The sequence below is a fragment of the Bacteroides sp. OF04-15BH genome (genome assembly GCF_003477995.1).
Lineage (GTDB): Bacteria > Bacteroidota > Bacteroidia > Bacteroidales > Bacteroidaceae > Paraprevotella.
On the sequence record NZ_QUEM01000008.1, the window covers coordinates 57672 to 115342 of the forward strand.

At 50.6% G+C, this 57671-nt stretch carries 57 protein-coding genes and 2 pseudogenes (2 of these 59 cut by a window edge); 25 read left to right on the forward strand and 34 right to left on the reverse strand.

Annotated features, from left to right (window positions below):
* The 4 genes from DXA74_RS05190 to metG all read left to right on the forward strand — a co-directional run.
* Positions 1-984 carry the 3' portion of a hypothetical protein gene (locus DXA74_RS05190; RefSeq protein ID WP_118525763.1) on the forward strand. The gene continues 711 nt to the left of window position 1, outside the view, so only the last 984 of its 1695 coding nucleotides appear in the window; its start codon lies beyond the left edge, outside the window; its stop codon occupies positions 982-984.
* 19 nt (positions 985-1003) lie between these two features.
* Complete coding sequence (locus tag DXA74_RS05195; protein ID WP_118525764.1) at positions 1004-2005, forward strand: TlpA disulfide reductase family protein; 1002 nt, start codon at positions 1004-1006, stop codon at positions 2003-2005.
* Between the two features lie 27 nt (positions 2006-2032).
* Positions 2033-3571: a YifB family Mg chelatase-like AAA ATPase gene (locus DXA74_RS05200; protein ID WP_118525765.1), complete on the forward strand. Its 1539-nt coding sequence runs from the start codon at positions 2033-2035 to the stop codon at positions 3569-3571.
* 108 nt (positions 3572-3679) lie between these two features.
* Positions 3680-5719 (forward strand): methionine--tRNA ligase, encoded by a 2040-nt coding sequence (gene metG / locus DXA74_RS05205; protein ID WP_118525766.1) that lies wholly within the window; start codon positions 3680-3682, stop codon positions 5717-5719.
* A gap of 192 nt (positions 5720-5911) precedes the next feature.
* On the opposite strand, the gene DXA74_RS05210 is transcribed toward metG, so the two are convergent.
* From DXA74_RS05210 to DXA74_RS05255, 10 genes are all read right to left on the reverse strand, one after another.
* Positions 5912-8983, reverse strand: a complete 3072-nt coding sequence (locus DXA74_RS05210; protein WP_118525767.1) for a hypothetical protein — start codon at positions 8981-8983, stop codon at positions 5912-5914.
* A gap of 11 nt (positions 8984-8994) precedes the next feature.
* Positions 8995-12036 carry a T9SS type A sorting domain-containing protein gene (locus DXA74_RS05215; protein WP_118525768.1) on the reverse strand — a complete coding sequence of 1014 codons (3042 nt, stop codon included), beginning with the start codon at positions 12034-12036 and terminating at the stop codon, positions 8995-8997.
* Positions 12037-12379: 343 nt separating this feature from the next.
* On the reverse strand, positions 12380-13183 hold the full coding sequence (locus DXA74_RS05220; protein ID WP_118525769.1) for a glycosyltransferase family 2 protein: 804 nt from the start codon (positions 13181-13183) through the stop codon (positions 12380-12382).
* 30 nt (positions 13184-13213) lie between these two features.
* Entirely contained in the window at positions 13214-14482 is a 1269-nt protein-coding gene (locus DXA74_RS05225) for a glycosyltransferase family 4 protein (protein WP_118525770.1), read from the reverse strand.
* A gap of 11 nt (positions 14483-14493) precedes the next feature.
* Positions 14494-15618: a glycosyltransferase gene (locus tag DXA74_RS05230; protein WP_118525771.1), complete on the reverse strand. Its 1125-nt coding sequence runs from the start codon at positions 15616-15618 to the stop codon at positions 14494-14496.
* A complete protein-coding gene (locus DXA74_RS05235; protein ID WP_118525772.1) occupies positions 15591-16607 on the reverse strand; it encodes a hemolysin activation protein in 1017 nt (338 codons plus the stop codon). The genes DXA74_RS05230 and DXA74_RS05235 overlap by 28 nt, the downstream gene beginning before the upstream one ends.
* Before the next feature lies 1 nt (position 16608).
* Positions 16609-17424, reverse strand: a complete 816-nt coding sequence (locus DXA74_RS05240; protein WP_118525773.1) for a phosphorylcholine transferase LicD — start codon at positions 17422-17424, stop codon at positions 16609-16611.
* Positions 17421-18788, reverse strand: coding sequence for a bifunctional cytidylyltransferase/SDR family oxidoreductase (locus DXA74_RS05245; RefSeq protein ID WP_118525774.1), 1368 nt, complete (start codon positions 18786-18788; stop codon positions 17421-17423). The genes DXA74_RS05240 and DXA74_RS05245 overlap by 4 nt, the downstream gene beginning before the upstream one ends.
* A gap of 59 nt (positions 18789-18847) precedes the next feature.
* On the reverse strand, positions 18848-19837 hold the full coding sequence (locus DXA74_RS05250) for a glycosyltransferase (protein WP_118525775.1): 990 nt from the start codon (positions 19835-19837) through the stop codon (positions 18848-18850).
* Positions 19838-19843: 6 nt separating this feature from the next.
* Positions 19844-21295, reverse strand: a complete 1452-nt coding sequence (locus DXA74_RS05255; protein WP_118525776.1) for a lipopolysaccharide biosynthesis protein — start codon at positions 21293-21295, stop codon at positions 19844-19846.
* Between the two features lie 282 nt (positions 21296-21577).
* On the opposite strand from DXA74_RS05255, the gene DXA74_RS05260 reads away from it, so the two are divergent.
* The 7 genes from DXA74_RS05260 to DXA74_RS05290 are packed head-to-tail and all read left to right on the forward strand — an operon-like array spanning position 21578 to position 29022.
* A complete protein-coding gene (locus DXA74_RS05260) occupies positions 21578-22165 on the forward strand; it encodes a hypothetical protein (protein ID WP_118525777.1) in 588 nt (195 codons plus the stop codon).
* A gap of 10 nt (positions 22166-22175) precedes the next feature.
* Positions 22176-23018 carry a DUF2764 family protein gene (locus tag DXA74_RS05265; protein WP_118525778.1) on the forward strand — a complete coding sequence of 281 codons (843 nt, stop codon included), beginning with the start codon at positions 22176-22178 and terminating at the stop codon, positions 23016-23018.
* A 12-nt stretch (positions 23019-23030) separates the two neighbouring features.
* On the forward strand, positions 23031-24788 hold the full coding sequence (locus tag DXA74_RS05270) for a V-type ATP synthase subunit A (RefSeq protein WP_118525779.1): 1758 nt from the start codon (positions 23031-23033) through the stop codon (positions 24786-24788).
* Between the two features lie 19 nt (positions 24789-24807).
* Positions 24808-26127: a V-type ATP synthase subunit B gene (locus tag DXA74_RS05275; RefSeq protein WP_118525780.1), complete on the forward strand. Its 1320-nt coding sequence runs from the start codon at positions 24808-24810 to the stop codon at positions 26125-26127.
* A 12-nt stretch (positions 26128-26139) separates the two neighbouring features.
* The gene (locus DXA74_RS05280; protein ID WP_118525781.1) at positions 26140-26745 is read left to right on the forward strand and encodes a V-type ATP synthase subunit D; all 606 of its coding nucleotides are present in this window, start codon (positions 26140-26142) and stop codon (positions 26743-26745) included.
* Entirely contained in the window at positions 26742-28571 is a 1830-nt protein-coding gene (locus DXA74_RS05285; RefSeq protein ID WP_118525782.1) for a V-type ATP synthase subunit I, read from the forward strand. The genes DXA74_RS05280 and DXA74_RS05285 overlap by 4 nt, the downstream gene beginning before the upstream one ends.
* 31 nt (positions 28572-28602) lie before the next feature.
* A complete protein-coding gene (locus DXA74_RS05290) occupies positions 28603-29022 on the forward strand; it encodes an ATPase (protein WP_118525783.1) in 420 nt (139 codons plus the stop codon).
* Positions 29023-29181: 159 nt separating this feature from the next.
* Here the strand turns inward: DXA74_RS05290 and trxA are convergent, their stop codons facing one another.
* From trxA to rpsO, 4 genes are all read right to left on the reverse strand, one after another.
* Positions 29182-29649, reverse strand: a complete 468-nt coding sequence (gene trxA / locus DXA74_RS05295; RefSeq protein ID WP_118525784.1) for a thioredoxin — start codon at positions 29647-29649, stop codon at positions 29182-29184.
* A 160-nt stretch (positions 29650-29809) separates the two neighbouring features.
* Positions 29810-31348 (reverse strand): bifunctional GNAT family N-acetyltransferase/carbon-nitrogen hydrolase family protein, encoded by a 1539-nt coding sequence (locus DXA74_RS05300; RefSeq protein ID WP_118525785.1) that lies wholly within the window; start codon positions 31346-31348, stop codon positions 29810-29812.
* A 96-nt stretch (positions 31349-31444) separates the two neighbouring features.
* Positions 31445-33970, reverse strand: coding sequence for a YfhO family protein (locus DXA74_RS05305; protein ID WP_118525786.1), 2526 nt, complete (start codon positions 33968-33970; stop codon positions 31445-31447).
* A 120-nt stretch (positions 33971-34090) separates the two neighbouring features.
* Positions 34091-34360 carry a 30S ribosomal protein S15 gene (gene rpsO / locus DXA74_RS05310; protein WP_118525787.1) on the reverse strand — a complete coding sequence of 90 codons (270 nt, stop codon included), beginning with the start codon at positions 34358-34360 and terminating at the stop codon, positions 34091-34093.
* 660 nt (positions 34361-35020) lie between these two features.
* Here rpsO and DXA74_RS16430 point away from each other — a divergent pair.
* The 11 genes from DXA74_RS16430 (at position 35021) to DXA74_RS05375 (ending at position 39467) form a co-directional block, all read left to right on the forward strand.
* A complete protein-coding gene (locus DXA74_RS16430; protein WP_172770184.1) occupies positions 35021-35431 on the forward strand; it encodes a hypothetical protein in 411 nt (136 codons plus the stop codon).
* Between the two features lie 62 nt (positions 35432-35493).
* Positions 35494-35829: a hypothetical protein gene (locus tag DXA74_RS05330; RefSeq protein ID WP_004310306.1), complete on the forward strand. Its 336-nt coding sequence runs from the start codon at positions 35494-35496 to the stop codon at positions 35827-35829.
* A 7-nt stretch (positions 35830-35836) separates the two neighbouring features.
* A complete protein-coding gene (locus tag DXA74_RS05335; protein ID WP_005643957.1) occupies positions 35837-36052 on the forward strand; it encodes a hypothetical protein in 216 nt (71 codons plus the stop codon).
* Between the two features lie 11 nt (positions 36053-36063).
* The gene (locus DXA74_RS05340) at positions 36064-36285 is read left to right on the forward strand and encodes a hypothetical protein (protein WP_008019901.1); all 222 of its coding nucleotides are present in this window, start codon (positions 36064-36066) and stop codon (positions 36283-36285) included.
* A gap of 23 nt (positions 36286-36308) precedes the next feature.
* Complete coding sequence (locus DXA74_RS05345; protein ID WP_004310304.1) at positions 36309-36728, forward strand: PcfK-like family protein; 420 nt, start codon at positions 36309-36311, stop codon at positions 36726-36728.
* A complete protein-coding gene (locus DXA74_RS05350) occupies positions 36725-37990 on the forward strand; it encodes a PcfJ domain-containing protein (RefSeq protein WP_004310303.1) in 1266 nt (421 codons plus the stop codon). Before DXA74_RS05345 ends, DXA74_RS05350 begins: the two co-directional genes overlap by 4 nt.
* A 24-nt stretch (positions 37991-38014) precedes the next feature.
* Complete coding sequence (locus tag DXA74_RS05355) at positions 38015-38272, forward strand: hypothetical protein (RefSeq protein ID WP_005827305.1); 258 nt, start codon at positions 38015-38017, stop codon at positions 38270-38272.
* A gap of 31 nt (positions 38273-38303) precedes the next feature.
* Positions 38304-38522, forward strand: coding sequence for a DUF3873 domain-containing protein (locus DXA74_RS05360; RefSeq protein WP_008770680.1), 219 nt, complete (start codon positions 38304-38306; stop codon positions 38520-38522).
* A complete protein-coding gene (locus tag DXA74_RS05365) occupies positions 38462-38767 on the forward strand; it encodes a hypothetical protein (RefSeq protein ID WP_004310302.1) in 306 nt (101 codons plus the stop codon). Before DXA74_RS05360 ends, DXA74_RS05365 begins: the two co-directional genes overlap by 61 nt.
* A 53-nt stretch (positions 38768-38820) precedes the next feature.
* Positions 38821-39129 (forward strand): hypothetical protein, encoded by a 309-nt coding sequence (locus DXA74_RS05370; protein WP_032595744.1) that lies wholly within the window; start codon positions 38821-38823, stop codon positions 39127-39129.
* 116 nt (positions 39130-39245) lie between these two features.
* Positions 39246-39467, forward strand: a complete 222-nt coding sequence (locus DXA74_RS05375; RefSeq protein ID WP_004310300.1) for a hypothetical protein — start codon at positions 39246-39248, stop codon at positions 39465-39467.
* A gap of 62 nt (positions 39468-39529) precedes the next feature.
* On the opposite strand, the gene DXA74_RS05380 is transcribed toward DXA74_RS05375, so the two are convergent.
* The 20 genes and pseudogenes from DXA74_RS05380 to DXA74_RS05480 form a co-directional block, all read right to left on the reverse strand.
* Positions 39530-40057 (reverse strand): glycoside hydrolase family protein, encoded by a 528-nt coding sequence (locus tag DXA74_RS05380; protein ID WP_005827312.1) that lies wholly within the window; start codon positions 40055-40057, stop codon positions 39530-39532.
* A complete protein-coding gene (locus DXA74_RS05385) occupies positions 40054-40560 on the reverse strand; it encodes a DUF3872 domain-containing protein (protein WP_032595742.1) in 507 nt (168 codons plus the stop codon). Before DXA74_RS05385 ends, DXA74_RS05380 begins: the two co-directional genes overlap by 4 nt.
* Positions 40560-41459 carry a toprim domain-containing protein gene (locus DXA74_RS05390; RefSeq protein WP_004310298.1) on the reverse strand — a complete coding sequence of 300 codons (900 nt, stop codon included), beginning with the start codon at positions 41457-41459 and terminating at the stop codon, positions 40560-40562. The genes DXA74_RS05385 and DXA74_RS05390 overlap by 1 nt, the downstream gene beginning before the upstream one ends.
* Positions 41460-41467: 8 nt before the next feature.
* Complete coding sequence (locus DXA74_RS05395) at positions 41468-42043, reverse strand: conjugal transfer protein TraO (protein ID WP_032588474.1); 576 nt, start codon at positions 42041-42043, stop codon at positions 41468-41470.
* A 2-nt stretch (positions 42044-42045) separates the two neighbouring features.
* Positions 42046-42636 (reverse strand): annotated as a pseudogene (gene traN, locus DXA74_RS05400) (conjugative transposon protein TraN); the annotation flags it as partial.
* A 106-nt stretch (positions 42637-42742) separates the two neighbouring features.
* Positions 42743-44554: a reverse transcriptase/maturase family protein gene (locus DXA74_RS05405; protein ID WP_044545269.1), complete on the reverse strand. Its 1812-nt coding sequence runs from the start codon at positions 44552-44554 to the stop codon at positions 42743-42745.
* Positions 44555-45115: 561 nt separating this feature from the next.
* Positions 45116-45592: pseudogene (locus DXA74_RS05415) on the reverse strand (DUF4138 domain-containing protein); the annotation flags it as partial.
* A gap of 69 nt (positions 45593-45661) precedes the next feature.
* The gene (traM, locus tag DXA74_RS05420) at positions 45662-47017 is read right to left on the reverse strand and encodes a conjugative transposon protein TraM (protein ID WP_032595739.1); all 1356 of its coding nucleotides are present in this window, start codon (positions 47015-47017) and stop codon (positions 45662-45664) included.
* Entirely contained in the window at positions 46998-47306 is a 309-nt protein-coding gene (locus DXA74_RS05425; RefSeq protein WP_004308924.1) for a TraL conjugative transposon family protein, read from the reverse strand. Before DXA74_RS05425 ends, traM begins: the two co-directional genes overlap by 20 nt.
* Before the next feature lie 6 nt (positions 47307-47312).
* Entirely contained in the window at positions 47313-47936 is a 624-nt protein-coding gene (traK, locus tag DXA74_RS05430; protein ID WP_004308925.1) for a conjugative transposon protein TraK, read from the reverse strand.
* Between the two features lie 31 nt (positions 47937-47967).
* Positions 47968-48972 (reverse strand): conjugative transposon protein TraJ, encoded by a 1005-nt coding sequence (gene traJ / locus DXA74_RS05435; RefSeq protein ID WP_004308926.1) that lies wholly within the window; start codon positions 48970-48972, stop codon positions 47968-47970.
* A gap of 3 nt (positions 48973-48975) precedes the next feature.
* Complete coding sequence (locus DXA74_RS05440) at positions 48976-49605, reverse strand: DUF4141 domain-containing protein (RefSeq protein ID WP_004308927.1); 630 nt, start codon at positions 49603-49605, stop codon at positions 48976-48978.
* A gap of 30 nt (positions 49606-49635) precedes the next feature.
* Positions 49636-50019 (reverse strand): DUF3876 domain-containing protein, encoded by a 384-nt coding sequence (locus tag DXA74_RS05445; protein WP_004308928.1) that lies wholly within the window; start codon positions 50017-50019, stop codon positions 49636-49638.
* 37 nt (positions 50020-50056) lie between these two features.
* Positions 50057-52561: a TraG family conjugative transposon ATPase gene (locus DXA74_RS05450; RefSeq protein ID WP_005827325.1), complete on the reverse strand. Its 2505-nt coding sequence runs from the start codon at positions 52559-52561 to the stop codon at positions 50057-50059.
* On the reverse strand, positions 52558-52890 hold the full coding sequence (locus tag DXA74_RS05455) for a DUF4133 domain-containing protein (protein WP_004311206.1): 333 nt from the start codon (positions 52888-52890) through the stop codon (positions 52558-52560). Before DXA74_RS05455 ends, DXA74_RS05450 begins: the two co-directional genes overlap by 4 nt.
* 10 nt (positions 52891-52900) lie before the next feature.
* Positions 52901-53212 (reverse strand): DUF4134 domain-containing protein, encoded by a 312-nt coding sequence (locus DXA74_RS05460; RefSeq protein WP_004311205.1) that lies wholly within the window; start codon positions 53210-53212, stop codon positions 52901-52903.
* Between the two features lie 201 nt (positions 53213-53413).
* The gene (locus DXA74_RS05465) at positions 53414-54154 is read right to left on the reverse strand and encodes a hypothetical protein (protein WP_032595736.1); all 741 of its coding nucleotides are present in this window, start codon (positions 54152-54154) and stop codon (positions 53414-53416) included.
* Positions 54151-54540 (reverse strand): DUF3408 domain-containing protein, encoded by a 390-nt coding sequence (locus DXA74_RS05470; protein ID WP_299338276.1) that lies wholly within the window; start codon positions 54538-54540, stop codon positions 54151-54153. The genes DXA74_RS05465 and DXA74_RS05470 overlap by 4 nt, the downstream gene beginning before the upstream one ends.
* A complete protein-coding gene (locus tag DXA74_RS05475) occupies positions 54537-54986 on the reverse strand; it encodes a DUF3408 domain-containing protein (RefSeq protein ID WP_004311202.1) in 450 nt (149 codons plus the stop codon). Before DXA74_RS05475 ends, DXA74_RS05470 begins: the two co-directional genes overlap by 4 nt.
* Before the next feature lie 5 nt (positions 54987-54991).
* Entirely contained in the window at positions 54992-55747 is a 756-nt protein-coding gene (locus DXA74_RS05480) for a ParA family protein (protein WP_005643916.1), read from the reverse strand.
* 232 nt (positions 55748-55979) lie between these two features.
* On the opposite strand from DXA74_RS05480, the gene DXA74_RS16915 reads away from it, so the two are divergent.
* The 3 genes from DXA74_RS16915 to mobB all read left to right on the forward strand — a co-directional run.
* A complete protein-coding gene (locus DXA74_RS16915; RefSeq protein WP_077155840.1) occupies positions 55980-56159 on the forward strand; it encodes a hypothetical protein in 180 nt (59 codons plus the stop codon).
* Between the two features lie 269 nt (positions 56160-56428).
* A complete protein-coding gene (mobA, locus tag DXA74_RS05495; protein WP_004291488.1) occupies positions 56429-56857 on the forward strand; it encodes a conjugal transfer protein MobA in 429 nt (142 codons plus the stop codon).
* Positions 56836-57671 carry the 5' portion of a conjugal transfer protein MobB gene (gene mobB, locus DXA74_RS05500; RefSeq protein WP_004291483.1) on the forward strand. 412 nt of this gene lie beyond the right edge of the window, so only the first 836 of its 1248 coding nucleotides appear in the window; its start codon is at positions 56836-56838; the stop codon falls past the right edge of the window. Before mobA ends, mobB begins: the two co-directional genes overlap by 22 nt.

Below are 57671 nucleotides of genomic sequence, written 5' to 3' on the forward strand. Positions count from 1 at the left end.
CGTTTGGCTGAGAACCGTCAGAACAACTCTGAGAAATATGTAAACAAGGAGTTGAAGGCTAACAAGATGGAGAGCGACATCAAGACTAAATATACTGCTGAGGACTGGGACGGATTCCAGGAATTGGTTTCTCAGAGCAACATCCAGGACAAGGATGTTATCTTGCGTGTATTGTCTATGTATAAAGAGCCAGAAGAAAGAGAAGCACAGATCAAGAACATGTCTGCCGTATTCCAGGAACTGGCTGAGACCGTACTTCCAGAATTGCGTCGTGCCCGCTTGACTATCAACTATGAGTTGATCGGCCGCAGCGATGACGAAATCCTGGCACAGTTCAAGTCAGACGCCAGCAAGCTGAGCAACGAAGAAGTTCTTTACGGAGCAACTTTGGTAAGCACTCCTGCTGAGAAGGAAGCTTGGTATCAGAAAGCTACTCAGTTGTATGCAAACGACTACCGCGCTTACAACAACCTGGCTCAGTTGGCTTATGCCAAGGGTGATTTGAGCACTGCAGAAAGCTATTTGAACAAGGCTAAGTCTTTGAAGGCTGACGCTAGCGAAGTAAACACTAACTTGGCTTTGATCGCTTTGGCTAAGGGTGATGTTTCAACTGCTGAGACTTATATCGCTAAGGGTTCAGGTGCTGACTCATTCAAGGAGATCATGGGTAACATCCAGATCGCTAAGGGTAACTACCAGCAGGCTGCCAGCAACCTGGCCGGTGTAAACACCAACAGCGCTGCTTTGGCTCAGATCCTGAACAAGGATTATGCTTCTGCCAAGACTACTTTGAACAATGTGAAGAACGCTGACGCTTACACTTCTTACCTGAAGGCTATCGTAGCAGCCCGCACAAACGATGCAGCCGGTGTAAGCAGCAACTTGAGTGCAGCTATCAGCAAGGACGCTTCTTTGGCTAAGCGCGCTGCAACTGACCTCGAGTTCGCTAACTTCGCTTCTACCATTGAAAGCCTGGTTAAGTAATTAACACTCAGTTTTAAGAATGAAGAGAGTATTTCTCTATATTTTATCAGTATTCACCCTGCTCAGCTGTAGAAATTCTGAAGATCGCTTTTCATTAAGCGGAGAATTCAAGCACCTGCAGCAGGGTGAATTCTATATTTACAGTCCGGATGGCGCCATAGATCATCTGGACACGATAAAAGTAGTGGGCGGTGCATTTGACTATCAGATTCCCTTAAAGAACAAATCCACCCTCATGCTGCTCTACCCGAACTATTCGGAACACGTCATCTTTGCCGAAGGAGGAGAGGAAGTCAAGATCAAAGCCGATGCCCGCAAGCTGGGTGAAGCGGAAATCACCGGTACTCCGGCCAATGAAGAAATGACCCGCTTCCGCATAGAAAATCTGAAGAACAGCAAGGAACAAACCGCCCGGTCGGCCGAAAGCTATATCCGCAAGAACCCCACTTCAGATGTCAGCCTCTATCTGTTCAAGGAATATTTTCTGAATAATTCCGAAAGAGACGGAGCCAAAACTTTGGCTTTATACCAGATTCTGACCAAAGCTTTGCCCGATAATATGCGTCTGAAGGCCTTGCAGAACAAAATTCAAGGCATCAGCGGAACCACAATCGGAAAGAAACTGCCGGACTTCAAGCTCATCGGCATGAAGGGAGACACCATCAACACATCGAAGCTGAAAGGAAAAGCTACCCTGATTTCCTTCTGGGCCAGCTGGCGCAATAGCGGATATGTCATTTACCAGTCACGAAAACTGAAAAGAAAGTACGGCAACCAACTGGGACTCATTGCCTATTCGCTCGATATCAACCCCAAGATTCTGGAAAACAGTTTAAAGCGCGACAGTATCAACTGGCCGGTATACTGTGACTTCAAGGGATGGGACAACCCTTTATTACAGAAGCTGAATGTAAACGATATCCCCTATCACATTCTGATTGACTCGGAAAGAAAAATCATCGCACGAGGAAGGAATATTGACAAGGATATCCTGCCGGAATTAGAAAAACGGCTCAAATAAACAGTCGAAAATACAGAACCTATCATTATGTTAGTCAAGGTTTATGGAGCAGCCATTCAAGGCCTCGAGGCAATCCCCGTGACCATTGAAGTGAACGCATCAAGAGGAATCAAGTTCTTTTTGGTGGGTCTGCCGGACAGTGCCGTCAAGGAGAGTCACGAGCGCATTATCTCGGCAATAGAAAACAGCGGGTATGAATTTCCGTCCAAGAGGATTGTGGTCAATATGGCTCCTGCCAGCATCCGCAAGGAAGGATCAGGCTATGACTTACCTCTAGCAATAGGTATCCTGGCCACCCAAGGCAGCGTGCGCACCGACCGTCTGGAACGTTTCATGATGGTGGGCGAGCTCAGTCTGGACGGAAGCATACAACCGGTTACCGGTGCCCTGCTGATGGCTATCAAGGCCCGTGCCCTGGGTTACGAAGGTCTGATCGTACCGGAACAGAATGTCTGTGAGGCTGCTGTCGTAAACCAGCTCAAAGTGTATGGTGCCAGTCATATCCGTCAGGTCATTGATTTCCTGAACGGAGAAGACAGCCTTACGCCCAAGATATTGGATACTCGCAAGGATTTTTATGAGAAACAGGCCTTGCATGAATTTGACTTTGCCGATGTTAAAGGACAGGAACATGTAAAGCGTGCTCTGGAAGTAGCGGCTGCCGGCGGACACAATCTCATTATGATCGGTCCTCCCGGAAGCGGAAAATCCATGATGGCCAAGCGGTTGCCGTCTATTCTTCCTCCACTGTCACTGGCCGAGAGTCTGGAAACAACCCAGATTCACTCTGTGGCCGGGAAACTGGGAAAAGATACTACCCTCATTGCCCAACGCCCGTTCCGCGCTCCGCATCACACCATTTCGCAGGTGGCCCTTGTAGGAGGCGGCGCCAATCCGCAACCGGGCGAAATCAGTCTGGCGCACAACGGTGTGCTTTTCTGCGACGAGCTTCCGGAATTCTCGCGCGCCGCTCTCGAAGTGCTGCGCCAGCCGCTCGAAGACCGGGTCATCAATATCTCGCGGGCCAAATATACCATCACCTATCCCTGTTCGTTCATGTTCGTAGCTTCCATGAATCCCTGCCCGTGCGGTTACTATAATGATCCGAACAAGACCTGCGTCTGCACACCGGGACAGATCCAACGCTATCTGAACAAGATTTCCGGTCCGCTGTTAGACCGTATTGACCTACAGATAGAAATTACGCCTCTATCCTTTCAGGAACTTTCGCAAAAGGAGAAAGGCGAAAGCAGCGCCGCCATCCGCGAACGCGTCATCAAGGCACGCGCCATACAGTCCGAGCGCTATGCGCCCTACAAGGGAATACACTGCAACGCCCAGATGAACAGCAAGTTGCTGCATCTTTATGCCACTCCGTCGGAGAGCTGTCTGGAACTGCTGCGCCAAGCCATGAACCGGCTGCAACTTTCAGCCCGAGCCTACGACCGCATTCTGCGTGTGGCCCGTACCATTGCCGATCTGGAAGGAAGCGCACAGATAGAAACGCACCATGTGGCCGAAGCCATCGGTTACCGCAATCTGGACCGCAGCAACTGGGGCGAATGACATACTGGAAAAAGATAACCGAAAAAGGCACCCGCAATCTGGGTGCCTTTTTCATTTTTTATCCGTATCTTTGTAAGCAAAACAGTAAATTAAACAAGAAACGATAAAATGGATAAGAAATTCAAAAGAACCACGGTAACATCGGCATTGCCATACGCCAACGGTCCGGTACACATCGGACACCTGGCCGGCGTCTATGTTCCGGCCGATATCTACGTAAGATATTTACGTTTGAAGAAAGAAGAAGTATTGTTCATTGGCGGATCGGACGAGCATGGTGTGCCCATCACCATCCGTGCCAAGAAAGAAGGCATCACTCCGCAGGATGTTGTAGACCGCTATCACACTTTGATCCGCGATTCTTTCAAGGAATTCGGTATTTCGTTCGACGTGTACGGACGTACCAGTTCGGAAATACACCGTCAGACTGCTTCTGAGTTCTTCAGAACCTTGTACGACAAAGGCGAGTTCATTGAGAAAACGTCTATGCAATACTATGACGAGGAGGCACAGACTTTCCTGGCCGACCGTTATATCACCGGAGAATGTCCGCACTGCCACGCCGAGGGCGCTTATGGCGACCAGTGCGAGAAGTGCGGTACTTCACTCTCTCCTACCGAACTGATCAACCCAAAGAGTGCCATCAGCGGTTCCAAACCGGTAATGCGCGAAACCAAGCACTGGTATCTGCCGCTCGACAAGCACGAAAGCTGGTTGCGCCAGTGGATTCTGGAAGACCACAAGGAATGGCGTAACAACGTATATGGTCAGTGCAAGAGCTGGCTCGACATGGGCTTGCAGCCACGCGCCGTAAGCCGCGACTTGGACTGGGGTATTCCAGTGCCGGTTGAGGGTGCCGAGGGCAAAGTGCTGTATGTATGGTTCGACGCTCCTATCGGTTATATCAGCAACACCAAGGAACTGCTTCCGGATTCATGGGAAAAATGGTGGAAGGATCCTGAGAGCCGTCTGGTACATTTCATCGGTAAGGACAACATCGTGTTCCACTGCATCGTGTTCCCGGCCATGCTGAAAGCTGAAGGCAGCTACATTCTGCCGGACAACGTACCGAGCAACGAGTTCCTGAACCTGGAGGGCGACAAGATTTCCACTTCACGCAACTGGGCCGTATGGTTGCACGAATACCTGCGCGACTTTGAAGGCAAGCAGGACGTGCTGCGTTATGTGCTCACCGCCAATGCACCGGAAACAAAAGACAACGACTTCACCTGGAAAGACTTCCAGGCACGCAACAATAATGAGTTGGTAGCCGTTTACGGTAACTTCGTGAACAGAGCCCTGCAGCTCACTCAGAAATACTACAACGGTGTGGTACCGGCCTGTGGTGAACTGACCGAATACGATCAGGCTACCCTCGACGAGTTCAAGGATGTGAAGGTGAAGGTAGAAGAGCTGCTCGACAACTTCAAGTTCCGCGACGCTCAGAAAGAGGCGATGAATCTGGCCCGCATCGGTAACAAGTACATCGCCGACTGCGAACCTTGGAAGGTGATCAAGACCGATCCGGAGCGCGTGAAGACCATCATCTACATCTCTTTGCAGCTCACCGCCAATCTGGCCATCGCTTTCGAACCGTTCCTGCCGTTCAGCAGCGAAAAACTGCGCCACATGCTGAATATGGAAACCTTCGAATGGGCACAGCTGGGTAACACCAACCTGTTGCAGGAAGGCCATCAGCTGAATCAGCCGGAACTGCTCTTCGAGAAGATCGAGGATGCTGCCATCGAGGCTCAGATCCAGAAGCTGCTGGACACCAAGAAAGCTAATGAGGAGGCCAATTACAAGGCAGAACCTATCAAGGAGAACATTCCGTTCGAGGACTTCGAGAAACTGGACATCCGTGTCGGTACCGTATTGGAGTGTACCAAAGTGCCTAAGGCCGACAAGCTGCTTTGCTTCAAGATTGCCGACGGATTGGAGAACCGCACCATCGTTTCGGGTATTGCCAAATACTACAAACCGGAAGAACTGGTGGGCAAGCAGGTTTGCTTCATCGCCAATCTGGCTCCGCGCAAGCTCAAGGGCATCGAAAGCCAGGGTATGATTCTCTCTGCCGTGAACCACGACGGTTCGCTCAGCGTCATCACTCCGGAGAAGGAAGTGAAACCAGGCTCTTGCGTAGGCTAAAAGCCGGTCGACACCAAGACATAATAACAGAAAAGGGAACACCCAAAGTCATTTCGACTGAAGGTGTCCCCTTTCGTTTTTCCTTGTCCGGAAAGCCTTGAAAAAATCATGGTGATGATCTGAAAATTTCATCAAAATGATTTTCTTAAATGATCTCAATGATTTTTTCAGGCGTTGCCGGCGCTTCGGTGCTTACTTCACATAGAAACGTCCCACGGTCAGGTATTCTCCTTGTCCGATGCGGTATAAATACATGCCGGAGGCACGGAGCGGCAGACGCACCTGATTCTCGCCTTCCTGCAAATTTCCTTCATAGATGATTTGTCCCTGCGGATTGTAAACCACCATACGAAGCGAAGCATCAAATCCCTTTACCGAGAAATGCAGCGGCTCGTCCCGACCGATCAAAGTTGGATAAAGAGCAACCCGACGGGCATCCTGGGTCTCGCTTTCCACACCGGTGGGCACTTCCTTGCTTCCTTCAATCATCTTATGAACCGTCTTACTGTTCCGCTCTCCCTGTGCATTGGTCACGGTCAGCGTCACGTCATAACTCTGGTCGGGAACCACCGTCACCCGCGGATTACGTGCATGCGGATCGCTGACGTGCAGCGGCTGAGGCTGGAAGGTCCACTCCCACGAAGCATCATTCTGGTTGGCAATAGAATAACTGTCGAACTGGAGTTCTGTAGTCTTCAGATTCTTTCCGCTCCCTACATTCAACAGCAACGGCTGGGCAACAGGCGTAAACATGGAGTCTACCAAAGCGGTTTCCCACACCCCGTTGTTCGTAGCGATACGGATTTTGCCATCCTTATAGAAAGGCAGCATACGGTTCACCCGGATCATGGCAGGCAATCCCTGTGAGAAATCGCTCCAACGGTTCTGCTCCTCATCCCAGTAAACGACCTTTCCGGCATAGATAAAGGTATCCTCCGTATAGTCCTGACGGGCATCGGCAATGGCATACACAGCGTTCTTGTCGTTTCCTGTGAGGAAAAAACGGGTGATGCCATACGTTCCCATCTGTCCGGAGGGAGTCTGCATCTCCAATCCGGCATTCATCTTCTCCCAAGTCTGTCCGTTGTCACGCGTACGGTACATGCCGCCAGGTTCATGCGTCGTAACCCAGATTTCATCCTCACGCAACGGGTGAATGGCAATCTTGAATTGCAGGCTCTCCTGCATTTCCGGCAACAGGTTATATTTCTCAAATTCCTTTCCTCCATCCAGCGAATAATACAGTGCCGTACCGGCAGCCACCACAATCTTGTCGGGGTTGGAGCGCGAAATGGCATAAGCGGAAATATCCCGTCCGAAATCATGAACCAGCGTGTAGCTGAGACCGTCGTCCGTGGTGCGCCAGAGCATGCTGTAAGTGCTGCCCTGCATACCAAAAGCCGGCGAGGTGACAATCAGGAAGTTCTGCGCATAGCGCGGATCGTATTCGAAACCGACTCCAAAACGGGTTCCCTCCTTCGGATAAACCCAGAAGCGCTCGGCATTCTCAAAATCCTTGAACTCCTCGGTCCAGTGGTCCGGAACCAGCAGTTTCTGCTGCGTATCCGAGAAGGTAATCTTGCGCGGATTGCTCAAGAACACATAGCCCGTGGAATGCTCACTGCCGCGTAAAGCCACCGACACGGAGTCATAATCCGCCAGACGCACCATATTGCCGTTATGGTTCTTTCCGCCCACGATGACATCCTCGTTCCAGCCCTGATCAAAGCCCCAGAACTCGGCGGCATAGATTCCTTCGTTCAGGATTTCGGGTTCCTGCTCCATCATATTGGCACAGTAAACCATACCTCCATCGGTAGAGAGCCATGTCTCTCCGGTTTTCTCCGACACATACAGATCCTGCATGTCTGTGTGCAAGTCATATTCGCCATAATATCCTCCAATCTCCACGCTCATTTCATGCGGCCGGCCGGTAGAATTCTGCGGATGCTTGTCGAGTGTTCTTCCTCCGTCGTGCGAACTGTATAAAAACAGCAGTCCGAGCAACAGATGCTCCGGATCGGTGGGCGACACGGCCAGCACCATATCATAATATCCCTGTCCTCCGGCACGGTCCATACCGTTCATCTGCGACGCCACCGGCAGTTTCTCCCAGTTCTTCCCGCTGTCCGTACTTTTCAGGATGCAAGGCTCGCCCCGGAAAAACGGATGACGGCTGTCCCAGCCCTGACAAGCCAGCAGATAAACATAATCCGGATTGGCTGGCGTCACCCCCAGACGACCGGATGAGAAATGGGTGTCGGGCACATGAATCCGGTCAAATGTCGCTCCGTCATTACTGCTTGTATACAGACAGGCTCCCGAATCATCGAAGCTGTCCAGCAACAGGAACAGCTTGGAAGTACCCTTCCCGCGCAGATATTTGATGTCGAAACAGCGCCCGCTCAGCTTGCGCGTCCAGGTCTGTCCGTTGTCTTCCGAGAGATATACGCCTTCGTCGCTTCCCATCAGGATGCGCGCATCGTTCTTCGGGTCAAAGACGGCATCGCGGATGCGCTGGAAAGGCTTCCCGCCACGGGGCGTGATGTTCTTCCAGGAATCTCCGCCGTCCTGGGTGAGCCAAAGGCTCATGCCTCCGCCCACAACCACCTTATCCGACGATGATTCGGAGATTTCCACTGTAGAAATCTCCCCGCCGAAATAATGCATCGGGGCGCAAGGCTTCCAGAATTTTCCCTTATCCACCGATTTGAAAACCATACCCGTCTCCGTACCGCAATACAGAATGTTCTCATTGCTTTGCGACACATCGAAACGCTGCACGTTGCTTTGCCAGGGCACCGGTTTCTTATTCTTGTAGTCCCGGATCTGATAAGGAGCCAGAACGCGCCAGTTTGCCGTGGGCGAGGCAGCGGCATCGGCCGAAGAGGCTGCACCGCGCGCCCGTTTCTGCATCTCCGAGCGGTTCAGCAAATCCAGTTCCTGCTGATAGCGGTCGGCATCGGGCAGATGAATCATGCCGTCGGCAAAGACAAAAGGCTCGACCATCTTTTGCCAACGCTTGAAATAGTTCAGCACATGTTTGTTGTAGGGAGTCTTCTTGCCGCCTCCCGGTAAAGCCGACTTATAGGCCTCGAACTTGCGGACAATCTCATAATAGTTCTTTCCGTCAATCTCCGGACTAAGCAACTGCTCCATCCACTCCGGCTCACGGGCAAAGGTCGTATCGACAGGCGTCTGCACCTGAGCCGTCATACTGGCCGACAGAGCCAGCATACTGATATAAAAAATAGCTTTCATCATCTATACTAGGTTTATTGAACAATAAATTTGCCAAACACTTTGGCATTTCGGGTTTTCACTTCGTAGACATAAACGCCCGCGGGAAGCTCACCGGCCGGTATCTGTAGCGCACGCTCTCCCTGTCCCAAATGATGCTTCTGCATCAGATGGCCGGAAAGATTATGTATCGTGACGACTTTCTCTTCCGGCATGCCCGATACGAGCATGCGCAGGTTTTGTCCGGATGCAATCCGTTCCGCGCTGAGCGCCACTTTCGGACTCACAGTACCGGCATCTTCCATTCCGGTTTCCTTCTTGATCTGAATCATATCCTTCACCGTGCGGCTGTGTGTCTTGCCGGAGGGGGTCGTTATGGTCAGGGTAACGTCATAACTGCCGGGACGGCCGAAAACAACCTTCGGATTCCGCACATCCGGATTGCTGACCGACACGGGTTGAGGAGAGAAACTCCAGTGCCAGCGGGTACCCGGCTCCTGCTTGACAATCGAATAGCTGTCCAGCCAGACTTCCTTTCCGGGATTATCCGTCAAATCTCCGTTGCCCAGATTCAGGGCTATCGGTTGCGCCACAGGACGGAAATCCTGACGCACCAGCGGTATTTCCCAAATGCCTTGATTGGTGGCCGCCCTCAACTTTCCGTCTTTATAAAAAGGAACCAGACGCGTCAGACGGGCACCGGGATTCAATCCCTGCGAATAGTCGATCCATTCCGCCATGGAGTCGTCCTTATAATAGACCCGGGCCCCGTCATTGGTACCCAGATATACTCCGTTAAGCTCATCGCCTGTAAGAATAATCCAGCAGAAGGTCTGACTCAGGAGTTCGCCACTGAGCGGATTGGTCCAGGTGTGGCCTCCGTCGGTGGTATAGCGCACCGCTCCGGGACTGAAGGTATTGGTCACCCAGACGCACTGTTCGTCATTCGGGTCCACAGCCAGCATCAGAGGGGTATCTCCGTCGCTGATCTCTTCAGGGAACGGTCTTTCCGGCAATTTCTCCCAGTTGGCTCCGTGGTCGCGAGTACGGTAAATATCCAGATAGCCGCAGACATAAATCACATCGGGATTCGACCGCGCATATTCATAATTGCTCACACGCTCATGGTCCGTGTCCAGAATGGACTGGAAAGACAAGCCTTCGTTCTCCGAACGGTAAATCTGATACACATCTCTGGCGCCCCAGTCATCATCGGCATCCCGTCCGTTCATGATGATCCGAAGGGCATAACGCGGGTCGGTAACGATGCGCCCGTTGGTTTTCAATATCTCAAAAGGTTTCTTATCGGTGAAATACTGGTCGTAGGTCACCTCCACCGCTCCGTCAATCCGCTCCGGCATGACATAACGGCCGGCATCGCTGAAATACACTTTCTTCGGGTCACTGAGCATCACATGTCCGGTGGCCTTCTCCACGCCTCCCACGTGCATCGTGTTGCCTTCGCCGTAAGAAGCCATGTGGACGGCATCTCCGTTGTGCCAGCGTCCACCAGCCATGACATCCTCATTCCAGCCCATATCAAAACCGTGATAATCGGCTGCATACACGCCCTTCATCCGGTTTTCGCCGGGAGTCTCAAAGAAATCGGCAGAATATTTGATGCCTCCGTCGGTAGCTATCCACGTATCGTTGCCGGAGATTGCAATATCCTGAATGTCGGGGTGCATCTTTTCATGGGCGGTATACCCTCCGATGGCTGTATTTCCGTAACGGAGCCCCCAGCCGCCGGACCCTCCCTGAGTGGAACGATAGGCGGAACACAAACCGAAAATCACCAGCTCGGGATCTTTATTCGACACTCCCAAGGTCATGTCAAAGAAGCCTTGTCCTCCCTGACGCTCATCCAAATCGAAAAACGAGTTGCGAAAGTCCCAGCTGTTGGTGCTGACCCGGGTGGTCTTGTCCACCCAATCCTTTCCGCCATTCTTACTTTGCAGGATATAAGGTTTCCCGACACCGTCTTTGTTATTATAAAGCTCATAGGCCGTGACCAGCGCATACACATAGTCTTCACCTCCCGGTGCCTCACTCACGGCCAGGCGCCCGGCATTCAAGGCAAAAGGCAGCATTTCGGACGCGGTAAAGGTGGCGCCACCATCGTGTGATGTATAAAACAAGGTGCTCTCTCCCCCAACCGGACGGAGCATCAGATAAACCGTTTCCGGATCGCCTGGTTTCAGCTCATGGTCATAACCGATGCCCTGCAAGGTCAGCAGGAAACTGGCACCACCGTCCTCCGAACGGTAGAACCCGCCTTCGGTACGCGTAATGGGGTCGTAAGCCGTCGTCACGGTCATCCGGTTCGGATTCCCGGTATGGAAACGGATGCTGTTTACCCGGGTCTGAATGCCGGGCACCCGATTCCAGGTGTTTCCTCCATCTTCTGATCTCCACAGCGCCGTGCCTCCTCCGGCATACACGATATCCGGATTCTGCGGATGTACGGCCAAAGCATAAATAGACCCTCCGAAAAAATGAGCCCCGTTGCAGGCGGTCCAGTTCTGCCCTTTATCCTCAGAACGGAACACCACGCCGGCCTCCGTACCACAATACAGAATATTGGGCTCGGAAGCAGAAACCGCCAAACGGTAAACACACGCCTGGGAGTCCTTGGGTTTGGCTCCTTCGCTGACTGTCTGGTTCGGACCGATACTGCGCCACACGGCGGCAGATACATTTCTGGACCGACGAATATTACGGGTATTTAAAGAATCTATCCGGGCATAATAGGCATCGTAGTCCGGTAGAACAATCTTGCCGGCTGCATTCACAAAGGGGCGATAAGCCTTCTGCCAACGACGAAAGAAATTCACCGCCGGTTTATAGGGACGTGTCTTGACCCGCACATCTACGTTGCAGGCGGCCCATTCCTCAAAAAGAGAATCCATTTTGAAATAATTCACTCCTGCCGGATCATCGGCAAGACATTTCATCCACTCCGGAGCACCTTCCGGCAGCGGTTCCGATGTATAGGGATTAAACTTTGCCGTTTGCTGTGCCGACAAAGCACCGCCCCACATCAAAAGGACAGAAGAGAGAAACAAAAATCTGTTCATGAATAAAAAATATTGATTTGATACATAGTTCCTTCCACTCTTGGAAGAAAGGAGCGCAAAGATAAATACCCCTACGGTACCTCAGGCAGGAGACACTCTTTTTTAGGCTTGTTTATGGCTTATATACAAAGTATTACAAAATATTCCTTACCCCAAAAACTGACATTGTAAAGAATAAACAGAACAACTGACCAGAAAAGAAAATAGCAAAATACGGATAAACAGACATACTTTCCTCCATAAAAAACAAGAAGAGGAAAAACAGAATGACAAGATCGTGTCAGAAAACAGCAAAGGACAGAGCCGAAAGCCCTGTCCTTTGCCTGAAATATCCTAAAAAGTCCTACTTTTTGAGTACACTGCGCACCACAAACCAGAGGTGCTGCCCAATGGCTGCCGGCCATCCGAAGTGACGGGCCATAATGCGCAAACGCTCCATCAGAGACTTTCTGTGGTTCTGGGTGGTAAGTCCTTCGCTCAGATAATCCGTAAGAATCAGATTGGAGTTATGCAAAGCCAGACGTCTGCTCCGCGCTTTCTTCATAATGCGGATGCACCAGTCGTAATCGGCCGAAAAGCGGTATCGCATATCGTATAATTCCTCGCGTGCCAAATCCGTGCGCACATAAAAAGACTGATGACACACCAGCATGCCCTGAAGGAAACTCCGGAAACTGAGCTTGCGGGGAGCCTGCAGCCGGCGATGGCGTATGAAGTGACCCTCGGCATCGACCAGGTCGGTCTCGCCATAAAGCACGGCCGGACGGCGGTCGTGCTCCATCTGCTCCCACTTGATCTGTTCCATCAGCTGCTTCAACGTATCGGGACTGTGAAAGCAGTCTCCGGCATTCAGAAAGCAGATGTATTCGCCCTCTGCGGCCAGAATGGCCTTGTTCATGGCATCATACAGCCCTTTATCGGGTTCGTTAATCAGATTTATCTGGTGAGGAACAGCCTCGCGGGTGTTTTGTTCCACATACTGATGCACCAGTTCCATGGTGTTATCCTTGGAACATCCGTCCACAATGAGATGTTCGATATTCGGATAGGTTTGCGCCGCAACGCTCTTCAAGGTGCGTGGCAGCGTCTGCGCTGCATTATAGGTGACCGTAGCCACCGTAATACTCGGATAGGGGTCTTGATTCATATATTTCTTTTAAGCTTGATATCTTGTTTTTCAGGCCTTCGCCCTGTCGGTTGACTGATTATAGATTTTAATGTATTTCATGGCCACGGCACTCTCTCCGTAGGTCATGCCTGCTTTCTTGACGGCTGCACGACTCAGACTGTCATAGTCGGCCTGCTGAAGGACATAGAGAATACCTTCGGCCAGATCTTCTGAATCCTGATAACGGGCCACATAACCGTTTATCTTATGGTCGATCATCTCGGGAATTCCTCCTACCTCGAAACCGACGCAAGGAGTACCACACGACATGGCCTCGACGATGGTGTTCGGCAGATTGTCCTGAAGCGAAGGCGTAACAAAAGCCTGTACCGCATTGTAAAGACTGGCCATGCGCTTCTCGTCGGCCACATAGTCTACGGCATATACCGGGAACGGGAACATGCCTTTCATGGCGGCAGCCTCTTTTCCCACAATGACAATGCCCAGTTTTTCGGCCAGCTGAGGCTGGGTCTCGGCCAGATAACGGCAAGCCTCCACCATAAAGTCAATGCCCTTGCGCTTGTCGGTAATCTTCATGGAACTGAAGAGCAGCAGAATCTTGTCGGCAGGCAGATTGAAACTCAGGCGGGCAGTGGCCTTGTTTTCCGGTCGGAAGAGCGAGGTGTTGATGGCATTCGGAATGGACACCACACGCTGCCCCGTGAGCAAAGCACTCTGCGAAGCCAGTTTCTCGAGCCACTGGCTACAGGCCACAAAGGTGATGTGCGCCCCGCGAAGCATCTTTTCCTTCTTGCGGAACACACGGGTAGACAAGTCTTTCTGACTGCCTCCGTGAAGTAAAAGCGGGCAGTGATGACACTCGGTCAGGTATTTGTCGCACGAACCGCTGTAATGGCAGATACCGGTGAAGGGCCACATGTCATGCAGGGTCCACACGACCGGCTTGCCGCTGTCGATAATCTTACGGATGCTTTTCAGAGAAAGGAATCCCTGATTGATCCAATGCAGATGAATAATGTCTGCTTCCTTGAATTCGGGCAGCGACGTGATGTCAGCTCCCGTATTGGCAATGTCTACCTGAAACAGGTTGTGCTTCTTGAAAGCATTGGCCTTCCAGATAACCACGCGTTCCCAGACAAAGCGAAAACGGTTGCGCCAGCTTTTCCGCAAGGCACACACCGTGATCTGTCCGGTTTCCTTGTCGCGTACCAGCATCTTTGCCTTGACGCCATTATTTTTCAAGGCTTCCATCAGTCGGTTGGCGGCAATGGCTGCCCCACCGGTCCGTTCGGAAGTATTTACGATTAGAACTCTCATATCGAATGTGATTATTTTGTTTCGGGCGTGCTTGCTCCACGCCGTTTGTTTGCTACTTCATGCAGCGCATCGGCAATCTCCTTGCTGAAGATTTCCAGATTAAAACGCTCCTCGGCCAGCTTGCGGGCATTCCGTCCCATCTGCTCGGCCTCCTGAGGGTGCGCCGCCATCCAGTCAATGGCTTTCTGCCAGCCCTCTACATCGTCATAAGGTATCGTCATACCTACTTTCTCGCGGTCAATATCGAAACCGAAGGTAGGATTCTTGGAACAGAGTACCGGCATTCCCAGAGCCAGAGCCTCAACCAGTGTGGTCAGTCCCACGGTATAGGGTGCGTCCAGACAGCAAATCACAATGAATTGCTTGCGGGCTACCTTCAAGGCCAGTTCATAGGGAATAATGCCTTCTGTGAAATGAATATGCACATGCTCGGGAACATCCAGCTGCGACACAATCCGGTCATAATGCAGGCTGCCGCAGGTTTTGGCAATATAGATGTCGAGCTCTTCTTTGGTGCGGGCAAAAGCTTTGATCAAGGTAACCAAGTCGCGGTTTTCCTTTCCGGTAGAGATATAGCCATGCCGCTCCCCGGAAGGATTCTGCTGTTTCTCTTCACCAAGAATCCGGTCATAGAAGTCCAGATCCGGCCCCCAGTGCACCAGTTTCATTTTGGCCGGATCAAACTTGCAGGCTTCGCGCGAACGGCGGATCAGTTCTTCGCTGAAAAAGAACATATAGTCAAAACCTTTATAGAAGAAGCGCGACAGACGCTCACGCCATGTCTTTGACGAACGGATAATGGCCTGATGATGCCAGATGACAATCGGTTTGCGGTAAAGGCCAAGAGCCCGCAGGAAAACAATGAGTTCTATGCCGCGAAACGAAGTGGCATAAAGCACATCGTAGGCTTTGCGGCAAGTCAGGATTTTCCAGGTTGTATCAAGAGTCAGTTTCCAGCGCTCGCTGATAAAACGGAACGGATGCATCACACACGTAATACCGTGCTTGTCCAGCAAAGGCATGCCATAGAGCAGATGCCCCGGAAAACGCTTCTGCTTCCACTCGGCAAAACCTCCGTCGGTAGGACGGGTGTGATAGAAGTAAACCTTTAGCGGTGCTGATAAATCTTGAGCCATTTGCTGATTCTGTTTTTTATGGCGCTACCGATATAGCTGAAATTGCCGTATTTCAGGTTCAGGAACAGTTCCTCAAAGGAACGTCCCACCTTAATCAGCGGATTTCTCCAGCCCATAATCCGGTACACGCGTTTCTTGTATTCTGTATTTTCAATAATATATCGGGGGTGTCTGATCGGGAAGTCCAGTTCATAGCGCTTCATGGTAAAGATGCGCCGATAGCCTTTGGGCAGAGTCTCTACCGAAGCGCCGAAATGTACGGAACCGGCAGTGGCTCCCAAGTTGTTCACCATATTCCGGGTGGGCATGATGCACAAACCGGAATTCAGATAGATGGCAGCCTGAAAGATGGTTTCGTAGAAGGCTTTATGCTGACTGCGGTGACTGCGGCACATCTCCAGAAAATCATTCCGGAAACGGTTCGTTTCAATCAGTCCTTCGATGCGCTGCACCGCACGGGCATCGTTCAGGAAGGTATAATGCTCATCCCACTGATCGACCACACGGCGCCAGCTGGCCCATCCCCAGATGGAGAAGGTCCGGGTGAAGAAATAGTCTTCGGATACATCCTCCGTAACTTCCTCACAGTTGAATCCGGCAATCATACTGATCCGGGTATCGTGTTCATAACGGTCGAGCATCTCCTTGCAAAACTGAAAGAAGCTGACCGACGGCACATCATCATCCTCCAGAACCACACATTTGTCCACCTGCGAGAAGGCCCATTTCTGAGCCATAAATTCCGAAGGGTCGCAACCGTAGTTCTTTTCCTGATACAGGTGATGCACCTCACATTCCCAGTCAATATGCGACACCACCTCGCGGCAGGCCATAATGCCCGGAAGGTCTTTCTCATTGCGGGGACCGTCCTGATAGAGAAATAACTGGGCGGGGCGGGCTTTCTGTACTTCCTGAAAAACTTTTTCCAACTGTTCCGGACGGTTAAAGAACAGGATCAGGACAGCCACATCAACAAGTGCCGGTTTCATATTATTCTGTTTTTATCAATTCATGACAAAGGAAAGCGGCATGCCCCTTGCGTTTATCTTCAGGTGGCAGCTGCATATAGTTTTTATAAAGGTCCTTCAAATAGGCATCGGGATTGTTGGGAGCCTGAAAGGTGATTCCCTCAAACTGAATCTCCCCCAGCGGGAAAATGGAATCCTGACGGTGCATGATTCCATAACCGTTATTGATCAATACATTGGAGATATAAGTATTTTTCTTTCGGGTGGCACAAAGAAAAGCCCATTCTGCCTGATGGATCCAGTATTTCAGACCAAACTTCACGAATTCGGCTACCGCACGCAGGGAATAACGGTGCGGGGCGTGCAGAATGGCATAGCTCTTGCAAATGCCTTTAGCGACCCGTTTCACGGTGCGGGCACTCATGTCGGGATAGTCAATAAAGGGGAATATATCGACAAAAAGACCTTTCTGATAGTCGGCATCCATCTCCTCGCGCAACTCTATACAGAGTGAATTCAGATCGCGCACCTTGGCGCCGGGTATCGGACAAGAAGGGTCACTCTCCTGGGTTTGCAGGAAAAGACCGCTTTTCAACTCCTGAGGAGCAATCTGCTTGAAGCGCTCCAGGTCTTCCAGACGCATGGCAATGTCTATGTCGTCATCCCACGGAATAAATCCGCCGTGACGCACGGCACCGAGCAAACTGCCGCCATCCAGCCAATAAGGAATGTTATGTTTTCGGCAGACGCGGTCTATCTCTACGAGAATTGCCGTTTGCTTTAACTGGCAAGCCCGGAGATTTTCCTTCATGTATTTTTCCAGAAACTCGTTTTTCATGCCATCTTTCTCTTTACATCAATAACTTGTCCGGTGGCCGTAGAGAGCAATGTTCTCAATGTTGCCTGGGCCACCTCCTCGGCCGTGAGCAGGGTTTCTGGCGGTTCGATACCGAAGTTGCGGGTACGCATCGGGGTTGCCGTACGTTCCGGATTGATACAGTTCACGGCTATACCGTCGCCCTCCCACTCCTGAGCCACGGCCTGAACAAAATTCACAATGGCAGCCTTGGTCGAAGAGTAGATGCTGTAGAAAGCACGTCCGCGGGTATAAGAGCTGGAAGTAAAGAAAATCAGCATTCCCTTGGACTCCTTCAGCGGCGCATAAGCTTCAAGCGCCACATTGACCGTACCCATATAATTGGTCTGAACAGCCTTCAGAATATCGTTATAATCGGTTGTTGCCAAAGGCTCACGATTCAGGATTCCGGCAGTATTGATCACATAGTCAATACGTCCGCACTCGCGGTAAACCTCTGCCAAAGCATGGGCCACCTGTTCGCGGTTGCCGACATCCACTCCGTTCTGACTGCGTGAGAAGGAAAAGACACGACAGTCTTTTTCCTCCAGCAAACGGATAATCTCAGCACCGATACCATAGCTTCCTCCGAAGACAACGGCGGTGCGTCCCTTAAAGGAATCGCCATGACAATCCACATCCTGTGCCTCGCACTGACGGAGTTGGAAGAGTTTGTCCAAAAGGAACGTATCTTCCTTGTAGGTCAGTTTCATATTGGCTTCTTCGCCGGCCACAACATAGATCGGTTCTTCGGGCAGGTATTTGCGCACGATACCGCAATCATCCGTAGCCTTGAATCCGGTATCCTTCAGAGCCTCATCGTATGCCTTGCGAATCACATGGATATCAAAAGCCTGAGGAGTCTGTCCTCTTCTCAAGCGACTACGGTCGGGAATATTGGCAATAAAGTCGCCTTCCACTTCGATGATGGTGTCGGTAGCCGGAAGAGCCACGTCTATGGCCCGATAATGATCCAGAGCATCAATCACCCGGTTTACGATAGCCTGGCTGACCAACGGGCGCACGGCATCGTGAAACACAAGATTCACATCCTGTCCTTCGTAAGCGTATATGGCAGAAAGACTGGAATCCTGACGTTCACGGCCTCCCTTCAGGATTTTCTTCACCTTTTTCCATCCGTTGCGGAGTATCATACTCTCAAAATCGGTAATATAAGCCGCATTCGCCACAATGGCTATCTCATCAATACGTCCATTACGTTCAAACACGTCAATGGTATGTTCTACCACAGTTTTTCCGGCAACCTTGAAAAACTGTTTCGGAGTAGAAAGTCCCAAACGGCTTCCTACTCCTCCGGCCAATATTACTGCTATATTCTTTTTCATGACTGATTTCATTCGTATGTAATGATGCAAATTTAGCAAATCTGAATAACCTCTCCAAACTATAGATAGAAATAAGTATTGCCGTAGGACCGAATCATCGGATAAAAGAAACTGCGTACATAACTCATCATCCCCTTTTGGTTCGGATTGAAATAGACTTTCTCCTTGTGTTTCATGCACAAAGAACAGAGTCGCAGCAGACTAAGCGGATCTGTTTTCAACAGCAAACCGCAAATCTGATGGGCCAAAGCATGTTGTTTTCCTTCTGTGTGTTCATAGATATGCCGGTAAAAGAATTTCCAGGTATCCAGCTTCTGCAAACGGCGGTATTGCGTAAAACCAGTGACATAAGGCTGCCAGGTTGGCTTCTGCACCATATAGGATGCATACCGGGCATTCAACCGGGTGATTGCAGAACCTTGATGAGGACGATGCCAGTTCAGGGCCTCATCCACACGTACCAGTCCCCGATTCAGATGAGCATTGACCGCAATCCACCAGTCATAAAGGATATGACCGTCCCAGGCTTGAAAAATCTCTCGGGCGAATTCAGAACGAATCAGCATGCTATGCCCCGGAGTAGAATCATAAAAAAGCAAATACTCCAGATTGTAATGGGGAGCACTCAGCTTCTTCATCTTGCCCGGACGGAACTCCCGGTCGCCATGATAACAGGAAATGCATACATCATGATTCCCGATAGTCTGCATCTGGCGTTCTATCTTTTGGGCATACCAGATATCATCCTGGTCTGCCACAGCGATAAACTCACCCGAGGCTTTTAATATAGCCTCCTTAAAGTTTCTGTTAAATCCCATATTGGTCTGATTGCGACAAGCGCGAATCACGTCATAGCGGGCCGCATAATCCTGAATGATATCCCACGTTTCATCCGTAGAAGAATCGTCCTGGATAATAATTTCCTTTATCGGAAAAGTCTGGATCAAAATAGAGTCAAGCTGTTCTTTCAGGAACTGGGCTCCGTTATAAGTACACATAACGACCGAAACCCTGGCATCTGACAAAGGTTGTTGCTGAGATATATCCATGATATCTTACGATTTGTGTTTTTTATTTTTGAAAATATACTGCATGCTTTCTCTCAGGATATTGGCATTGCTCACATAAAGAATACCGACATAAAAGACTGCCGTGGTGAGAATCTTGCTGATCAAAAGCAGCAGATTGTTCTCGATACGGAACGTAACCAGCCAGCTGAGTGCAATCGAAACAACGGTGATTGCGGCAAAAGGAACAATATCCTTAATCACATCCCACAAAGAGATGCGAATCAGCCGCCAGGCAAAATAATGCCACACCAGGGTCCACAATACATTCACGGCGATAAATGCCTTCACCATGACATACAGACCGTAAGAGTGCAAGCCGATCATCAAAGCCCATATCAACACGCAGGACACGATGGTGTTAATCATGTTGATGTTTGATTTTCCCTGGCTGATGACCAGAATATAGTATAGCGTATTTACCGGCACAAAGGCACCATACACGCAAAGCATGCTCAGCAAAGAAGCACTTTCCAGCCACTTTGTGCCCACTGTAATCAGAATAAACTCATGGGCGATATATCCCAGTCCCAACATGGCCGGGAATGCTATGAAACAGGTGAAACGAAGCATTTTGCGGAACACATGAATGCTCTGCTGGCGTTCATCCTTCACCTGTGCCAATACCGGCTGGGCCACTCCGGAAATCATTCCGTTGATCATATTGAATCCCATCTCGTTCCACTTATTGGCATTACCATACTGTCCGGCAACATTGGTGTTGTAATACTTTCCGAGCAAGGTAGACAGCACATTGCGGTTCACTTGCGTAAACAGACTTGTGATCAGCAGTTTGCTACTAAATCCGAACATTTCCCGAATCGGGCCGAAATCCCACTGCATCGTGGGGCGCCAGGGAGAATAATACCAATTCATGATGACGATAACCGTCACATAAAGCACTCCCTGAGCCGCCAGTCCCCAATAGGCAAATCCGTTGTAAGCCATGATAATGCTGGCTACTCCGGAAATCAGCAAGGCCAGTACCGAAATGATGGAAGTCTGCTTCACCATCAGATGCCCGAACAGATAAGCCCGCTGGGCGATGCCGAAACTGGTGATCAGAAAACTCAGGAAAAGGAAACGGGCCAAGGGAGTCAGGCGCGGTTCGTCATAGAAATCGGCAATATAAGGAGCTAAAAAGAACAACAGCACATAAAGGAAACTGCCGCAAAGGATGTTGAACCAGAACACAGCGTTATAGTCCTTGTGGGTCGGGTTCTTCTTGTTGGCCAAAGCAGCAATAAAGCCACTCTCCTGCAAGCTGGCAGCCACACAGGAAAACACGTTCAGCACCTGTACCATACCATAGTCGTGTGGGGTAAGCAAGTTTAACAGATAGATACCGAACACGGCATTCAGTATCTGCACCATACCATTACTCAACCCGCCCCAAAGGAGCCCCTTTGCGGTCTTGTCTTTTAACGATTTGTCTGCCATTAAGTTTCTTTTATTTGTAATTGCCGTGCAAAGGTACATCTTTTCATTTCTTGATGCAAAGAATAGCGTTGCATATTTGACCGTGGCAAACCGTTATACCTTATAAACAAAACATCGGCTCCCCTGCTGAATATGATTTTTACATAAGTAACCAATTATGATCATTAAGGCGCTATTTAAGACATTGCAGAAAAAAATAACCTCAGAAGGTATTGCCATGACGAAAATAATCGGTAAATTTAGCCGCATCAAATTAACACGCATATCACTAAAATCTAAAATATGGAGAAGATCGATGAACTAACGAATAAGATCTACCACGAAGGTGTAGAGAAAGGAAAAGCTGAAGCTCAGCGTATCATTGAAGATGCTCAGGCAGAAGCACAACGTATCATTGCCGAGGCACAGAACAAGGCTCAGGAGCTGGCTGCCGAAGCAGAGAAAAAGGCGGCCGAACTGGACAAGAATACCAAGTCGGAACTGAAACTTTATACCGATCAGGCTGTCAATGCCCTGAAATCGGAGATTACCACACTGATCTCGGACAAGCTCTTAAAGGAAGGTGTTCAGAAAGCCACTGCAAACACCGATTTTCTGGGACAGTTTCTGGTGTCTCTCGCATCCCGTTGGGACGAGAAGGAGCAGATGGTCATTTCCGCTCCGGAAGCCGACAAGCTGAAAGCCTATTTTGCCAGCCATGCCAAAGAGTTGCTGGACAAAGGCCTTACCATCAACAAGATCAATGGTAAGGATGTGCTGTTTTCCGTGTCACCGGCCGACGGTTCTTATAAAATAAACTTCGGTGAAGAAGAGTTTATCAATTACCTGAAAGATTTCCTGCGCCCACAGTTGATTGAAATGTTGTTCTAAGTCTATTGTTATGAAGAATTATTATTGTTTGGTAGCCGGCATGCCGGATGTAGCGCTCGACGACTCCAAACTTCCTTTTCATGTTTCAGACTTTAAGGACGAATATCTCCCTCAACTCGCTCCGGAGGACCGGAAACTGGTTGAACTCTTTTATCTGCAATACGACAATCAGAACCTGCTGAATGTGCTGGAGCAGAAAGAAGACAGCGAACCACTTCCGGGATTGTTTACCCGCGAGGAACTTGAAGAGGAAGTGCGTGCAGCCCAGCGTGATGAAGCCTGCACCCTTCTGCCGGAATACATGTATCGCTTCATCCGGGAATACAGCCAGCTGAAAGAAGAAAGCAACGGCAATCTTCCTGAAGACATACTCACCGGATACTACTATGATGAGGCTTGCAAGGTGAAAAATACATTTGTAAAGGAATGGTTTACTTTCAACCAGAATGTAAACAATATCCTGATTGCCCTGACAGCACGCCGCTTTGGTTTCCCGCCGGCTTCGTTTCTGGTAGGCCAGGGCGACCTGGTGCATCTGCTGGCCACTTCGGCTGCACGCGATTTCGGAATCGGTTCGGATTTCGAACAGATCCACGAACTGATGTCTATCAGCGAACTGAGCGATCCGGTGGAAAAGGAGCGCAAAATCGACCTATTGAAATGGAACTGGCTTGAAGAGCATACCTTCTTCCATTATTTTTCCATTGAAAAGATTTTTGCCTTCCTGCAGAAACTGAACATCATCGAGCGCTGGACCATTGTGGACAAAGAGCGCGGCGGACAGGTGTTCCGGGATATGATACAACAATTAAAGGACGAGGTGGAAGTGCCGTCTGAGTTTCGTATAAAATAATCAATATCAAATATGACAACAAAAGGATCTGTTATTGGAGTAATTTCCAATATTGTAACCATACAGGTAGATGGTCCCGTATCACAGAATGAAATCTGCTACATCACCGTAAACGGCGACAGACTGATGGCAGAGGTGATCAAGGTTGTGGGCCAGAATGCCTATGTTCAGGTTTTTGAAAGCACCCGCGGCATGAAAGTGGGCGCTGAAGCCGAATTCACCGGTCACATGCTCGAGGTGACTTTGGGACCGGGTATGCTCTCCAAGAAGTACGACGGTCTGCAAAACGACCTGGAAAAGATGGAGGGTGTGTTCCTGAAAAGAGGACAATATACTTATCCTCTTGACGAGGACAAGAAATGGGCGTTCAAGCCACTGGTCAAGGCGGGCGATACCGTAGCAGCCTCAGCGTGGTTGGGCGAGGTGGAAGAAAACCATCAGCCGCTTAAGATCATGGCTCCGATTGCCATGAAAGGAACTGCCGTGGTGAAGAGCATCGTTCCGGAAGGCGAATATCTGTGCAATGACACCATTGCCGTGCTGACTGCCGAAGACGGAACCGAGATTCCGGTAACCATGGTACAGAAATGGGCCGTAAAAGTGGCCATGACCAATTATAAGGAAAAGCCGCGTCCGTTCAAGCTGTTGGAAACCGGTGTGCGTACCATCGACACCATGAACCCGATTGTAGAAGGCGGTACCGGATTCATCCCGGGTCCGTTCGGTACGGGTAAGACCGTGTTGCAGCATGCCATTTCCAAACAGGCCGAGGCCGACATCGTAATCATCGCAGCCTGCGGTGAGCGTGCCAACGAGGTTGTGGAGGTCTTCACCGAGTTCCCCGAACTGATTGACCCACACACCGGACGCAAGCTGATGGAGCGTACCATCATCATCGCCAACACCTCTAACATGCCGGTAGCTGCCCGTGAGGCCTCTGTATATACCGCCATGACCATTGCCGAGTATTACCGTTCTATGGGTCTGCGCGTGCTGTTGATGGCCGACTCAACTTCACGTTGGGCACAGGCGCTGCGTGAGATGTCCAACCGTATGGAGGAACTTCCCGGACCGGATGCCTTCCCAATGGACCTGTCTGCCATCATCTCCAACTTCTACGGCCGTGCCGGATTCGTTTATCTGAACAACGGACAGACCGGTTCCATCACCTTTATCGGTACGGTATCTCCTGCCGGAGGTAACCTCAAGGAACCGGTAACCGAGAACACCAAGAAGGTGGCCCGCTGTTTCTACGCCTTGGAGCAGGACCGTGCGGACCGCAAGCGCTACCCGGCTGTGAATCCGATTGACTCTTACTCAAAATATCTGGAGTATCCGGAGTTTGAAAGCTACATTACCGAACGCATCAACGGCGAGTGGACCACTAAGGTAAACGAGCTGAAGACCCGTCTGCTGCGCGGAAAGGAGATTGCCGAGCAGATCAACATTTTGGGTGATGACGGTGTTCCGGTAGAATATCACGTGATTTTCTGGAAGTCAGAGGTCATCGACTTCGTGATTCTGCAACAGGATGCCTTCGACGAGGTGGATGCCGTTACGCCGCTGGAGCGTCAGGAAGACCTGCTGAATCTGGTCATCGAGATCTGCCACACCGAGTTCAACTTTGAAACCTTCCTCGAGGTAATGGAATATTTCAAGAAGCTGATCAACCTGTGCAAGCAGATGAACTATGCCGTTTACAAGAGCGAGCAGTTTGAGAACTACAAGGCACAGATTGCTGCCCTGCTGGACGAGCGAAGAGCAAAATAACTGAATAACTAAAACGATTATGGCTACAAAAGCATTTCAAAAGATATACACAAAAATCAGCCAGATTACCAAAGCCACCTGCTCGCTGAAAGCAACAGGAGTGGGCGCCGACGAACTGGCTATGGTAAACGGCAAGCTGGCCCAGGTGGTTAAGATTGCCGGAGACGAAGTGACCTTGCAGGTGTTTGAAGGTACCGGCGGTATTCCTACCGATGCCGAAGTGGTCTTTCTGGGCAAGGCTCCTACTCTGAAAGTGAGCGACCAGCTGGCCGGACGTTTCTTCAACGCCTACGGTGACCCGATTGACGGCGGACCGCAGGTGGAAGGTGTGGAAGTGGAAATCGGCGGACCATCTGTAAACCCGGTGCGCAGAAAACAGCCTTCTGAACTGATTGCTACAGGTATCGCCGGTATCGACCTGAACAACACCCTGGTTTCCGGACAGAAGATTCCGTTCTTCGCCGACCCGGACCAGCCGTTCAACCAGGTGATGGCTATGGTGGCCCTGCGTGCACAGACCGACAAGATCATTCTGGGCGGTATGGGTATGACCAACGACGACTATCTGTACTTTAAGAATGTATTCTCCAACGCCGGTGCGCTCGACCGTATCGTCAGCTTCGTGAACACCACCGAAGACCCGGCCGTAGAGCGTCTGTTGGTGCCGGATATGGCACTGACCGCTGCCGAATACTTCGCGGTTGAGAAGAACGAGAAAGTATTGGTGCTGCTTACCGACATGACTTCATACGCCGACTCACTGGCCATCGTATCCAACCGTATGGACCAGATCCCATCCAAGGATTCCATGCCGGGTTCGTTGTATTCCGATCTGGCCAAGATTTACGAGAAGGCCGTACAGTTCCCGTCAGGAGGTTCCATCACCATTATTGCGGTAACAACCCTGAGCGGTGGCGATATCACCCACGCCGTGCCGGATAACACCGGTTACATCACCGAGGGTCAGTTGTTCCTGCGCCGCGACAGCGACATCGGTAAGGTTATCGTAGACCCGTTCCGCTCTCTGTCCCGTCTGAAACAGCTGGTAGCCGGAAAGAAGACCCGCAAGGACCATCCTCAGGTGATGAACGCCGCCGTGCGCCTGTATGCCGACGCCGCCAATGCCAAGACCAAGATGGAAAACGGTTTCGACCTGACCAACTACGACGAGCGTACGCTGGCCTTCGCCAAGGACTACGCAGACAAGCTGCTGGCTATTGATGTGAACCTGAACACCACAGAGATGCTGGATGTTACCTGGGGCCTCTTCAGCAAATACTTCAAACCCGAAGAGGTGAACATCAAGAAAGAGCTGGTGGATGAGTTTTGGAAAAAATAAAAATAAAATAGCATGGCTATAAAGTTTCAATATAATAAAACTTCACTTCAGCTGCTGGAAAAACAGCTGAAGGTGCGCGTACGCACTCTGCCGATTATCAAGAACAAGGAGAGTGCCCTGCGTATGGAAGTCAAGAAATGTAAGGCCGAAGCAAATGAACTGGAAAAGAAGCTGGAGGAAAGCATTCAGGCATACGAATCCATGTTTGCCCTTTGGGCTGAGTTCGACCCCTCTATCGTAGGTGTCAAGGATGTCAGCCTGTCGGTGCGCAAGATTGCCGGAGTGCGGGTTCCCATGCTTCAGAATGTGGAGCTGGAAGTAAAGCCTTTCAGTCTGTTCAACGCCCCGAAATGGTATTACGACGGCATTGCCCTGCTTCAGGGACTCGCCAAGACCGCCATCGAAAGGGAATTTGTTTTGGCCAAGCTGGGCCTTCTGGAATATGCCCGCAAAAAGACTACCCAGAAGGTGAATCTTTTTGAGAAGGTACAGATTCCGGGCTACCAGGATGCCTTGCGCAAAATCAAGCGTTTTATGGAGGACGAGGAAAACCTGTCGAAGTCTTCTCAGAAGATCTTGAAAACCATTCAGGAAAAAAGAAAGGAGGCAGCCGTATGATTACGAAAATGAAAAAACTCACGTTTCTGGTCTATCATAAGGAATATGAGGAGTTCCTGAAACGGATACGCGATCTGGGCGTGCTGCATATCCAGACGGCTCAGGAAGGAAGCAGCGACACCTCGGTGCTGCAGGAACGCATCCAACTGGCCGACCGTATCAAACGGATGATTGAATCGTTTGCAGACATCGAGCCGTCGGCTCATGAAGGCGATGCTGCCAAAGGTCCGCAGACATTGGAACATATCGAACAGCTTCAGGCCGAGAAACAGGCTCAGGAAAGTCTCGTGCAGGGCTGCCGCAAAGAAGAGGAAGCTCTGGAAGTGTGGGGCAATTTCGACCCGAAAAACATCAGCCGCCTGAAAGAAAACGGCTATGAGGTGCGCTTCTTCACCTGCCCGGCCCGAAACTTCAATCCGGAATGGGAAGAGCAGTTCTGCGCCACTCTGATCAATAAGGAAGGCGACCGCCTGTACTTCATCACCGTAACCCCTGCCGGACAGCAGCCCGATCTGGATGCCGAGGCGGTGACTCTGCCTCAACGCTCCCTTCAGGAAGCCACTCAGCAGAAAGAGGTGCATGAACATGCCGCCGAGGCTATTCAGAAGCAGATAGACCACTGCGCCCACAAGCATCTTAAGGATCTTCAGGCCTGGTTGCAGCAGTTGCATTCTTCCGTGGCCTTCGACCAGGTGGTATTGGGCACAGCCCGCGCCGCCGAAGACAAGGTGATGATTCTCGAAGGCTGGATTCCGGCCCCGAAGGAACAGATGGTACGCGAATTTCTGGACAGCCAGGAAGTGTACTACGAGATGCGCGAAGCACGCAAGGGCGACCATGTGCCCATCCTGCTGCGCAACAACGCCTTCACCCGCATGTATGAGGTGCTGACCGGCATGTACGGTATGCCCGATTACGACGAGTTTGACCCGACGCCGATGATCGCGCCCTTCTTCACCCTGTTCTTCGCCTTCTGTATGGGCGACGCGGGATACGGACTGGCCCTGATCCTTTTGGGCTTCTATCTCAAGAGCAAACTGTCCAAATCCATGGCAGGCATGATGAATCTGGTCATCACACTGGGTGTCGCTACAACCATCTTTGGTGCCATTCTGGGTACTTTCTTTGGAGTGGACCTGTTCAAGGCCGATGTGCCGGAATGGATGAAACAGTTCATGATTACCGGAAAGATCGGTGAGACGAACTACGACAAGCAGATGCTGCTGGCACTGATCATCGGTGTGGTTCACATCTGCATCGCCATGACCGTGAAAGCCATCGGCGCTACCGTACGCTTCGGCTTCAAGGAGTCGCTCAGCGACTGGGGCTGGCTGCTGCTCGTGGTGGGCTTCGTTGCTTTGGGCAGCCTGTCATTCTTCCAGCTGATACCGGAACAGGTATCTTATTGGGGCTTCATCGTGGTGGGCGGCATTTCGGCCATTGGCATCTACCTGCTCAACAACCTGCACCGCAATGTGTTGGTCAATATCGGAGCCGGACTGTGGGACACTTACAACATGGCCACAGGACTGATGGGCGACGTGCTCTCTTACATCCGTCTTTATGCCCTCGGACTGGCCGGTGCCATGCTGGGCGGTGTGTTCAACCAACTGGCCTTTATGGTACAGGATGCGGCAGGAGGCGTGCTGGGCATCATCTTCTGCGCCCTGATTCTGGTATTCGGACACACACTGAACATTGCCATGTCCTGTCTGAGTGCCTTCGTTCACCCGCTGCGTCTTACCTTTGTGGAGTATTTCAAGAACTCCGGCTACGATGGCAAGGGTGAAGCTTACAAACCTTTTACAGTAACAGAAAAAGAATAAATAAAATCAGAAACAATAAAAAATTAAAGTTATGAATGAAATTTTAGGTTATCTGGGTCTGGGCCTGATGTTGGCTCTCGCCGGAATCGGAAGTTGCTATGGTACAACAATCGCAGGTAATGCAGCCGAAGGCGCATTGAAGAAGAACGCTTCAAAGTCTGCCAGCTACATGATCCTTTCGGCTCTGCCGGCTACTCAGGGTCTGTACGGTTTTGTGGCTTTCCTGATGTCTATGGGACGCGACTTCACTACTGAAGGCCCGCTGATGCTGGGTATCGGTCTGGGTGTCGGTCTGGTATGTCTGTTCTCAGCCATCCGTCAGGGACAGGTTTGTGCCAACGGTATCATGGGTATCGCTCAGGGTCACGATGTGCAGACCAACACCATGATCTACGCCGCTCTGCCTGAGTTCTACGCCATTCTGGCCCTGGTTGCCGCTTTGATGGTATAAAACGATCCAAAATTTTCGTCGGGATGATTTTTAAATTTCATCCTGTCGAAAATAAATTATCATCACGTTGAAAATTTTAAAAGATAAGGAGTGCGCCCAAACATGAGATGATCTCATGCGGGCGCACTCCTTTTTTTTACTATAATCTTCCGAACCGGATTACTTCTGCAACAGCACACGCTCAATAGCCTCGATAAGTTGTGGCTTAGGCATGGCACCGGTCACAATCTGCGGCTGTCCGTTCACCGGAATGAACAGGATGGTCGGGATGCTGCGGATATTGAATACAGCGGCCAATTCCTCCTCATTCTCGGTATTTACCTTATACACGTCAATAACTCCCTTATACTCTTCGGCTACCTCCTCCAACACCGGAGCAAAGGCTTTGCAAGGGCCGCACCAGCTGGCATAGAAATCAATGATGGCCGGCTTGTCGCCCAGAAATTTCCACTCGTTCGGGTTCTGCTCGTAGTTTACTACCTTCTCCAAAAAATCTTTCTTTGTCAGTTCCATAACTTTTTTCTCCTTTATTTGTTTGTTACTATTTTCTTTATTTCCCCCACGGAACAGGAAGTAGATTCCTATTACCGCTGCCAATATAATGGCTCCAACTTTAATCATTTGCATCTTTGTTTTATGTGGTTACTATTTTCATATCGCAAAGATGAGAAATATTTCGATATAAAACAAGTTTTTAGTGGAAAATATTTATAAAGGAATTAAAAAGGGTCCTGTTCTACCCTTTTGAGGAGTGAGAACAGGACCCGATATGAGGGATTTTAAAGAATCAGGAATCGCCTTTTTTCTTGAACCGAAGCTCATAGAGATCCTTACGGCGGTCTTTGAGTGTGCGCACGCTTCCGTAAGTATGCAGCTCGGTGAGCAGATCCAGATCAATGTCGGAAACCAGAATCATTTCCGTATTCGGAGTGGCTTCGGCACGCTTTCCGTCTGTCGGGAAAGCAAAGTCACACGGCGTGAACACACCGGACTGCGCATACTGAATATCCATATTATGCACACGGGGCAGGTTACCCACACTTCCGGCAATCACCACGAAGCACTCGTTTTCGATGGCGCGGGCCTGAGCACAGACACGCACACGGGAATAGGCATTCTGCGTATCGGTGAGGAAAGGCACGAACAGAATCTGCATTCCCTGGTCGGCCATGATACGTGCCAGTTCGGGGAACTCCACATCATAACAGATCAGCACACCCACCTTGGCACAATCCGTATCAAATGTACGGATCAGGCTTCCTCCGGTCAGTCCCCAGCTCTTTACCTCCTCGGGCGTCACGTGAATCTTCTCGTACATCTCATACGAACCGTCGCGACGGCACAGGAAGCCCACATTATAGAGACCGTCCTCACGCTGCTGCGGCATGCTTCCGGTAATGATATTGATGTTATAACTGATGGCCAGGTCGACAAAACGCTTGCGGATCTCGTCGGTATAGGAACACAGTCCGCGGATGGCCTGCGATTCGCTCATATGGTTGAACTCCTCCATAAGCGGGGCATTGAAGTATTCGGGGAAGAGGATAAAATCGCTCTGATAGCCGGAAACGGCATCCACGAAGAATTCTATCTGCTCAAACAGGTCGTCGATAGAATGATAATTACGCATCTGCCACTGCACAAGGCCCACACGCACGCTGTTGTTCACCGGCAGCGGGTTCTCCGTTGGAGGCTGATAATAGATGTTGTCCCACTGCAACAGGCAGGCATAGTGCTTGGATTCCTGGTCATTGGGCAGGTAGTTCTTCATCACCTTGCGCACATGGAAATCGTTTGAGAGCTGGAACGTAAGCACCGGATCGTAAATCTCACGCTTGCGCACCTGTTCGATATATTCCTTCGGACGGAGCGTATCGGAATACAAATGATAGTTCGGAATACGACCGCCGAACATAATGGCTTTAAGATTCAGCTTTTCGCACAGTTCCTTGCGGTACTCATACATACGGCGTGCCAGACGCATGCCCCGGTATTCGGGATGGATGAACACTTCGATGCCGTACATAATGTTTCCCTTCGGGTTGTGTGTACTGAAGGTTTCGTTTCCGGTAACCTGGGCGTAAGTATGGTCGCCCTTCACCAGATTGTAGTCTACGATGATAGAGAGGGCACAGCCCACAATCTTGTTATCGACCACCGTGACAATCTGTCCTTCGGGGAAAAGGCGCAGCAGCGTTTCTATCTGCTTGCGGGTCCAGAACACATCGCTGCCGTCGGCATACACACGCTTGAAGGATTGGGCCAACTGAGTGTAATCGTCCATCTGCAACGGACGTATCTGGATTTTACTGGTATTATCTTCCATAACGGTTCTTTTATTTAGTTTTTGACAAAGTCTTGAAAAAGCAAGAATCCGTGCCTGCGTTCCCTTACGGAACACGGACACGGATTCTCTTATGGATTAAGAATTGAATATCGCCTTACGGTCTTTCCAAATCAGGAACAGCACGCCCAGCAATAGGATGACTAATGCACCATAGGCAATACCCTCGGTGACATGAACACTGGTAGGATCGAACTTGAACTCTACCACATGCTTGCCGGCCGGCACTTGAATGGCACGCAGAATGTAGTTGGCACGGGCTATCTCTACCGGATTACCGTCGATGGTAGCCGTCCATCCCGGGTAATAGTTCTCGGAGAAGACAACCACACCACCCTTCTGCGAGTTGATCTCATAGGTAAGCGCATTGGCATCATAGTGGGTCAGCTTCACGGTGCTCAGGCTGTCCTTAGGCTGCTGCTCGGCAGCGTTGCCCAACTGCTCCTTGAACTTCTTGTCCACCACAGCCACTTCCTTGAGCGGAGTGTCGTGCAGGGCCAGAATCTCCTCGTCGGCGTTGTTCACATACTTCACGCTGCTTACAAACCAACCATTACCATTGGCATGCGGATTCAGTACCGGGAAGGTCTTGCCTTCCTGCAAAGGAAGAATCACATACTTCACGTTGAGCATATTCAATACCGGGAAGATGGAATCGCCGTTAATGGAATCCAATACGCCGCCGGCCTTGGCCGCAGCTGCGCCGAAAGCGCTCATCTCAGGAACAATATGTTCTTCGATCATTTCCTGATAGCGTCTCAGCTTGGCAGGATGGTAACCGCCGATGCTCTTGTGGAAGAAAGAGGTATTACTCTCGTTAAAGGTATTCGAAGCCATATTCAGCACACGGTAGTCCAGACTCTTATCCTGCAAGATCATCTCGTCGGCTGGAGTCTTGACGGTTTCCTTCATATTACTTACCGGTTCTGTAAACATCTCATCGTTCAGATAACGCTTGTCCACCTGCCACATATCAATCAGACAGAGCACAATCAGGCTGGCGGTAACCATCGTAGCATTCATCTTCTTCATGCGGAAGGCAATAAGCAGTAACAGACCGATAGCCACAATCAGCGCACTGCGCCAGGCATCCGAAACAAACATGGCACGGCGCATATCCTCCAGATTGCTCAGGATTGGCATAATCATATCCTGCGGAATGTATCCGGCCTGAGCAGCCTGCTGGAACATGCCCTGCTCCATGGTAGAGATATAATTACCGAAGAATACATCCGGCATCAGGGCAAACAGCAAAGCTATACCGCCAGTAAGTGCGGCACTGATATAGACGGCCTTCATGCGCTGTGGCAGCAGGTCAGGTTTTTCGAGCAGTTCCTTCAGCGCCAGCATGGCCAGCAAAGGAATGGTAAACTCGGCAACAACCAGAATAGAGGCCACGGTGCGGAACTTGTCATACATCGGAACATAATCGAGGAAGAAGTCGGTGAATCCCATGAAATTCTTTCCCCAAGAAAGCAGGATGGACAGGATGGTAGCTGCCAGCAGACACCATTTCATCGGTCCTTTTACAATAAACAATCCCAGTACAAAGAGGGTCAGCACAAAGGCTCCTACGTACACCGGTCCGCTGGTTCCGGGCTGCTCGCCCCAATACTGGCCGAGCGATTGATAAATCGGTGTGAACTGCGGATCGGCTTTCTTCATGGCAGTTTCGTTCATGGTCAGCGGCATGGAAGCACCTCCCTTGGTGTTTGGAACCAACAGTGTCCATGTTTCACCAATTCCATAGCTCCACTGAGTGATATAGTCACGCTCCAAACCGCTGCTGGTCTGGTTCGACGGGTCTTTGATATCCTTATGAGTCAGCTCAGACTTGCTGCGCATACTCTCCTTACTGTACTGATAAGTGTGATACAGATTGGACAGATTGATGCAGACACCCAGGATTCCGGCAATAACCAACACACCGGTAGCCTTGAACCACTCGCCCACGCGATGCTCGCGCACGGCCTGAATCAGATAGGCCAGAGCCATCAACAGCATCACAGACAGGAAGTAATAACTCATCTGAATGTGGTTGGAGAAAATCTGCAAGGCGGCAAAGAAAGCCGTTACAACTCCACCGGCAATATATTTGCCGCGATAACACAGCACCATTCCGGCAATCGTAGGCGGAATGAAAGACAGGGCCATGAATTTCCAGATATGACCGGCAGCAATGATGATGAAATAGTAGGATGAGAAAGCCCACAAAATGGCACCTAAAGCCGCCATCCATACCTTGAAATTAAAGGCACGCAGCAGAATGTAGAAACCCAGCAGCATGATGAATACATACATCACATAAGTGGGCAGACCCAACTGATACACGCGTTCTACGGCCGAAAGCGTGTCGGTTGAACTGTAACTCGGCGACATCTGATAGGTAGGCATACCTCCAAACTGCGAATTGGTCCAGCGGGTACGCTCTCCTGTGCGCTCATAATACTCCTGAAGCTCCGCTCCGGAACCCGAACCTCCGGTATGGTCGTGACCGGTCAGTACCAGTCCTTCTGTAGTCGGCACATAAAAATAGGCCAGACCGATCAGAATAAAGAACACTACCGCCAGAGCGTCGGGAATCATTTTCTTGATTTTGTTCATGTTATTCTTGTTTTTATGAATTGATATTCCTGTGCAAAGTGCGCAAGCACGGCTGCAAAAATAATAAAAAAACCGCCTTTCCGTTCAGGAAAAGCGGTTAAATCTTCAGCAGTTTCGGAATTACTTACGCAATCCTAAAGCCTTGATGATAGCACGGTATCTCTCGATATCACGCTCCTTCAAGTAGTTCAGCAAAGCACGACGCTTACCTACCAGACCAGTCAAAGCTCTTTCAGTACTATAATCTTTACGGTTCTTTTTCATGTGCTCCGTCAAGTGGGAAATACGGTATGAAAACAATGCAATCTGGCTCTCTGCAGAACCAGTATCAGTGTTAGACTTTCCGTACTGTCCAAAGATTTCTTGTTTTTTTGCTGCGTCTAAATACATAACTTTTTGTTTTTGAGTATAATTTTACTAAGCGGTTGCAAAGGTACAACTATTTTTGTTTGTTGCAAACTTTCCGTCTTGTTTTTTCTTCTTATCGTGCACTTTTTCAATTATTTGTTGTAACTTTGCCACCCGAAGTTACGAAAAGAGTGTAATTTATTGGAAATGAGCATTGGGTAATCGCTCATAATAGTAATAGGTTACGAATTAGTTAGTTATCTACTGCATTATTCTTCTGTGCGTTGCGTAACCTTCAAAGAACTCTTCGTATGCAAAAGTAACAATAAAACGGGAGATTTAGAAATGAATCTCCTGATTTTTTCTTCTCACACAAGTTTTTCCGTAAAAGCGATTTTATCCGTCAGCACACCATCGCCCAAAAAGATTTTGAACGAACGTGTGCCGACTGCCGCATAAGCGGAGAAAAGGGCTTTGCCTCACGCCTAAACAATAGTTTAGACTGATGAGACAAGGCCCCTTTCTTTTGTGCTTATGCCAAAGAGGTGCTTTTACGGGGTTTTGACGATTTTTCTTTTTTCGTTGTCCTTTTGAGCCGGAAGCGGAAAGCCGTGTATGACCGCACATTCCATAAATGGAACAAGCCGTCACTCACGGCAGACAAACCGGGAAGAATGATTTTATCCATCCGACCAAACACGTTTGGCCAAACAGATAAAAACATACTTCCTTGCCGATGGTTTGCTCGGTTTCACGCTACCGGCTATGTTCTTTTCTGTTGGGGATGTCTTTTTCACGGATTTCTCTTTTGAAGTTTTCCTGTCTAATCTGCCTCCACTTCCGTTTACCTCCATTTTCGCGCCTTTCAGTGAGCCGCATCAGGCAGTCATTTTCGTGCTGGGTGCAAAGGTAACTCCGGGATTGTACGGGAAAGCAAGGTCAAGCCTCCTGTTTTCTGGAAAAATCTCCAGCCCTTCGGGTAGTATTTTTCCGAAAAACCTTGCATTCCCTAATCCCTACCTTTTTAAGCACCCGAAACGAAAACGACCGATGCGACAGAAAGACGCATTAAAAAAAATGTCGGATAAACGAGAAGCAGATAAGATAGTTTGAAACTCAACTCCCTCAGCTCTTGAATCCGCATTAAAAAACAAAAAATCAAAAACAAAACGGATATGAGAACGGCAATAGCAACAAAATTCGTGGCATGGGAAGTACCAAGTTTGGAGAACCTGCAAGGCAGCAAGGTGTACGGACTTCGCACCAAACTGAACAATGGTGAGAAATTGAGCCGAGAGGAAAAGGATTGGCTTACACGCAACGTGAACAGCAACACCTATTTCAAGAGCGCAGTACCCTTGCAAGGTTGGATGTTTGACTTTTCCGACATTCTCCGAACCTACATTGTAAAGCAGTATGGACATTGGGCGGAATACAAGGCTACCGACAAGACCGCACTCCGCAGTTTCCTATACGGCAGGATAGACAGCATCGTGGAACTTAACAAATGATACGGCTATGACAGCAACGGTAAATTTCAGACAAATGGCGCAATACATAGGGCTTGCGATATGCACCCTAATCATGCGCACCGCCTTTTGGGTGTCCGGCATCCTTTGGTACATCGTCAGAGAGATAATAAACGGAGTGTTCCGAGTGGCAATAGGGGTAATCGTGGCTATTCTTTCCGTTATCCTGTTCTTCGGCTTCATTCTTTGGTTATTCACCCTTTAATCCCTACCGACATGGCAAAGAGAAGAAGCAAGACAGTGGAGCAACAATGCAGATACTACGAGGTGGGCAACATCTTCGAGTACATGGTGGAAACATACCTCAACGGCAATATGTCCGTGTTCCGTGGACTCTACCACGAACTGAACAAGGACGCACGGAAGGACTTTATAGACTTCCTATTGAGCGAGGTTGAGCCGATTTATTGGAGGGAGATTTTGAAACATACTATTTGACAACTCATAAAAACGACAGCGATATGAAAGGAACAGACCATTTCAAGAGAACGATACAGATGTATTTGGAACAACGTGCGGAGGAAGACACGCTCTTTGCGAAGAACTACCGCAATCCAGCCAAGAACATTGACGATTGCGTAACCTACATTCTGAACTATGTGCAGAAAAGCGGTTGTAACGGCTTCACGGACGGAGAGATATACGGACAAGCAGTACACTACTATGACGAGAACGAGATTGAGGTGGGCAAGCCTATCCAATGCCAAGTGGCGGTGAACCACATTGTGGAACTCACGGCAGAGGAAAAAGCAGAAGCACGTCAGCAGGCAGTCCGCAGATACCAAGACGAGGAACTCCGCAAGTTGCAGAACCGCACCAAGCCGACAAAGGCGAAAACAGAAACCCAAGTTCAACCCTCATTATTTGATTTTGGCTTATGAAACCGAGAAACAAATTTGAAAAAGCAGTTCTTGCCCAAAGCAAGAAACTACGCCCGATAACCCCGATACAGATAAATTGGGCATTCCGTAATTGCGTGGAGCATTATGCACACCGCTTGCCGAAAGGTCGTACCACTTGTATGGATTGCGGTCATAGTTGGGTAATGACGGAGCAGACCGAGCATTGTACGTGTCCCGAATGTGGAGCAAGTTTGAAAGTCTGCCTCACCTATCAGCGCAAGGTAAGACAAAAGCAGTATTTCACAACCCTTACCACAAGCGGAGAATACCAAGTGCTACGAATGTTCTTGCTTGTCGTGGGTATGGAGAAAGGGGTTAATGCCAAGTCCTATGCCCTTGAAATCGGGCAGTATTGGTGGAATGAACAAGGGCGTAAGGCTGTTGTTGCCATTCCACGCACATTGGGATGCTACATCGACACGTTCTCATTCGCTTCTCCTTTTGCTATCCGCAATGACAATGAAGCGTACCGCCATATCTCATATTCCCCGATATATCCAAGATATAAGGTGTTGCCGACGCTCCGCAGAAACGGCTTTAACGGCAATTTCCACGACATTGTACCCACCAAACTAATACCGGCATTATTGTCGGACAGCCGTGCGGAAACGCTGTTGAAGGCAGGGCAATATCCCATGTTGCGCTACTATCTGTACCACTCTTTCAATATTGGAGAGTATTGGGCTTCAATCAAGATATGTATCCGCAACGGCTATACTATTGAGGACGGCTCAATGTGGCGTGACACCATAGACCTCCTGCGTCATTTCGGCAAGGACACAAACAGCCCGAAATACGTTTGCCCTGCCGACCTCAAAGTTGAACACGACAAGTTGGTGGCAAAGCGCAACCTGCAAAGGAAACATGAGCGGACTGAACAGCAACGCAGGAAAGCGATTGAGGACGAGAAACAATATCTGAAAGCTAAGGGCATATTCTTCGGACTTGCCTTTACCGACAGCCTTATTTGCGTCAAAGTCATAGAGAGCGTGGAAGAAATGGCAGAGGAAGGAAGGACGATGCACCATTGTGTGGGCGGTTACCACAAACGAAAAGACTCCCTTATCCTATCCGCCACCATTGACGGAAAACGAATTGAAACGATAGAGGTGTCACTAAAAACTTTTGAGGTGGTGCAGTGTCGTGGCGTATGCAACGAGAACTCCGAATACCACGACCGCATCATCGCCCTTGTGAACAAGAACGCCAACCTTATCCGCCAGCGGATGAAAGCGGCATAATATCGACATCTAACAACTAACATTATGGAAGTAAGATTTGAAAGCATGGTTTTCCTATGGGATGATAAAATCCCCACGATGTTCCTTGAATTTATGAACCTCCTCACTCTTTGTCAGAGTGAGGAGCAATTAAGGGCGAGCGTCAAGGACTTTGCCGAGAAACACGAACTTGACAAGTTCTTCCTTTACGGCTTCGGCTCTCATCATTTCTACCTGCACCAACGCTACACGAGCGACCCCGAAATGGTGATGCAACACAGAGTGCTGTCTGTACATTTCTAATCATCTAAATAACAACGACTATGGCAACAAAATGACAATTAACGGAGTAAGCACCTGCCAATCGGCAGGAACGGAGAACTACGAGAAATTCCAAACGGGTATCGACAGACGCAAACGCACCCTTGTGCAATACGACTACCGCCACACGGACGGGGAACTTTTCTCTTGTGTCAAACCCACATTAGACGAATGTCGAGCCGCACGGGACAAGTGGCTAACGGCAAAGGAAAGGAAGGAGGAGAAGCGATGAACGAAGCAGGCTACCAAACGCTGATAGTCAAATTCAGCGAACCCATTACGGCATTGGACGGCATCTTTGACGATGCCGAAGCGTGGGGAGTTGATACCCTAAAGGGGTGGATAGACAGCTATGAAAGCAGCCGTTTCACTGCCATTGACAGCCATACGGCAGTCATCACGAGCGAGTATAGCATGGAATGTCTGAAAGAGTGGCTGGAAAAATGCACACCCATAACCGAGAAAACAGAATTTTGAACATTGGGGCGGTGTCCGCACCGCCCGAACCATAAACCTAAAAGACAACGGATATGATAGCAAAGACAATTTTAGAGCAGATTGGCGTCAGACGCTTTGCCGCCATGACGGGAAGCAAAGACTTCACAGACATGGGCAACGGCTTGCGCATGAGCCTTGCGAGGAACAAGACCAGTGCCAACCGCCTTGACATCATCTATGACGGAGGGGCAGACCTATACAATATGCGTTTCTACCGCAAGACGTTCAGCAAAAAGACATTCGAGAGCAGGACGAAGGACATTGAAACGCACGAGGGGATATATTGCGATATGCTGGAGGAAATGTTCACGATGGTAACGGGACTTTACACCCGCTTTTGAGGGGTGGGCGGCAAAAGCCGCCTACTTTCTTTCATGAGCATGATGGCGGATAAGAAAGTAGGCAAAGAAACCTTTGTACCAATCTACGATAGTATTCACAAAAACAAGTTTTAATCATGGAAACAATCAGACAGAACGGAAAAACCATCTTGTACAGCAACGACGGCATAAGCATAAAGATGGTTTTCAAGAACCTTACGGGCAGGAATTTTCAAGGTCAGGAATATACAGACTATATCCGGCATATCGCAATCGGCAGCATGGGATTTTCACCCGGTATCATAGAGCATTGCAGGGACGGTGAGGTTGCAGGCAAAGGGACAATCCCGAATGTATGAAAACTGAAACTCCGATGAAGTTGGCGGCTTCATCGGAGTTTCTTTCGTCAGACACTTATTCTTTATGGTACATACAGCAGCGCAAACTCAGCCTTCCTTCGTTTGAGCAGCATGGCGTGGCGTTTCCCCTTATAGTTACAGAAAGCGATATACTCCCGGTAGATGTTCCTGTCACCCGCCTCCAGCTTTCGGATTAGCGTGCTTTTGGGTATCTTCCCACTCCCCAAAAGACGGTACGGACCGACATTGTAGGCGAGCGTGGCAAGCAGAAGCGAATCCTTCCCGAACTGCTGGAACATCGCGCAGAACTTCCGCAGGTCTTTTCGCAGAAGCGCGTCCGCCTGCCGCTTCGTCATGGTGCGTGCCGAATACCTTTCCCCCGGCTGCAACCGATGTCCATATCCTACATACGGGTGATGTTTTTCCGAATGCCAGCCCTCAAAATACTTCGTGCATCGCACCGCCCTCTCAAATGGTGGCAGCCGGTAGATAGCCGCCTGCCCGTCCGTTCCCTCATGGCGTCTGTTCCGTGCGGACACGGAACAGACCGCCAGAAGCGAACAGAGGATAGCCATGAATACACGCATCATCGTGTAAAGGGCTTGAAGTTCCCGATGGGGACAACAGTGATAACCCCGTCATCCTTCACGTTTCGGTTGTTGAAGTCAAATTCCAACTCATAGGAGTTGCCGAAATTGTCCTCCACTACCACGATGAAGTTGTGCGCCTCGTCACCTTGCGCCGTGTAGTACAGCCGGAACTTCTCGTTTTCGAGCAGGTAGCGGTCATTGGGCAGGAAAGTGATGCCGTTGTCCATTTTCAGTGTGCCCTCACCCTCGAACTGGAAATACCGGATGGTATAGAGGGTATTGGCGAAATCGCCCGTTTTCTTCAGCTCACAGCGGATTTCCACCGTCTGCCCCTTTGTGACCTTGTTCGGCACGGGCATGGTTTCCACCGTGAAGGGATAGGATTGCTGGATGTCCATATCGTCGTCGCACGATACGAATGTGAATGACACTGCGGCGAACAGGCAGAGTGCCAACGCCTTGAAGATTGATGTTCTCTTGTTCTTGTTGTTCAGTATGTTCATTATTCTTTGATTTTTAGATTGTTGTTCTTTTGTTGTTTTCTTGATACTTGTTGCAGGTACTCGTTCAAGTCCTTGCAGCCTTGATAGATGCCGGAACGGTCTGTCACCTTTCCTCCGTAGCGTGTCCGCAGGGCTTCCATTGCCCTGCGTCCGGCTTCGTCTCGGTCGAGGTAACAGTCGATGCGCTCGTACCCGTCCAGATGTTTCAAAGCCTTTTCCACGTTGGCGACGGAGTTCAGCACAAGGCAGTCACCCGTTGCCAAACCGAGCGTGACGGCGGACAGGAAGTCCATAAAGCCCTCGAACACGCTGCACACGTCCGCCGGGATGTCCCCCGCCTTGACCAGCGACACGTCCTTTGGTGGTACGCAACCCTTGAAACGGCGGCTTCGGGTTTCATAGCCGCCCGACACGTTCGGAAAGCCGACGGCAAAGTACCGCTTACCACGCACGCCGTAGTTCAGGCGGCAGCAGTGGCGGGATGCAACGGCATAAGGGATGCCTCTTTCCTTCAAATACTCCGTCAGCGGAGAGCGGAGCAGCGGGACGGCTTCCACTCCCTCAAAGGCAGGTTCGGACGGTTCCGGCAGGTACAACGGCTTTTCTGCTGCGGCAAGCGGCATACGGGCGGTTTCCGCTATGAATCTCGCCTGCGCCATGAAATCCCCGCTTCGGGTAAACTCCCCGACAAGCGTGAAGATGTCGCCGCCCTTGCCCAAGCCGAAGTCGTACCAGAGCTGTTTCGCCACGTTCACACGGAAGGAGGGCGTGCGTTCACTGCGGTATGGCGCACGATACCACAGCTCGTTTCCGCTCCTTCGGACAGGCTCATGTCCCAGCCGTGCGAGAAAGTCCGCAATGGGTATCTGCCTCATATTCTCAATGTCCGTCCGTTCCATGCGACGTGTCAGTTGATGATTATCTTGACGCCCGCCCCGAACTGCGTATGGAACTTCCGTGTGTCGCCACCCCACAGCAGGCGCTCCCGGAGGTTGGCGAGCAGGGCGATACGGTCAGCCACGTAAAACTCCACATCGAGCGTCAGCGCACCGCCGTAGATGAAGGCGTCCCGGTCATGGAGCGTGGAGCCGTCATGCAGCACTTTCTCGCCCCAATTCACCGACTCATATCCGGCGAGAGCCGAAGCCCCCGCATAGACGAACACTATTTTACGGGCGTCGGAGAGTATCTTGAAATAATAACCGCCCTCCGCCGTGAACTGCGCCACAGGTATGGCGGTATCCTTGTACGGGTTGTTCTTCAAGAGGTATTCGCCACCGAACACCCACTTGTTACCGTTCTTCGTGTAGGTGGAGAGAGCCGCCCCGAAACTGTAACCGCCATTGTTGCCACTTAAACGCATACCGTCCACAAGGTTAGCTCTCAATTCGATGCCCTGCATCTTCGGCAGGCATCGCTGGGCGTGCGCCTGCCCCGTGAACAGGGCAAGCGACACGATGATTATTGCGATGTACTTTCTCATGGTCAGCGCACTTGAAGTTCGTTGATGGTATTGGCACGTACCAAGTCCTCGTTTTCAATCACGAAAGACTGGTGACGCCCCCCGTTCTTCTCGTTGAGTTCCACCACGAGGCATTTGTCGTCGGGAATGGTGAACTTCGCCATCGTGAATACCGTGCGCTCGCTCTTCTTGCCCGGCACGAGTGTGGCGTAATTCTGCGCACGGAGCGGCAGGATAATCTGCTCCTGCACGGCGGTACGCTTCGCCACCTTCTTGTCCACGATTTTCCATGTGATGTAGTCCACATCGAAAGGCACGTTGCTCTGGTTCTTTATCTCCGTGTGGAAATAGAGTAACCCATTATGCGTGTAGATACCTTTCAGCAGGTACTGGATGCCGAATCGCTTGCAGCCGATGTGCTTCACCTCACGCTTGTTCTGCTTGTGGATGGACTTCATGATAAGGCGCACCAGCATCGGGCTTTCGCTGCCCAGTTCCTTCAGGTAGATTTCCTGCGCGTTGTTCGGGCGGTTCACCTTCTCGCCGTCATGGATGAAGTCGCACATCTCCACGTTGAGAAGCAGCGGTTCGGAGGCGTACTTCACGTGTAGGCTCGGCGATGGGCGCCTTACCACCTTTCGGTGGTAGGTTTCCCATAGCCTGCCCCCGAACCGTACGTGCAAGTCTCCCTGCATACGGCTCTCCACTGGTAATGTCAGTTTATTTGTCATGAGCATGAATGTTTGCATTACAATGTTTGCATACTGCCAACGTCTTACGCCATTTCTTAATCATCAGTCGGTGCCACTCCGTATCGGTATTTATACCTTTGAGTTTACGGACTTGATACATTACGGTCTTGACATTGGTTGCTCCACACAATTCACATTTGTGCTCCATGAGTCTCTCCGCAAGAGTGGGGAAAGGAAGTACAAACGTGTTAGGTAGATTATCGCAGGTTGCGTCTTTGTCCGGCTCTTGCCTTGCAAAGCCGTCATTATAGAGTATTCGGAACTTGGTTTCTCCTTTCTTTGCTTGATAAGGTATCGCCAGGTCATGGTCTCTTCTGTACTTTCGTATAACCTTGGCAGTTGATGAATTTAGTTTCTTTGCCAAAGTTTTGCAGAAACTATATCGCATTATGTAACCGAATTTACTTCCTGCAAAAGAGATGTTGTCCGCAATCCTATAATATTGGTACAAACCTCTGATTTCAGTTGTATAGCGTGCGCAGATTGTGGCTGGGTCTTCTTTGGTCAGGTAATTGCGTGGCATGGCATACCAGATTTCCTTTCCATTGATTACCCTAAGCTCCATTGCTTTCAGTTCCAATAATTTCTTTTGGACGGAGGCGATAGGCAGAGCCAGTATTATGCGTCCGCTGAACGGTCTCTTCAGCCATCCCAGCTTGTTTCGCTTCATGGCTTCGGATTTTCTGACAGAGATTTCATACCCAAGAAACTTTGCTGAATCCTGCGCATTTGTGATAAGGGTCTTTTCTTCGGAGAGTTCAAGCTTTAGTTTGTCTCTCATGAATATTGTAAAGTTCTCTTTCATTTTCGCACAGTCTGCTTTACTACCAATTACACCGATTAGAAAGTCATCGGCATATCTGATATATTTAAGTCTCTTGTAATTACTATCCATTGCCATAGATGCCGGCACTCTCCGTGTCTTAGCTTCCACCTCTTTCAGTTGTGTCAGCAATTCACGTTTCGTATCCTCATCAGTGGCGTTTCGGATAGTCTTGCGTAATCTTACAGCCTTTCGGCTGTAACTTGCGTGGAGTGGGTTTTCCCGCTTTTTCTTGCCCTTGTCGAATGATTCCGCATATTCACGCATGTATTTATCGAACTTATCAAGGTAGATATTTGCCAAGATAGGGCTTATTATCCCTCCTTGGGGAGTTCCCGAATACGTCTTGTGAAATGTAAAATCTTCGATATATCCAGCCTTTAGGAATTTCCATATCAGTCGAAGAAATCTTTCATCTGATATGCGCTCACGAAGAGTTTCAATCAGAATATGGTGGTCGATGTTGTCGAAGAATCCTTTGATGTCACCTTCGATGAACCAGTTCGCACCAGTGAAAAGAGTTTGGATGGAACGCAAAGCCGTATGACAGCTTCTTCTTGGTCTGAATCCATGCGAGGAATTCTCAAAATGTCCCTCATAGACAGCTTCAAGAATAAGTCTGACGACCTCTTGCACCATCTTGTCTTCGATTGATGGGATGCCCAATGGTCTTTTCTTCCCATTCTTTTTAGGGATATAGACTCTTCGGGCAGGCGTTGGCATGTAACTTTCATCCTTTAGCGCAGCTATCAGATGTCCTATTCTATCAACGCTCATTCCGTCAATGGTCTTACCGTCTGAGCCGGGTGTCATGTTGCCCGGTTTCGCATAAATGCTCTGGTAGGCTACATAAAACATCTGTTCATTGAATAGGATGCGGTACAACCTTTCGTACTTGTAATGCACATCTTTGCTATGTGCAGATAAACTGTTTAATATGGTCTCTGGATTTCTCATACGTCTCACACGTTATCGTTTGACAATATTAAAATTACCGAGCTGTTCCCCTTCGCCATGTACGTGGCTTTCCCACGCTCAGACTACTACGGGAACTCCGTTGCCATGCGGAGTTTTCAGAGCCTGTGCTCATAGCCTTTCGGCATCTCCGTGTAGGCAATCCCCATTTAGTGGACTTGATAACTTGGCTTGACAGACTGTCGGATGCAACGTACATCCCTTTCTGTTCTCTGACGGATATGTCGCAGTAAATTCCTTGCCCATCACTCCGTTCAATAAGCGTGGGTACTGCGAGGCAACGTATATAACTGCTTTCCGTTGCCACCTCTACATTAGTCATAGGACTATTGTTCAACCAATCAGGTTTCATCCTCGTGCCTGTCTTTTCCCATAGCAATTCAGTCGCAGTTTAGCAATTAACTGACTTATCGCGTTACCGACATGCTTCACTCCCCGTTTGGTTTCCCATTCGGATAAGTCGGTCTGGGATAGGTTTATAAATTGGAATACTAACCTAATCACTTGCCAAAGTGATTATTATCAAGCCCCTATTATGGGCGCACTAAAAGTATAGAAACTCCCGTCCTCCGTGATTACCGACATATTGGTTTCGTTCGGGAAGTTACGCACGGTAGCTTTCACGCGGATGACGTTCTCCGCTCCGTCGGCTTTACCCGCAATCAGGTCGGGCGAGCCTAAATCGACGTAGCGCACCTCCGAGGGGAAAATGACGTGGACGGTCTTGTCGTAGGTCACTTCCAATCCGTGCGGGGGAACCATGCGGTCGAAGGTCAGCTTCTTTGTCAGCCCGTGATACAGATCGCCGTCCGCCTCCTTCTGCGGATAGACCTCCTTTGTCAAGGTCGGTTGTTGGCTTTGCCTTCCTCCTCCTTGCGAGGCATAGTCAAGCGAGCTTGTCTCTGCTCTCGCTTCGTTCGTCGGTTCACTTCCGTTGTTCTCTCCAACGGTTACGTTCTCCTGCGCGTTGGCAGTTATGATGCCCATAGCGAGGGCAAACATGATGATTACTTTTTTCATTCTACTTTGGATTTTAGTGGTAAATAAAAATTTGGTTGTTGTTTTTTTAGTCGTTGATTGTTATTGTTTTCAATCTCTGTCCTGATATAGCATGACCTTGTATCCGGATTTCAGATGCACCTTGACGGTACGCATCTTCTTGGCGATATACTGGCTCGTGCCTTGTATCAGCCCCTTGCCCAAGTCGGAGGCGAGCTGCGCCCCTGCGTTGGTGGAGATATTAATGCTGCTGCCCAGCGAGCCGCCCATGTTGGCGGCAACCTCCCTGACGGCGTTCATCTCCATCGAGTTTGGAATGAAGATGCCGGGCTGTCCGTCCGTGTCATACACCGCCAGTTCTACCGGGATAATCGTACCTGCGTACTCCAGCGAAGTAATTTCAATATCGAGTCGTTCGCCCTGAATCTTTGCCGTGCCTACCACCACTGCATTGCGGGGTATGATTTTGTCCGCCACTGCCATCGGCTCCAGCAGCCGTAATCTTACCGCCTGCCCGTCAGTCACACTCTGCGCCCCATAGACACACGCCGATATGGTGTTCCTGTCCGATACAGTCGTGACACCCACCGCCGTATTGAAACTGCGGTTGCGCTCCTGCGAGAAGGAGGCGACAAACTCAGCGTTGCTCATCGGCTGTGAGAGCGAAGATACCACCTGATGCGTTACCTGCCTGACAGGTGCAGCCGTGTTCTTTCCGGCTTTCTGCACGGGGTAAGGCTCTGCCGCCTGTCCGACAGGTGGCTGTGTGCCGTTCTGCCCGCCCATGTACTTCGCCGCCAGTTCATAGGACTTCTCCATGAGTGCCACTTGGTCATCCATAGCGGATGCCTTGCCTTTCTCGGTTTCCAGTTCCGATTCCAGCGAGGCGATACGCTCTAACAGTTCGTCCATTTCCGCGTTGTCGTTCTTCGGCTGCTCATAGAAGTTGCCGAGCGTGGTATTGAGGTCGCGGTAGGCAGCTGCGGAGGATTGGATGGTTTTCGGAGCGGATGATTTTGCTGTTGCATCTTCCGCATTTCCGGGATTAGCAAGGTCGAAGTCCCTGCCGCCGTCCGTTTCCGCCACCTCGCGGTCGAACATATCGCCCAGTTCCTGCATGGCGCGGCTGCGGTTCTCCTGCCGTTCCTCCATTGCTCCCTGTTCGTAGGCTTTCGCCTTGTCGCCGATGATCTGGCGGTTCGCCTTGTCAGCGTCGGGCATTTCGATGTTGTAACCACCCGTTCCCGGTTGCTGCTCCTTGTCGGAAGACGGGGCGAATATCAGCCACATAGCACCGATGAATACCAGCACTATAGCGGGCAGCACTATCATTTTCTGACGTTTCAGCCTTTGGGCTTCGGTCAGCGGCTTGCGCTCCTTCTTCGGTTTCCCGTTGTCGGGAGCCGCCTTGTTCTCGTTTTTAGGTTCATTCTTCGTCTGTTCCATATAAATAAGGTATTACATTATGATTGTTGTCCGGCTTTATGGACAGTTCCACCTGTCCGGCATGGTCTGTTACCATCCGGCTGCCGTCATTCCTGCCGATTTCATAGACGGCTTTGCCGAAGGTGTAGAGGGCAAGCACCGCAAAGGCGGCGAGCATCGCCAGCACGATGCGCCTGCGTGTCTTCGGGGGCAAACCGTCCAGATAGCCTTTGAGCCTTGCCACCAGCATTTTCTTTTTGTCGTGGAGCTTCCAGTACGCACGCCAAAATGATTTTTTGATTTTCTTCATGTCCGTTTACCTTTTGATGGTTTGTAAATCCTTGTTCTCGATGATGGTGAATCCCTCGATGGTGAAACCGTTGGGATTGTCGTCCGAACGGGACGAGTTCAAGAGGCGGCACGTAGTCACGAGGCTGCGCTCGGTGACGTTGCTCTGCCGGATGATCTTCTGCGTGGCGTAGGTCACGGCACGGTAGGGATAGCCGTTGAAATCGCACACCACGCTGTCCACCTTCAACACCTGATTGATGTTCCCGGCGATGATGCGGTTGTAGTACCCCTTCTCGGCAAAGTCCGAATAGTAGTTGTACACGCTTTTGTCCGCTAATAGCAGGGCGCGTTTCACGTTATGCTCTATCGCGCTCTTTTCGGGTGAGAGCGTGAAGAACAGCTCGTGGAAACGGCGCACGTGTTCCCTCGCTTCTGCCGGACGGTTCTGCGACAAGTCTTGCGAGAGAGCCAGCATCAGCGACTTGCCGTTGTCCAGCACGTAAATCTTTTCCCGTTGCCGCTCCGCGAAGCGGTAGGAACTCCACACGCTCCATACCGTTATTACGGCACACAACGAGAGGAAGACGATACCGAACAGGCGTATCTGCCTGAACGATGATTCGATGTTTTTAAGTGACTTAAATTCCATTGTTGTTTATTCGTTTTTAATTGTCAGTTGATTATTTCAGCAGCTTCCCGACACGTCCGACCACGTTTCCTGCGGCTGCGCCCGCCACGCTGCCCGCCATACTTCCGGCTCGTCCTGCCGTCTGGTTCACGTTGCGACCGTAGCTTCCCATGCCTCCGGCTTGGATAATCCAGCCTGCTACCGTGGGGATGGTGAAGTAACCAATGATGCCGATTATCATGAAGACGATGTACACCCCGTCGCTCGAATCCAGCGAGAAGTTCGGGTCAGCCTGCATCCGTTCGATGTCGCTTTGCAGCATCAGCACTTGTATCTTCGCCAGTATGGTGCTGAACATATCCGACACGGGCAGCCACAGATAGACCTGTATGTAGCGGCATATCCACTGTGTAAGCGTGCTTTGGAAGCCGTCCCACACCGATATGGCGAAGGCTATCGGACCGAGTATCGCCAGCACCACGAGGAAGAACGTGCGGATGGTGTCTATCACGAGGGCGGCGGCTTGGAACATCAGTTCCAGTATCTCGCGGAAGAAGTCGCGGATGCCCTTCTTCATGTTGTACATCCCGCGCTCGATGTACATCCCCGCCATCGTCACCATGTCGCCGGGCGACCAGCCCAGTTCTTCCAGTTGTTTGTCAAACTCCTCATTTGACACGAGGTAGGCGGTTTCGGGATTGCGCATCATCGCTTCGTACTCCAGTTTGTCCTTCTGCTCACGGTATCGGTTCATGTCCAGCGTTTCCGCCTCCAGCATCTTTGCCGTACCCTGCACGACGGGCGACATGATGCTGTTTATCGTACCCAGTACCACCGTCGGAAAGAACATGATGCACAGACCGATAGCGAACGGGCGGAGCATAGGGAACACGTCTATCGGTTCGGCTCTCGCCAGCGACTGCCATACCCGGTAGGCCACATAAAAGAGTGCGCCCAGCCCGGCGATGCCTTTCGCCACGCCCGCCATGTCCCCGCATAGCGGCATCATCTGTTCGTAGAGCGAGCGCAGAATTTGGTGAAGGTTGTCGAAATTCATAGGCTACCAATATCTTTCGTTCATGTTCCCGTACAGCCCCATGATGCGGTCAAGGTCGTTTTTCTTCTTCGCACGCAGGTAACTCACGCTAATGTTCTTGTTGGTGTAGTAGCTCACGAGGTTGCGGTAACGCTTCATTTTGGAGTAGCAGCGTTCCACCACGTCCATGCGCTCCTTGTCCGTCATGGAGAGCGTGGTGATATTCACCACATTCTTCAGTTCCGTCAGCACATCGTTGGATTCCTCCAATAACTTGGTGTAGCCAAAGGCGATGGCTCCCAGTTCCTCCACCGTGAAGTTGTCGTCACGCATCATCTTCTGGAAACTGGTCACATAGGTGTCGGTGATGTCACCCACCATCAGAATGGTCTGCTGCACCTTCCGGGCGTCCTTTACCAGATTGTTCACGGATTTGAGTGCGTCGTAATACTTCTTGCCCTGTTCGTAAATCTTCACGGTCTCTTGAAAATTTTTTATCATATTCTGGGCGGTCGTGGAAGTGTGTACCACGTTCTTCGAGGTGTTCACGATGCTCTGCGCGATGTTGGACGGGTCTATCACCGCCCACTGTGCGCTTGCCCTGCCGACTGCAAACAGGCACAGGCAGATAATAAGTGTTATTCTTGTTCTCATGTTACTTTGGATTTTAGTGGATTTCATTATTTATTGCTCGCCTATCGGATGGTCCGGTTTCGGGTTCACACGCACGTAGTCCCCGTTCGGCGAGAAGGTCAGGATGTCCGTCGCCTCGTTGTAGGACACGTCGATGCGGAATCCGGTGTTCATGAACAGATTGCCGTTCTCCTCCTGCAAGAGATAGGTTTCCGGCTTCAGCTTGCGGCGGATGCCGCTCCGCTTGAATACCGTCACCTTATAGGCTTCGCCCTCCTTGTAGATAAGCACGTCGGGCTTGCCCTCCACACTCTCCCAGTTTCCGCAAAGCAGGTCGCGTCGGTTGTCCGTTATGTCGCAGGATTGCAGCACCATGACCGCCAGCCCGATTAAACACTTGCTGACTTGCAGCATTTTCGTTCTTGATATACTCATACGCATTTTCTTTTTTAGTTGATGAATCTGTTTCTATTTATTCCTTTTTTCTCCGCCTTTCGGCAAGCTGCCGGATGACGGCTTCAATGTCGCCGCCCAACTGTTCCGCCAGACGGTAAACCTCTACTTTTTCCGTTTCTTCGGTGGTGTACGCCAGATACTCTTCAGCACTAACTTCGGTGGCATAGACTGCCGACTGCGTGCCGCCCAGTCCTATCCACACTTCCTTGTAGAGCCTTGACGGGTTGTTCGCCATGTTGATGGAGAGTATCTGCGACTTCTCTTTCTCCGTCAGACCCAACAGGGACTGTATGGCATCAAACTTGTTCATGTACTTCCGCTGGTCAAGGAGTATCTTGCAGTCGGAGTTGTTGATGATGCTCTCCTTGACGACGGGCGAGGAAATGATGTCGTCCACCTCCTGCGTCACCACGATTGCCTCCCCGTAATACTTGCGCACGGTCTTGTACATATAGCGCAGGTACTCAGCCATGTTCGCCGAAGATAGAGCCTTCCAAGCCTCTTCCACTATCAACTGTTTCCTTACGCCTTTCAATCGGCGCATCTTGTTGATGAAGGCTTCCATGATGATGATGGTCACCACAGGGAAAAGCTCGCGATTTTCCTTTATACTGTCAATCTCGAAGACGATGAACCGCTTGCCGAGCAGGTCGATGTTCTCCGTGGAGTTGAGCAGGAAGTCGTAGCGTCCGTCCCGGTAATACTGCCGCATGGTGGTGAGCATATTGTCGATGTTGAAGTCGGACTTCTCCACCTTTATCTCACGTTCCGCCAGTTCGCGGCGGTAGTCGTCGCGCATATACTCGTAGAAGGTGTTGAACGAGGGGACGATGCTCCGGTCAGCCCTGATACGCTCGATATAGGCGTTCACCGCACTGCCCAGTTCGCCGCTCTCCGTCTTCGTCACTTTGTCGTCCTCCGACTTCCAGAGCGTCAGCAGCAATGTCTTGATGCTGTCCTTTTTCTCCACGTCGAACACGTAATCATCGGTGTAGAACGGGTTGAACGAAATCGGTTTCTCCTCCGTGTAGGTGAAGTACACGCCGTCCGCCCCGTTTGTCTTGCACCGGATCATCTCGCACAAGCCCTGATAGGAGTTTCCCGTGTCCACCAGCACCACGTGCGTACCCTGCTCGTAGTATTGCCTCACGAGGTGGTTCATAAAAAAGGATTTGCCGCTGCCCGAAGGACCCAACACGAACTTGTTGCGGTTGGTCGTGATACCCCGCTTCATCGGCAGGTCGCTGATGTCGAGGTGCAACGGTTTTCCCGTAAGCCTGTCCACCATCTTGATGCCGAAGGGCGAGAGCGAACTGCGGTAGTTGGTTTCCTCCGTGAAGAGGCACACCGCCTGCTCGATGAATGTATGGAAACTCTCTTCCGCCGGGAAGTCCGCCGCGTTGCCGGGCATCGCCGCCCAGTAGAGCGTCGGGCAGTCGATGGTATTGTGGTGCGGCACGCACTCCATGCTTGCCAGCTGGCTGCCCACATCGTTCTTGATATGCTTCAGTTCCTCCGCGTCATCGCTCCACGCCATGACGTTGAAGTGCGCCCGTACCGAGGTCAGCCCGTAGGAATGGGCTTCGTTCAGGTACTGGTCTATCCACTCGCGGTTGATGCTGTTGCTCCGGCTGTATCGGGATAGCGACTGCATATTCCTTGCGGACTTCTCGAACTTCTGCAAATTTTCCTCGCTGTTGTCGATAATCACATACTGGTTATAGATGTGGTTGCAGGAAAGCAGCAGCCCCACGGGGGAGGCGAAGGAGAGGCGACAGTCCGAGCGGTCGGTGGAGAGTTTCTCGTAGCGGATGTCGGTAGCCACCTTTCCTGGCATATCCTCCGCGTCGGAGAGGGTGTGCAGGCACAGGCGGTTGTCACCGATACGCATTTCTTTTGCCGAGAGGTCGATGTCCTGCAAGGTCGTGTCGCCTTCGGGCATGAGCGAGAAGTAACGCTCTATCAGCCCGGCGGACTTCTCCGTCCCGACAATCTCGTCGGTGGAGAGGCGGCGCAGCCTCACAAAGCCGCTGTCGTTCATGATGCGCTCGAACTGTTCGGCGGCCTCCATGAACTTCCCGGCGGTTTCCTTGTCCAGCTCCTTCGGGATGATATGTCCCCGGCACAGCGTACTGAAGTTGCTCTGCATACGGTTACGTTCTTTCGTCGTCTTGGTCAAGTAGAGATAGCAGGAGTGTTTCAGGTACGGACGCTCGTTGAAGTGGCGTTCAAAGGAACGGCTCAAGAAACTCATGTCGTCCTTCTGTAACTCCGGCATATATTTCTCCTTGATGAACCAATCCTGCTTATGCACGACGCAGAAGTACGGCAGCACCTTGATAGCCTTGCACCAGCAGCCGTGTATCGCCTCGTACTCTGCGCCCGTCACGGTGTAAAGCTCCGGCAGTTCCACCTCAAAAGCCACCGTGATGTCGGCGTCTTTGGAGATGATGCAGCCATGCTCCACCGCCAGCAGGGGGAACTTGTTTTCCAGTGTTGTCATTTTGGATGTATTTCTCATGTCGTTTCTTCCTTTCGTTGCCGTTTGAGTAATCGGGTGATCCGCCGTCGGTTGATAAGGTATCGGGGATGGCTCCTTGCCGCTCCCAATTTCATCAGCCCGTGTTCGCCGTACCGGGCGTTCAGCGCGAAGGTCTGCCATACGAGGACGGAAGACGATGCCGCGCCGAAGCCGATACATATCCACTGGTCGATGCCGACCATATAGAGGATGACGAACAGGACGAAGAGAGCCAGCAGACCTCCGCAGAAGATGAAGAGGTACTGAGCCTTCAAACCCTTGAACTCGACCGGACGGCCGATACCCTTGTTTATCGGGTATTCAGCCATACATTGTTTATTAAAGGAAGAATGAGCGCAGGATAGTGGCGGCGACAATCAAGAAGATACAAGCCCCGAACCACGAGGCGGCGGTCTTCGAGGTGTCCGGGTCTCCGGACGAGAATTTTCCGTACACTTTCACGCCACCGATAAGCCCGACTACCGCGCCGATGGCGTAGATTAATTTCGTGCCGGGGTCGAAATACGAACTCACCATAGAGGTGGCTTCGTTGATGCCAGCCAGACCGTTTCCCTGTGCGAAAGCGGAGGCGGTTGCGGCAATCATAAGTGCCGCAGCGATGATTAACTTTTGTCTGATGTTCTTGTTCATAAACTGTTCTTTTTTGTGCCGTCCAAAGGGTGGATAGTCCTTTTTCGGGCGGTTGATACTTGATTACTTTACTTTGGTTTTAGTGGTTGCCCGTTTGTTTCTACGGACTTGGGGCTGTCCGTTGCGGGTTGGCTGTACCTTGTACCGCCGTGCGCGTGGGTGTCGTCATTTTACGTTTTCATTTCCATTCTTTTTTAGTTGTTATACATAGTTTCGGAAGTCGAACTCCTCGATGTTGTCGGGAATCACGAACACCTTTTCCTTTTGTTGTGTCACGGTCATGTTCACCGTGTCCACGAAAACTGCCATCGCCTTTGCAATCCTCTCGCTCATTGCTTCATCGGTCAGGCGTTCCGTTATTCTTGTGAAAAGCTCTGTCCCGTCCAGTTCCGTCATGACCTTTCCGGCGTGTCGCATTTCCTCATCGGATGGTGATTCCTTCCGTATGGTGTGTACTGCCATGTCAATATCCTCGAAGCTACTTCCCGAAGCCTGCTTTTTGTCTGGTTCTTCATCCTCCGGTTCATCTTCTCCGTACTCCAGTTCCGAGGGCGGGATGCTCGTGAAGGTTTCATCGAGTTTGTCCTCCGGTACTTGTGTCGGGCGTGAGACGGTTTCCGTGTTTCCGTCGTCAAAAGTAGCCTCTTCCTCCGACAGCTCAATGCCTTTTTCCGAAGTGGCGGCTTCTTGCGTCGGTATGGCAGCGGTTGTCCGGGTCGATGCCATCTTGAAACGGCTCTTGCCAATGATGTCCGAGGTGTCTGCGTGAGGTATTTCCTTATCCTTTCCTTGCTCTGCCACCGTACTGTCCAATGACCGCCACAGCCCGGCAATATGTCTGAAGAAACGGATGAGCTTCATGTCCATGATGCGGTCATAGAACAGCAGAAACAGAAACCACACGTTGCAAGCAACCGATACGATTAAAAACGCCTTTGTCATAATCTTACTTTTTGGGCGTTTTCAATCTGTTCCATGTACTGCTGCCCGTATTGTCGGAAATGGTCGCGGAGGATGTTATCCACAAACTTGCCGATGCTCAAACCGTTTCCCATCCGACTGGTAACGATAGCGACTTTCTCATGAATTTCTCGGCTGATGTATATACATTGCCGCGTTTTGATTTCCGATGCTTGCAGGAAAGTCGAGAGCGGTTTGTCTCTGCCTTTATCCTTGCGGAAGTCAACGTCGGTATTTTCATGCCCGTAGTCGGTTACACACTTTGCTGCACGGACAGCGGTTCTTTCACTCTTTCCTGTTTGCAGATACTCAGCCTGACGGTTCTTATTTGTTCTTTTCATACTTCTTTGTTGTTTTTGAGTGTTTATAAATTATAGGATTCCATGTGCCGTTTGAACGATTCGGCTATCTCGTCTTGGAACAGCGTGAAATGGTGTGTCAGCACGTTGTCAAGAAATGCCGCGATAGTCACTTCGTTGCCTCCGATTACATGAAGCATCTTCTGTATGCGGTCGTGGTACTCCTTGCGGATATAGACCTGCTTGCCGAGCCTTGCCGTGATATTGGAACCGCATATGAATACTGTGTCATAATCCAATTTTTCCGGCTTGCTGTTCCTGCGCCTGCGTTCCGGCTCCTCTTTGGAGTGCGAGGCGGGTGGAGAAACGGCTTCTTGTATCGCTTCTTTCGGAGGTGGGACAGGAGCGTTCCCGTCCGTGCTTCTCGCTTCCGGCGGAATGCTTGTATCGTCCAGTCGAAATGAGTTGATTACGGCTTCGCTGTCGATGTCCTCGATTCTTGTTTTCTTTGCCATGCCGTTCAGTTTTTGATGATGCCGAGAATCTCATCGACGAGTTTGTCGAGGTTGCTGCCGCGTACCAGTATTTTGTCCGCCGGAAACGCCGTGGAGCGGAATACCGCCTTGCGTTCTGCCGCCGTCTCCTTGCGGAAGCGCTTACTGTCCGGTAGATGTGTTTCCAGAATGGGCAGGGCGAACTCGGCACAGACCTTGTCGTATGCCTTGTAAAGTTCAGTCTTTTCGCGTCCGTCCACCATGTTCCACACGAGGTAAATCCCTTTGATGCCGGACTTGCCCGTGCTTATCATCTGTTCGTTGATGACAGTGGCGAACTTGATGGAACTCTCCATCACCACACGGTCGGCGATGATGGGCGTGAAGATATAGTCCATTTGGGAAATGGTCTGCACCACATCGGCATTGTTGATTGTTCCCGGCAGGTCGAAGAACACGAAATCGAGGTCGGGCTGCGCTGCCACCAGATTTTCGGCGGTCTTTACCGCATCTTCCGCACGGCTGCATCTGATGGTGTACGGGTTCTTCTTCAGCCGTTTGAGCTGCTCATACGCCAGCACCTTGTAATGCCCGTCCTCCATGACGGCTTTCATGTCACGCTTGCGCATGTCATGGATACTGTACTGCGGGAAATCGCAGTCCACCACGGCTACGTTGTAGCCTTTCACATAGTGCAGATAGCTTGCTACAAGCACTGTCAGGGTTGTCTTACCCGCTCCACCTTTCTGCGTGGAGATTGCCACATAAGTTGCTTCTTTCATTTTTTTGATAATTTATTTGGTTATACATCTGTCCGGTGGCGGTAGCGTATTGTCATTAGTACGTACGCACGCACTCCCATTCATTTATTTATTCACTCCTTAATCCGGCTGTGCCTGCGGGTATTCATCGGTTTGTCCAACCGTCCATGCTTTTATCCGTCCGCACGGACGTGTGCTTGGAAAACTATCTGAATACATACACCTGTTTTCAACCGTTTGGATTGATGCCCGGATTGCTGTCCGAACATCCGGCGGAAGGAGTGTATTTTCAGTCCCACATCCGAATCACACTGCAAATAAACAAGGATATTTTGGAACTTGTATCACTTCTCCGGCAAGTGGCAGCACGTTGCGCCGGTTGGCACTGATTGTCCGGGGCAAGCCTCTGTCGGACATCGCCTTAAGGGCGTAACTTTGCACCCGAACGGCAGGGTACGCCGCAGGTAGCGCAGCCCGGAGTTTGAAAGGAATCATCCCCAATCCGTCCCCGACGGATTTTTATGTTCACCTGAACATAGCAAGATGTCTTTTCAGCCGCTCAAAATATTTTGAGCAGCCACGAAAAGCACTTGCCCTTGCAGGGGGCGGGCTTTCCCTCCGAAGTCGGGAAGCCTTTCAGAACTGCGGTGCTGTAATCCGAAGCGGCGGCTTATGCCGTCAATCCGCTAAATCCAAAGTAATATGAAAGAGAAAAGGAAAAGCAAATCAGGGAGAAATCCCAAACTTGATCCGGCGGTGTACCGGTACACCGTCCGTTTCAACGAGGAGGAACACAACCGTTTCCTCGCCATGTTCGGAAAATCGGGTGTCTATGCACGGTCTGTTTTCCTCAAAGCGCACTTCTTCGGGCAACCGTTCAAGGTGCTGAAGGTGGACAAGACGTTGGTGGACTATTACACCAAACTGTCGGATTTTCATGCACAATTCCGTGCCGTGGGTACGAATTACAACCAAGTCGTGAAGGAACTGAGGCTGCATTTTTCAGAGAAAAAGGCGATGGCGTTGCTCTACAAATTAGAGCAACACACCGTCGAACTCGTGAAACTGAGCCGCCGGATTGTGGAACTTTCAAGGGAAATGGAGGCAAAATGGTCGCAAAAATCAGTGTAGGAAGTTCGTTGTACGGCGCGATTGCCTACAACGGGGAGAAGATTAACGAGGCGCAGGGGCGGCTTCTCACCACCAACCGCATCTACAATGACGGTTCGGGAACGGTGGACATAGGCAAGGCGATGGAGGGTTTTCTCACCTTCCTGCCACCGCAGATGAAGATCGAGAAGCCGGTGGTGCATATCTCTCTCAACCCGCACCCGGAGGATGTGCTGACCGATATTGAGTTGCAGAATATCGCCCGCGAGTATCTGGAAAAACTCGGTTTCGGAAACCAGCCTTATCTTGTATTCAAGCACGAGGACATCGACCGCCACCACCTGCACATCGTGACGGTCAACGTGGACGAGAACGGGAAAAGGCTCAACCGGGATTTTCTCTACCGCCGCAGCGACCGTATCCGCAGGGAACTGGAACAGAAGTACGGATTGCATCCGGCAGAACGTAAAAATCAGAGATTGGATAATCCGTTGCGCAAGGTGGCCGCATCGGCAGGTGATGTGAAGAAGCAGGTAGGCAACACCGTGAAGGCTCTGAATGGGCAGTACCGTTTCCAGACGATGGGCGAATACCGTGCGCTCCTTTCCTTATATAATATGACGGTGGAGGAAGCGAGGGGCAACGTGCGCGGACGGGAGTATCACGGGCTGGTCTATTCCGTCACGGACGACAAGGGTAACAAGGTGGGCAACCCGTTCAAATCCTCGCTTTTCGGGAAGTCCGCAGGCTATGAAGCCGTACAGAAGAAGTTTGTCCGTTCCAAATCGGAAATCAAGGATAGGAAACTGGCAGACATGACGAAACGCACCGTCCT

Bases quoted from the DNA above. Each gene is read 5' to 3' on its own strand.
- DXA74_RS05250 (WP_118525775.1), bottom strand. From the start codon at position 19,837: ATGGATATATCTCAGCAACAACCTTTGTCAGATGCCAGGGTTTCGGTC.
- DXA74_RS05390 (WP_004310298.1), bottom strand. From the start codon at position 41,459: ATGGAACGGACGGACATTGAGAATATGAGGCAGATACCCATTGCGGAC.
- traK (WP_004308925.1), bottom strand. From the start codon at position 47,936: ATGGAATTTAAGTCACTTAAAAACATCGAATCATCGTTCAGGCAGATA.
- DXA74_RS05230 (WP_118525771.1), bottom strand. From the start codon at position 15,618: ATGGCTCAAGATTTATCAGCACCGCTAAAGGTTTACTTCTATCACACC.
- DXA74_RS05345 (WP_004310304.1), top strand. From the start codon at position 36,309: ATGAAAGGAACAGACCATTTCAAGAGAACGATACAGATGTATTTGGAA.
- DXA74_RS05215 (WP_118525768.1), bottom strand. From the start codon at position 12,036: ATGAACAGATTTTTGTTTCTCTCTTCTGTCCTTTTGATGTGGGGCGGT.
- DXA74_RS05450 (WP_005827325.1), bottom strand. From the start codon at position 52,561: ATGAGAAATACATCCAAAATGACAACACTGGAAAACAAGTTCCCCCTG.
- DXA74_RS05280 (WP_118525781.1), top strand. From the start codon at position 26,140: ATGGCTATAAAGTTTCAATATAATAAAACTTCACTTCAGCTGCTGGAA.
- DXA74_RS05245 (WP_118525774.1), bottom strand. From the start codon at position 18,788: ATGAAAAAGAATATAGCAGTAATATTGGCCGGAGGAGTAGGAAGCCGT.
- DXA74_RS05225 (WP_118525770.1), bottom strand. From the start codon at position 14,482: ATGAGAGTTCTAATCGTAAATACTTCCGAACGGACCGGTGGGGCAGCC.
- DXA74_RS05270 (WP_118525779.1), top strand. From the start codon at position 23,031: ATGACAACAAAAGGATCTGTTATTGGAGTAATTTCCAATATTGTAACC.
- traM (WP_032595739.1), bottom strand. From the start codon at position 47,017: ATGGAACAGACGAAGAATGAACCTAAAAACGAGAACAAGGCGGCTCCC.
- DXA74_RS05195 (WP_118525764.1), top strand. From the start codon at position 1,004: ATGAAGAGAGTATTTCTCTATATTTTATCAGTATTCACCCTGCTCAGC.
- traJ (WP_004308926.1), bottom strand. From the start codon at position 48,972: ATGAATTTCGACAACCTTCACCAAATTCTGCGCTCGCTCTACGAACAG.
- DXA74_RS05395 (WP_032588474.1), bottom strand. From the start codon at position 42,043: ATGAGAAAGTACATCGCAATAATCATCGTGTCGCTTGCCCTGTTCACG.
- DXA74_RS05255 (WP_118525776.1), bottom strand. From the start codon at position 21,295: ATGGCAGACAAATCGTTAAAAGACAAGACCGCAAAGGGGCTCCTTTGG.
- rpsO (WP_118525787.1), bottom strand. From the start codon at position 34,360: ATGTATTTAGACGCAGCAAAAAAACAAGAAATCTTTGGACAGTACGGA.
- DXA74_RS05235 (WP_118525772.1), bottom strand. From the start codon at position 16,607: ATGAAACCGGCACTTGTTGATGTGGCTGTCCTGATCCTGTTCTTTAAC.
- DXA74_RS05480 (WP_005643916.1), bottom strand. From the start codon at position 55,747: ATGAAAGAAGCAACTTATGTGGCAATCTCCACGCAGAAAGGTGGAGCG.
- DXA74_RS05360 (WP_008770680.1), top strand. From the start codon at position 38,304: ATGACAATTAACGGAGTAAGCACCTGCCAATCGGCAGGAACGGAGAAC.
- DXA74_RS05275 (WP_118525780.1), top strand. From the start codon at position 24,808: ATGGCTACAAAAGCATTTCAAAAGATATACACAAAAATCAGCCAGATT.
- DXA74_RS05380 (WP_005827312.1), bottom strand. From the start codon at position 40,057: ATGATGCGTGTATTCATGGCTATCCTCTGTTCGCTTCTGGCGGTCTGT.
- DXA74_RS05210 (WP_118525767.1), bottom strand. From the start codon at position 8,983: ATGATGAAAGCTATTTTTTATATCAGTATGCTGGCTCTGTCGGCCAGT.
- DXA74_RS05300 (WP_118525785.1), bottom strand. From the start codon at position 31,348: ATGGAAGATAATACCAGTAAAATCCAGATACGTCCGTTGCAGATGGAC.
- DXA74_RS05330 (WP_004310306.1), top strand. From the start codon at position 35,494: ATGAGAACGGCAATAGCAACAAAATTCGTGGCATGGGAAGTACCAAGT.
- DXA74_RS05385 (WP_032595742.1), bottom strand. From the start codon at position 40,560: ATGAACATACTGAACAACAAGAACAAGAGAACATCAATCTTCAAGGCG.
- DXA74_RS05340 (WP_008019901.1), top strand. From the start codon at position 36,064: ATGGCAAAGAGAAGAAGCAAGACAGTGGAGCAACAATGCAGATACTAC.
- DXA74_RS05375 (WP_004310300.1), top strand. From the start codon at position 39,246: ATGGAAACAATCAGACAGAACGGAAAAACCATCTTGTACAGCAACGAC.
- DXA74_RS05425 (WP_004308924.1), bottom strand. From the start codon at position 47,306: ATGAAGAAAATCAAAAAATCATTTTGGCGTGCGTACTGGAAGCTCCAC.
- mobA (WP_004291488.1), top strand. From the start codon at position 56,429: ATGAAAGAGAAAAGGAAAAGCAAATCAGGGAGAAATCCCAAACTTGAT.
- DXA74_RS05445 (WP_004308928.1), bottom strand. From the start codon at position 50,019: ATGAGTATATCAAGAACGAAAATGCTGCAAGTCAGCAAGTGTTTAATC.
- DXA74_RS05285 (WP_118525782.1), top strand. From the start codon at position 26,742: ATGATTACGAAAATGAAAAAACTCACGTTTCTGGTCTATCATAAGGAA.
- DXA74_RS05240 (WP_118525773.1), bottom strand. From the start codon at position 17,424: ATGAAAAACGAGTTTCTGGAAAAATACATGAAGGAAAATCTCCGGGCT.
- DXA74_RS05355 (WP_005827305.1), top strand. From the start codon at position 38,015: ATGGAAGTAAGATTTGAAAGCATGGTTTTCCTATGGGATGATAAAATC.
- DXA74_RS05365 (WP_004310302.1), top strand. From the start codon at position 38,462: ATGTCGAGCCGCACGGGACAAGTGGCTAACGGCAAAGGAAAGGAAGGA.
- metG (WP_118525766.1), top strand. From the start codon at position 3,680: ATGGATAAGAAATTCAAAAGAACCACGGTAACATCGGCATTGCCATAC.
- DXA74_RS05475 (WP_004311202.1), bottom strand. From the start codon at position 54,986: ATGGCAAAGAAAACAAGAATCGAGGACATCGACAGCGAAGCCGTAATC.
- DXA74_RS05440 (WP_004308927.1), bottom strand. From the start codon at position 49,605: ATGAGAACAAGAATAACACTTATTATCTGCCTGTGCCTGTTTGCAGTC.
- DXA74_RS05260 (WP_118525777.1), top strand. From the start codon at position 21,578: ATGGAGAAGATCGATGAACTAACGAATAAGATCTACCACGAAGGTGTA.
- DXA74_RS05455 (WP_004311206.1), bottom strand. From the start codon at position 52,890: ATGGCTGAATACCCGATAAACAAGGGTATCGGCCGTCCGGTCGAGTTC.
- DXA74_RS05305 (WP_118525786.1), bottom strand. From the start codon at position 33,970: ATGAACAAAATCAAGAAAATGATTCCCGACGCTCTGGCGGTAGTGTTC.
- DXA74_RS05335 (WP_005643957.1), top strand. From the start codon at position 35,837: ATGACAGCAACGGTAAATTTCAGACAAATGGCGCAATACATAGGGCTT.
- DXA74_RS05200 (WP_118525765.1), top strand. From the start codon at position 2,033: ATGTTAGTCAAGGTTTATGGAGCAGCCATTCAAGGCCTCGAGGCAATC.
- DXA74_RS05220 (WP_118525769.1), bottom strand. From the start codon at position 13,183: ATGAATCAAGACCCCTATCCGAGTATTACGGTGGCTACGGTCACCTAT.
- DXA74_RS05465 (WP_032595736.1), bottom strand. From the start codon at position 54,154: ATGACAAAGGCGTTTTTAATCGTATCGGTTGCTTGCAACGTGTGGTTT.
- DXA74_RS05265 (WP_118525778.1), top strand. From the start codon at position 22,176: ATGAAGAATTATTATTGTTTGGTAGCCGGCATGCCGGATGTAGCGCTC.
- DXA74_RS05350 (WP_004310303.1), top strand. From the start codon at position 36,725: ATGAAACCGAGAAACAAATTTGAAAAAGCAGTTCTTGCCCAAAGCAAG.
- DXA74_RS05370 (WP_032595744.1), top strand. From the start codon at position 38,821: ATGATAGCAAAGACAATTTTAGAGCAGATTGGCGTCAGACGCTTTGCC.
- DXA74_RS05460 (WP_004311205.1), bottom strand. From the start codon at position 53,212: ATGAACAAGAACATCAGACAAAAGTTAATCATCGCTGCGGCACTTATG.
- DXA74_RS05290 (WP_118525783.1), top strand. From the start codon at position 28,603: ATGAATGAAATTTTAGGTTATCTGGGTCTGGGCCTGATGTTGGCTCTC.
- DXA74_RS05405 (WP_044545269.1), bottom strand. From the start codon at position 44,554: ATGAGAAATCCAGAGACCATATTAAACAGTTTATCTGCACATAGCAAA.
- trxA (WP_118525784.1), bottom strand. From the start codon at position 29,649: ATGCAAATGATTAAAGTTGGAGCCATTATATTGGCAGCGGTAATAGGA.